Raw genomic sequence first — 57,671 nt, forward strand, 5'->3', positions numbered from 1 at the left:
GATCGGGCGCCCGGGCGCTTGCTGCGGTGTCCGCAAGTGCTGCATGACATCCGCGTACCCCACTGCGTCGGATACGATCATCAGATCGATATCGCTTCGTGCAGTGTCGCTCTGCTTGGCGACGGAACCGTATACGAAAGCAACGAGGATGTCGTCTGCGATGGGAAGCAACGCGTCTATAAGTGGACCAGCCAATCCGACGGTCTTGCGGATCATCGAGACGAGCTCGTGGTAGATGGGCGCGTCAGGGTTGGCCTGATAGCGCTTCTGATTTCCCGAGCGACGGACGGTCAGCAGACCTGCAGCGGTGAGCTTTGCGAGTTCACGCTGGACGGCGCCGGAGCCACCTCCGGTAGCTGTAATCAGTTCCGAGACGGCAAAGTCCCGATTGGGTTGACCGAAAATCAAGCCCAGGATTCGTTGCTGGGTTTGGGTGAAAAGGGCATCGGCCAAGCCGGAGCGTGGCGGTGGAGCTGTGACGGAGGTGGCCTTGTTACCCATATTGGGCATATTAATGCCCAATATGGGTATGTTCAAGTGCGCCAAGTAAAACGCAGAAGCCCCGCTTTCGCGGGGCTTCTGGTTGCCAGGCAGGGCCTGGCACTACGCCGGATGATGTCTGGCGTGGCCGGGCGCCTGGATCAGGCGAACGGGTCCTGCAGGACCATGGTGTGGTCGCGGTCCGGGCCGGTGGAGACGATGCTGATCGGGCAACCGGCCAGCTCTTCCAGGGCACGCAGGTAGGCACGCGCGGCCGCGGGCAGCTTGTCCCACTCGGTGATGCCGTGGGTGTTCTCGTTCCAGCCCGGGAATTCCAGGTACACCGGGGTGCACTCTTCCCAGCCCTGCGCGTCCAGCGGTGCGTATTCGGTGCGCTTGCCACGGTATTCGTAGGCAATGCAGACCTTCAGCTTTTCCATGCCGTCCAGCACGTCCAGCTTGGTGATGCACAGGCCGCTGATGCCGTTGATGGCCACGGCGCGCTTGAGCGCGACGATGTCCATCCAGCCGCAACGACGCGGACGGCCGGTCGAGGCGCCGTATTCGGCACCGCGGTCGCGGATGCCCTGGCCGATCTCGTCGTCCAGCTCGGTCGGGAACGGACCGCCGCCGACGCGGGTGGCATACGCCTTGGCAATGCCCAGCACGTAGTCGATCGCATCGGCGCCGACGCCGGCACCGGCCAGCGCACCGCCCACGGTGGTGTTGGAGCTGGTGACGTACGGGTAGGTGCCGTGGTCGATGTCCAGCAGCGCGCCCTGCGCACCTTCAAACAGCACGCGCTTACCCTGCTTGCGCAGGTCGTGCAGGATGCCGGCCACGTCGGACTTCATCGGCTGGACGTACTCGCCGAAGGCCAGTGCTTCGTCATAGGTCTTCTGGAAGTCGACCGCGTCGGTCTTGAGGTAATTGGTCAGCACGAAGTTGTGGTAATCCAGCGCGGTGCGCAGGAGTTCTTCGAGCTGGGCCGGGTAATGCAGGTCGGCGATGCGGATGCCGCGACGCGCCACCTTGTCTTCATAGGCCGGGCCGATGCCACGGCCGGTGGTGCCGATCGCCTTGCCGCCGGCGGCGCGTTCGCGCGCCTGGTCCAGGGCGATGTGGTACGGCATGATCAGCGGCGCGGCCGGGGAGATCTTCAGGCGCGAACGCACTTCCACGCCGGAGGTTTCCAGCTCGGCGATTTCCTTCTGCAGCGCGGCCGGCGAAATCACCACGCCGTTGCCGATCAGGCACAGCGCGTCTTCACGCAGGATGCCCGACGGGATCAGGTGCAGTACGGTCTTCTTGCCATTGATGACAAGGGTGTGGCCGGCATTGTGGCCGCCCTGGAAACGCACTACGGCACCGATTTCCTCGGTGAGCAGATCGACGATCTTGCCCTTGCCTTCATCGCCCCACTGGGCACCAAGCACTACGACAGACTGACCCATGACGGGCTCCTCGAATTGTTGCGGCCATCGGGGCCGCGGACGGGTAAACCGTAGCAGGGCCGGCCGGCGCGGAAGTGACGGCTCCAATCGGGGAGCGGTCGGCGCAGGCAGGCCCAGACACGGAAAAAGCCGAACGGGGAGACCCGTCCGGCTTTTGTGCATTATCCGGGTTTCCGGGGTCGACCGCCACCCCGAAGGGGGGCGGATTCAACCGACGGTCAGCGGTCGTTCTTCATGTACTGCAGGAACGGGTCGTTCTTGTCCAGCACGATCACCCCGTTGCCGTCGGTCATGGAGTTCCGGTACGCCTCCAGGCTGCGGTAGAACGAGAAGAACGACGGATCGGCCGAGCCGGCCTGGCCGTAGATCCGGGCCGCTTCGGCGTCGCCGGCACCACGCAGGCGCTGGGCGTCGCGCTCGGCTTCGGCCACGATCACGGTGCTTTCGCGGTCGGCCTGGGCACGGATGGTGAGCGACTGCTCTTCACCCTCGGCCCGCAGCTTGGCCGCTTCCTGCTTGCGCTGGGCGCGCATGCGCTCGTAGACGTCATTGATCACCTGGCTGTCGGTCGGCAGGTCGATCTGCTTGATGCGCAGGTCGATGATCTGCATGCCCAGGCCCTTGACTGCCTCGTTGATGCCGGTCAGCTGGCCGGCAATCAATTCGCTGCGGTCGCCGGAGACCAGCTGCTGCAACGAACGCGAGTTGATCTGGTTGCGCAGCGAGTCGGTGATGATCGGCGCCAGGCGGGCATCGGCCACGCTGGCATCGCCGCCGGTGGCGCGGTAGTAGGCGCGCACGTCGGAGATGTAGCCAATGGCGAAGAAGTCGACGCTGACGTCCTTCTGCTCGGCGGTGAAGTAACGCGCCGGGGCGGTGGCCAGCACCTGGAAGCGACGGTCGAACACGCGCACCGTTTCCACCAGCGGCAGCTTGAAGTGCAGGCCCGGCTTGATGTCGGCACGGACCACCTTGCCCAGGTTCAGCACCATGGCGGTCTGGTCCTCACGGACCACGAACACCGAACCCAGCAGGCCCAGCAGGACAGCAACGGCCAGGCCAATCCAAAGCGGACTCTTCATCGGATGGCTCCTTCGCTACCGGTCGGTCGGGTGGTCGGGCGCGTGGTCGGGCGCTCGGCGTTGCGCACGCCGTCAACCGGAGTGCTGGCCGGCAGCGACGGCATCATCACTTCCGGGGTCACCAGCGGGGTGCCACTGGTGCCGGCGGCAGCGCCGGCACGGTTGTCGGGCATGGGCACGTAGATCAGCTGGCGGCCATCGCCGCCGATGACCTTGCGGTTCTCGGCCAGCACCTTCTCGACGGTTTCCAGCCACAGGCGCTTGCGGGTGACTTCCGGGGCGTCCTTGTACTGGGCCTGCAGCAGGCTGAAGCGCTCGGCGTCACCCTGCGCGCGGGCCACCACGGCCTGCTTGAAGCCTTCGGCGGTGGTGCGGGCGCGCGAGGCCTGGCCACGGGCTTCGGGCACGACCTTGGCCGCGTAGGCCTGGGCTTCGTTGATCAGGCGTTCCTTGACCTGCTGGGCACCGTTGACCTCGTCGAAGGCCGGCTTGACCTCTTCCGGCGGACGGGCATCGGGCAGGGTGAGCCCGGTCACGACCAGACCGGTACGGTAGGCCTTGAGCGCGGCCTGCAGGCGTTCCTGCGCGACCACGGCCAGCGGGCCACGGTTGTTGAGGACGGCGTTGAGGTCGGCACGGCCGACCTGCTCGCGCACCGCGCTCTGCGCGGACTGCTCCAGCACCTGGTCGGCCGACACCGAGCCGAACAGGTACAGGCGCGGATCGTCGATGCGGTACTGCACGTTGAGCGACACGCGCACGATGTTCTCGTCGCGGGTCAGCACCGGCACTTCGCTGCTGAAGGTTTTGATCTGGGTCGCGTTGACCTTGGTCACCGACTCGATCGGCCAGGGCAGCTTGAAGTTCGGGCCGGGCTGCAGGATGCGCGAGAACTGGCCGAAGCGCAGCACCACGCCGCGTTGCTGTTCGCCGATCAGCTGGAAGCTGGAGAACAACAGCAGCAGGACCACCGCCACCGCCACCCAACGCAGGATGCCGCCATCGAACAGGTCCTTGAGCGGTCCGGGCAACCCGCCCCAACCACCACCACCGCCGCCACCGCGCGGACCAAACGGCCCTCGTCGATTCTCGTCGGAACCCTGTCCGCCCTTGTTGCCGCCGGGTGTATTCCAGGCCATGCACGCTCCATCAGTAAAGGTTGCCTGCGGGCCAGTCCCGCACCGTCAACCGTTCAATCCTGTCCGATTCTACTAGATGGGGCTGACCGACAGGATTGGAAGGGGCAACCCGGCGCAGGGCGCGATTCATCACGGTAAGGTGGAGCCCCCCATTCTGCAGGCCCCCCCCATGGCGATCCCCGAGCGGTTCACCGCCTTCCGCATCCACCAGGACGAGCAGGGCCACCACAGCGGCCTGGAGCCGATCGGCCTGGCCCAGCTCAACCCGGGCGAGGTGGTGGTGCGCGCCGACTGGTCGTCGGTGAACTACAAGGATGCCCTGGCCGGCACCGGCAAGGGGCGCATCCTGCGCCGCTTCCCGCTGGTGGGCGGGATCGACGTGGCCGGCACGGTGGTGGCCTCGACCGACCCGGCCTGGCGCGAGGGCGATGCGGTGCTGGCCACCGGCTGCGGGCTCAGCGAGACCCGCGATGGCGGTTACAGCCAGTATGTCCGGCTGGCGTCCAGCGCGGTCATCGCACGCCCCGCCGGCCTGGGCGCGCGCGAAGCAATGGTGATCGGCACCGCCGGTTTCACCGCGGCGCTGGCTCTGCTCCGGATGCTCGACAACCGGCTCACCCCGGCCCACGGCCCGCTGGCGGTGACCGGTGCGACCGGCGGGGTCGGTTCGCTCGCGGTGGATATCTTCAGCCGGGCCGGGTTCGAGGTGCACGCGATCAGCGGCAAGGCCGATCAGGCCGATTACCTGCGGGGGCTGGGCGCGCGCGAGGTGCTGCCGCGCGACAGCCTGGCCACGGACAAGCCGATGGCGTCCGCCCGCTTCGGGGGTGGCCTGGACAATGCCGGCGGGCCGATGCTGGCCGGCCTGCTGGCCCAGACCGTGCCCTACGGCAGCGTGGTCAGCGCGGGCCTGGCCGCCAGTCCGGCGCTGGACATGACGGTGATGCCCTTCATCATCCGCGGCGTGTCGCTGCTGGGCGTGTCGTCGTCTTCGGCCCCGCGTGCGCTGCGCGAGCTGGTCTGGGAGCGACTGGGCGGCGACTGGAAGCCGCGCCACCTGGACGCGATCTGCACTGGCGAGATCGCCTTGGACGCATTGCCGGCCGCGTTCGAGCGGATGCTGGCCGGCGGCGCGCTGGGCCGCACCGTGGTGCGGATCGACTGAGCGTTGCAGCTGGGCGACGGACGGCGCGGCGGACGCTTCTCTCTGACACGGGCGCGGCCCTACACTGCGGGCATCACTTGGGGAACAACATGGCACGCATTCTGATCGTCGACGATTCACAGTTGCAGCAGGTCGCAATCAAACGCATCGTCGAGAAGCTGGGGCACGAGACGTTGACCGCCGTGGATGGCGCCGACGGGGTGGAAGTGGCCAAGGCCGAGCTGCCCGACCTGGTCCTGATGGATGTGGTGATGCCCAACCTCAACGGGTTCCAGGCCACCCGCACCCTTGCGCGCGATGCCACCACCAAGCACATTCCCGTGATCCTGGTGACCACCAAGGACCAGGACACCGACCGCATGTGGGGCATGCGCCAGGGTGCCAAGGCCTACATCACCAAGCCGTTCTCCGAAGACGAGCTGTCCGAAGTGCTGGAACGGGTCTTCAGCGGGCAGCAGCCGCCTTCGGCATGATGTGAGTGCGTACCGACCAACGGTCGGTACCTACCCGTTGTGGATACCGACCGCTGGTCGGTACGCCGGCTAGATCTTTTCGCCGAACGCCTTGGCCAGCGCCTTGTAGGCCTTCTTCTGCGCCTCATCGGTCGGCACCGGGGCGATGATCTCGATTTCCACGATCTGGTCGCCGTCCGGGTTGCCCGGCAGGCCGCGGCCACGCAGGCGCAACTTGCGCCCGGCATCCGAGCCGGCCGGCACCTTGAGCTCGACCGCACCGCCCAGCGTGGGGACGCTGATCGACGTGCCCAGCGCGGCCTGCCACGGGGTGACATCCAGCGTGTACAGGATGTTGCGGCCGTCGACCTCGAACTGCGGATGCGCGGCGTATTCCACTTCCAGCAGCAGGTTGCCGCCGTTGGTGCCCTGCCCGGTCAGCCGGATCACCTGGCCCGGACGGATGCCCTTGGGCACGCGCACGTCCAGCTGCTTGCCGTTGACGGTAATGCGCAGACTGTCACCGCCGTAGGCCGCTTCCAGCGGTACCGACAGCTTGGCGCGGGTGTCGCGGACCGGCTGCGGGCCGGCGCCGGCGCCGCCAAAGCCACTGGCGCGGCCAGCCCCGCCGCCGCCGCGCTGGCGGGCGAACAGGCTTTCGAAGAAGTCGCTGAAGCCACCGCCACCGGCGCCGCCGCCGAACACTTCCTCGAAATCGAAGCCCTGGGCGCCGCCATAGTTCGGCGGGGCATGGAACTCCTCGCCCGGCCGGTAGCCCTGGGCCTTGAGCTGGTCATAGGCCGCGCGCTTCTGCGGATCGCGCAGCGCCTCATAGGCCTCGTTGACCGCCTTGAACTTCTCTTCCGCGCCGGTTTCCTTGCTCACGTCCGGGTGGTACTTGCGCGCCAGCCGGCGGTAGGCGGTCTTGATTTCGGCATCGCCCGCGCTGGGTTCCACACCCAGCGTGGCGTAGTAATCCTTGAATTCCATCCATACACCTCGAATAAGTTCGGCCGCCCGCGCCGGCGGGGGCCATGCCGGCAATTCTAGCGGCTGGCCGCCCCGCTGCCGTGATCGAACGAATGATCCTGCGCAATGCAGTCGCCACGGGCGTCGGCTACGGTCGATATGGGAATGAACAGGCTTGTTTCAACGTTTTGACGCCGCCCTCCCACGCCCCTCACTACCCTGCCCTTGACCCAGGAGCTCCCATGACCATCCACGTTGGCGACCGCATTCCCGAAGTCACCCTCAAGCGCATCCGCGAGGGCATGGAGACGCTGGACACCCATGCCCTGTTCGATGGCCGCAAGGCGGTGCTGTTCGCGGTGCCCGGCGCGTTTACCCCGACCTGCTCGGCCCGCCACCTGCCCGGTTATGTCGAGCATTTCGCCGATTTCCGCCACCGCGGCATCGACGTGTTCTGCATGGCGGTCAACGACCCGTTCGTGATGAAGGCCTGGGGCGAAAGCCAGCAGGTCCCCGACGGGCTGCAGCTGCTGTCCGATGGCAACGGCGATTTCACCCGCGCGCTCGGCCTGGAACTGGATGCCAGCAGTTCCGGCATGGGCATGCGCTCGCGCCGCTTCGCGCTGTACGTGGAAGACGGCGTGGTCCGCAACACCTTCATCGAAGAGCCCGGCAAGTTCGAGGTCTCTTCGGCGCAGTACGTGCTGGAGCACCTGCCCAGCTGATCCCCCTCCCGCAACAAAGGAACCCGGCCAGCCATGTCAAAGCCAGCCAAGCAGCACCCGAAACCCTCCTCCAACGACAGCACGCCCCAGCCCGCCAGCCGTCCGCCGGGCATCAGCGACACGGCCACCCTGCGCGCCAAGGCCCGCAAGGACATCGAAGATGGCGCCATTACCGACAGCTACACCGCCGACCGCGAAGCGGTGATCAAGCTGCTCAACGATGCGCTTGCCACCGAATACGTGTGCGTGCTGCGCTACTACCGCCATTACTTCATGGCCAAGGGCATGCTGGCCGATGCGGTCAAGGGCGAATTCCTCGAGCACGCGCAGCAGGAACAGGCGCATGCCGGCAAGCTGGCCGAGCGCATCGTGCAGCTGGGCGGCGAACCCGACCTCAACCCCGACACGCTGACCCGACGCTCCCATGCCGAGTACAAGGAAGGCAAGGACCTTCGCGACATGGTCCGCGAGAACCTGATCGCCGAACGCATCGCCATCGACAGCTATCGGGAAATGATCAACTTCGTGGGCGACAAGGACACCACCACCAAGCGGATCCTCGAGGAAATCCTGGCGCAGGAAGAAGAACACGCCGATGAGTTCGCGGACCTGCTCGAGGGTTGGATCGGCGAATGATCGCCGTACCGACCAACGGTCGGTACCTACCAGATACGCATGCATGATCGGTAGGTGCCGACCGTTGGTCGGTACCGTGCAATGAATCGGCAATGCGTCGGCCATGGCACGGTGGTAAGGTCGCCCACGTCCTCCTTGCATGGAATGCATCGTGACCATTGCCCGCCGTTCTGCCCCGCTTGTGCTTGCCCTGCTGGCTTCTGCCGGGGCCTTCGCGCAGCCCGCCCCCGCGGCGGGCGAGCGCTCGCCGCCTTCCCCGCACTGCCTGGATGCACGCGGTGTGCGCCAGGTCGAGCAGGCCACCCCTGCGGCCATCGCCGTGCTGGGCGCCAATGGCCAGCCCTATCGGCTGGAGTTCACCGATGCCTGCCCCGGAGTTAACGAGGCCGAACAGGTCCGGCTGGACGCACCCGATGGCTGGGCCTGTGGCAGTGCCGGTGAGCGCCTGGTGGTCGACGGCCGCACCTGCGCGGTGGCGGCGGTCGGGCTGATGGACAACCGCAGCTTCGCCGAAGCCGCCCGCGAGAGCAGCCGCCAGTACGCGGCGACCCTGCCGACAGTCAATGTGACGGCCAGATCAGCGCGCAGCAGCCGGGCCCAGGCCTTCCAGGGTTCGCCCGAGTTCTGCTTCGCCACCCGCAACGTGCGCGGCTGGAGCGAAGATCCCAAGGGCGTGGTGGTGGAAACCAATCCGAACAAGAACGGCGGTCATCGCTACTACCACCTGGAGCTGGGCAGCAGCTGCAGCATCCTGGAGGGCGCCACCGCCGTGGACTTCCAGTCCGGTTTCCAGAACGGGTTGATCTGCGGCAACCCGGGCGACCGCATCGTCATGGCCGACAATGGCCTGGTCAACGACGGCGAGGGCGGCGATCAACGCGCCCACACCCCACGCTTCGCCCGCCCCGGCTGTTCGGTATTGGCCGTCTACCCCCGGGAATGACGGTTACCGGAGGATCCGGAACCGCACCTGGGTCCAGGCACCATCGGCGGCGAGCGCGGTGAGGGTGTGCTCGCCGGCTTCGTCGAAATCCCGCTGGAAGCTGCGCGCGCCTTCGCTGCGCGCGATCCAGCGGTCATCCAGCAACCAGTCCACCGCGTGCTCACTGCCCAGCGCACGCAGCTGCAGGCGCACACCGTGTTCGGCATTGGGAGCGCGTGCGAGCGTTGCGCGGTCGTTGAGGCCCTCGATATGCAGGCTGCCCGCACTGCTGCGGCCATCATCGCGGCAATCCGGCGACAGCGCCGGCAGCTGCGCGGCCTGGCGCTGGGCCAGTGGCAGCCACGGCGACACCAGCGCCGGCCACCGCGCTATTTCACGGCGCTGGGCCTCGTGCGGTTCGCTGCATTCCGGTGACAGCCGCAGGCCGGTGCGTGCGTCCACGTCGAAGGCCTGTCGCCCTGCCTGCCACAGCCGCGCATCGCGTTCGGCGAACGTGGGCGGTACCACATCATCGAGCAGGTAGGCCTGCAGGCGTCGCTGACACAGTGCCGGCGGCGTGGCCTCGGCGCGCTCGCCGGTCGGCCAGCATACCTCGGCCTGGGTGACGTTGGCGGGCAGTGGCGCGGCGGAGGCGTCACCGCGCTGGCGCGGCAGGCTGTCCACCACTTCGAACATCAGCGGCAATGCGGTCACCGCGCCGTACTGGCCCGGCAACGGCGTGCCGTCCGGTCGCCCCACCCACACGCCCACGGTGTAGTGGCGGGTGGTGCCGATCGCCCAGGCATCGCGATAGCCGTAGCTGGTGCCGGTTTTCCAGGCCACGCGCGGGCGCCCGGTCACGTCGAACGTACCGGCGCCATAGCCCGGGCGCGGGTTGGATTCAAGTACTTCGCGGGTGATCCATGCGGCGCCCGGTGACATCAGCCGCCGTTCGATCACGGCATCACCGGGCGTGTAGCGCACGCGGCCGGCGATGCCGTTGCGGTTGAACGCGGCAAACGTGCCAACCAGATCCTCCAGCCGCGCACCGGTGCCGCCCAGGATCAGCGACAGGTTCGGCGCGCTGCCGTGCGGGAAGCGCAGGGTGATGCCGGCATGCGACAGGCGTGCGGCGAAACGTGCCGACCCGACCCGGTCCAGCAGGTCCACCGCCGGTACGTTGAGCGACAACCGCAACGCGGTAGCGGCGCTCACCGGGCCATTGAACGCTGCATCGAAGTTGCCGGGGCGATACCCGGCAAAACTCTGCGGCGCATCCACCATCAGGCTTTCGGAATGGATCAGGCCGTCGTCGATGGCCATGCCATACAGGAACGGCTTGAGCGTGGAGCCCGGCGAACGCCAGGCCTGGACCATGTCCACGTGACCCAGCCGCTGTCTGTCACCGAACGCCACCGACCCGACGTAGGCGCGCGCCTCCAGCGTGCGGTTGTCCACCACCAGCAGGGCCGCCGAGGTGCGTTCGGGCAGCTGCGAGAAATACGACGCCACGCGCTCTTCCAGGGTGCGCTGCAGCCCGCTGTCCAGCGTGCTCTGGATGCGCGCGGCGCGCGGCTGCGCGGCATGCAGGCGCTGTGCCAGCAGCGCCGCATGCAGCGGCGGCTGCAGCGCGCGGGTCACCACCGCTTCGATACGGGCGTCGTCCACTTCCTCGCGTGTCCATACCCCGAGCGCCACCATGCGCTCAAGCACCTTGTCGCGCGCAGCCTGTGCCGCCTCCGGGTGGCGGTCCGGGCGCAGCCGGCTGGGCGACTGCGGCAACACCGCCAGCAGCGCGGCTTCGGCATGCGACAGCTGCGCTGCCGGCTTGCCCAGGTACGCCCAGCTGGCCGCTTCCACGCCTTCGATGGTGCCGCCGTAGGGTGCGCGCTCGAGGTACAACGCCAGGATCTGCGCCTTGTCCAGGTGCAGTTCCAGCTGCACCGCGCGCAGCAGCTGCTTGGCCTTGCCCCACGGGGTGCGCGTGTGCGGGTCGAGGATGCGGGCCACCTGCATGGTGAGGGTGGAGCCACCGGACACGATCCGCCGTTCCAGCAGCCACTGCTTGCCGGCGCGCAGCAGCGCCCAGGGGTTGACCCCGGGGTGCCGCCAGAACCAACGGTCTTCGTAGTTCAGCAGGGCCTGCAGGTACAGCGGCGACACGCTGCTGGCGGAGGCCGGGTAACGCCACACGCCATCGGCGTCGGCAAACGCGCGCAGCGGCGTGCCGTCGCCGGCCACCACCAGCGTGCTGGTATCGCGCTGCCGGGGCAACGGCGGCGGGAACGCCAGGTCCAGCACCAGCAGCAGAGCCAGCAGCGCGGCCGTGCCCCAGCGCAGCACCGGCCACAGCCAGGGACGCCAGCGGTTCCAGTGCAGTCGGGAGCGAAGGGTCGTCATTGCAGTACGGCCGGCATCGCGGGCCCCGGCGTCGGCCGGGGCCCGCCCTGGGTCACGGCTGGACCACCGTCAGCGTGGTCGGGTTGCTGCGCCCCACCCCGCGCAGGTCGGGCCGGTACATGTCCTCGACCAGCGGCGGGGGCACCGTGTAGGTGCCGGGGGTGACCGCACGCACCAGGTAGAACACCTTGGCGGTGCTGCCACGCGAGAGCTTGAGCGCGGCCACGTAGCGGTCGTCGCGGAACTCCTCATGGCGCAGCGTGGCCGCCTCGCCACGGTCTTCCACGCGCAGTCCATCGACCACCACGTCGGCCCACTGCTTGGCATCGCCCAGGTTGAAGTTCTCGATCTCCAGCCCGGCCGGCAGCAGGTCGGTCAGCAGCGCATCGGGCATGTCCACGTTCGGGGTGACGCTGACCCGCACGATCAGTGCTTCGCCTTCCTTCAATGCACGCGGGGTCCACGGCTTGCCGTCGGTGGTGAACCAGCTGCGTTCCACGCCAAGGGTGCGGCTGTCCGGTTCCGGCGCGGTGCGCGGAATGCCGGCCACTTCCAGGCTGGAGAACATCGGCGGCTCGCCCTTGGGGCTGAACCGCACGCCCTTGGCCAGTGCGGCGTAGTCGAAACTGCGGCCGAACATGCGGCGCGCGGCGATCGCTTCCACTTCGCTCCCGACGGCCAGCTCGCCGGATACCTGCCTGGCCTGGTTGGCCGCCAGCGCCTTGCCCAGGCGCGCGATGGCCACCTGTTCCTGCGTGCTCAGCCACATCCAGCCGTTGTTGCGGCGGGCATCCAGCGCGCGGCCCAGTTCCACCGCGCGTGCGTCGTAGGCCGGCTTGGACAGCTTGCGCTCGTGCAGCAGCGCGATCATCAACGCATCGTCGCGCACCGCGCTGCCGTAATCGCCGAAGTACTGCGGGCGCTCGCTGCTGGGCTTGGCGAAACCGGCCGCAATGGCCGCATCGCCCCGCTTGTGGTCACCCTGCAGCGACAGCGCGATACCCAGGTGGACCAGCGACAGGCCGGTGAGCGACTTGCTGCGTTCGTTGTCGTACAGCGCGCGCAGGGTACCCAGCGGGGCCCGGTTGACCCGCGCCAGCACGTAGCCCGAATACGCCTGGTTGGCGAATTTCAGGTTCTCGCGGCGGTCCTCGCCGTAGAACTGGTTGCCGCCGGACAGCAGGTCCTCGCTGAGCCGGTTGAGCGCCTTCTGCAGCACGCCGTCGGGCACGGCGAAGCCGGCGTCCTTGGCATCGAGCAGGAACTCGGCGATGTACGGGGTCAGCCACGGATTGACGTAGCCGTCGTCTCCCCACATCGAGAAGTTGCCGTTGGCTACCTGCATCGACGCCAGGCGGCCGAACGCGCCTTCCATGCGTTCGCGGCGGGTCTTGGCATCCAGCCCATCGGCACCGAGCATGGCCGAGGTGGCTTCATCCAGCATCAGTGCGGCGTAGCCCTTGCTGGTGGTCTGCTCGGCGCAGCCATACGGATACTTCAGCGCACCGTCGAGCGCACTGGCGAAGGGAATCGGCGGCAGCGCGCTGACCAGCATGCGCGCGGTGACCGAATCGCTCATCAGGCCATCGGCCAGGCCGGCGCCCAGCTCCACGTCGGCCAGCGGGTCCAGCGTACGGGTCTGCGCGCGCAGCACCTGCGGCCACGCCGCGCGTACCGGCAGGTCATAGCGGCGGTCGACCTTGAAGCCGTTGCCTTCCACCCGCACCCGCACCTTGGCCACCGTGTAGCCCTCGCGCGCCACCAGCGGGAAGCTGAGCATGCTCTTGGCATCGGCGTTGAGCTTGAGCGTCCGGCTGGGCTCGCCGAGGGTCAGCGGGCCGATCCCATCGACCTGCACGTTGAACTCGCCCGGTTTGCCGGTGAAGTTCTGCACGTCCAGGGTGACCGTGCTGCGGTCGCCCGGGGCCAGCACGCGCGGCATGCTGGCTTCGGCCAGGATCGGTGCACGCACCACGGTTTCCACGTCGCGCTTGCCGTACTGGTCATCGGCGTAGACCAGCGCGGAGACGCGCAGGGTGCCGTTGAAATCCGGCACCTTCAATGCGATCCGGGCAATGCCCTTGGCATCCAGTTTCACCGGGCCGGAGAACAGGTCCACGGTCTGCACGCGCGCGGTGGGGCGCTTGGCCTGCGGCAACGCGGCCAAGGCCATGTCACCACCGAACTTCAGTTTGCCGCTGCTGCCATCGAAGCTTTCGATCACCCGGCTGTAGATGTCGTAGGCATCCACGCCAAGGCGACGCTGGGCGAAGAAGTGGCCGGCCGCGTCAGGCACCGGGAAGCGCGTGATGTTGAGGATGCCCACGTCCACCGCCGACACCGTGACATGCGCCAGCTTGCCCGCCAGCTGCGGCGCGCTCACCGTCACCGGCAGGGTCTGCTCCGGCCGCATCTGCTTGGGCGCGGACAGGCCGACCGCGATCTGGCGTGCCTTGCGGTCCATCGGCACGTGCACCACGCCGACCGCGCGGGCCGGGGTGATCTTGCTCGGCGCACTGCCACCGCGGAACACCAGCGCGGTGATGTAGACATCGTGGCGCTCCCACTCGGCGGTGACCGGAATGTCGAAGGTGCTGCCCGGCTTGGCGTCGATCTCCTGCACGTACAGCATCTTGTCGCTTTCAACCATCAGCACGCCCTTGCCGGCATGCGGCGGGGTGACGGTGACGCGGACCTTGTCGCCGGCCTTGTAGCCGGTCTTGTCCAGGCCCAGCTTGATCTTGTCCGGGCGTGCATCCAGGCCGCGGTTTTCGTCGTTCCAGCTCCAGCCGGCGTGGAACGGGTAACGGCTGGTCAGCCCGGTGGCCGGGTCGAACACATCCAGGCGGTACTCGCCCCATTCCACCGGGAAGTCCACGCCCACCGCCGCGCTGCCGGCGTCCAGGGTGCGGCTTTCCTTGTTCTCGAAGCGGCGGCTGAAGTCGTAATCCCAACGGTTGTCGTTGAAGGTCCAGTGGTAATCACGCAGCTCGCGCACCAGGGTAACCTTCAGGCCCTTGCCGGGCTGCGGCTTGCCGGCCGCATCCACGCGCAGGACTTCAAAGCGCGCGTTGCTGTTCGCATCGGCGCCGTCTTCGGGGTTGAACAGCGGGCGCACGCCGACCAGCACCGGAGCCGGCCACAGCACCCGCTTCAGGGTGCGGCTGACCGTGCGGCCGCCGGTTTCATACACGCTGCCCGACAGCACCACCGCCACCGGCGCGCTGGCCTTGACCTCGGCCGGCAGCTCCACGTCCTGGCGCAGCGTGCCGTCGGCGGGGAACTCGGTATCGATCACATCGCGCGCTTCGCGCGGCAGCTCCAGGGTCGGGTCGCCGAAGAAGTAGCCCGGCAGCGATTCCACCGGCGACTGCTCGGCCGCCACCGCCAGGCGCGCGGTGAAGCGGTTGCCATCGGCCGGCGCACCGTACAGGTAGGCCGCATCGGCCTGCAGCTTGAGCGGCTCGCCCGGCTTGAGGGTCTTCTGCGGACTGTCCAGGTCCAGCTTCATGCGCTCGGGCAGGAACTCCTCGATGCGCAGGGTCATGCCCTGGATCGCCTCCTTGCTGGCCGGGTTGGTGCGGAACTCCACCTGCCAGCGCCCGGTCGGCGCTTCCACCGGGATGGTCTGTTCGAAGCTCAGGTAGCCCTGCTCGCCCGGTTGCAGGCGGGTTTCGCGGAAGGTCTTGCCGTCAGGCTGCTTCAGGCGCAGGAACACCGGCTGCCCGCCCTTGCCAGGGCCGCTGACCGGCTTACCGTCGTTGTCGCGCAGCAGCGCGGAAATGCGCACGGTTTCGCCGGGGCGGTACAAATCGCGGCCGGACCAGGCGAACACGTCGAACCACGCGTTGTCCCGGCCGGACACGGCAAACTCGCTCAGGTCCAGCGCCGGCTGGTTGAACGGCAGCATCGAGGTATCCGCACCACTGCTGGCAATCAGCACATGGCCCGCATCCAGGGTGTAGTTGAGCAGCGCGTTGCCGTTGCCGTCGGTGCTGCCCTTGAGCACCACCTCGCCCTTGGCGTCGATGATGCGCAGGTCGATCTTCTTCAGCGCCGCGCCGCTCTGCAGCGAGGCGGTGTGCACGAACAGGGTGTCCTTGTAGGCGCGGGTGTGCAGGCCGATGTCGCTGACGGTGAAGAAGGCGGTGTCGAACTCGCTGTCGAACGAGCCGCTGCGCTTCATCACCGCGAAGTACAGGCCCGGCTCCTGCAGTTCCTTGATGTCCTGGGTGGGGAGGTAGGTCAGCACGCGCTCGTTCTGCTTGCCGCCCAGCACGAAGCGGTTGACGTAGACCGGCTCGGCCAGCTGCGACATCGGGGTCTTGTCGCCGTATTCGCTGTCCAGTTCCCAGCTGCCACGGCGGCCGCCGCGCTGGTACTGGCTGAAGAAGCTGGACAGTTCCTTGTCGCGCACGCGCAGGAACTCCACGTCCACTTCCTTCACGTTGACCGACACCACCGGCAGGCCGCGGCTTTCGCGCGCCGGCAGCACGCTGCCCTGCGAGGCGAAGCCAGCCACCGGCTTGAGCTCGCCACTGAAGACCTTCTGGCGCAGCTCCTTGCCGATGCGGCTGCCGTCGGCGGCCAGCAGGTCCGGCGAGACGATCAGGGTGTACTCCTTGGCCGCCTCGACGAACGGGTAGCGCAGGGTCTTGCCGTCGTCGGACAGGGTCCAGCTGCTGTCCTCGGTGCCGACCTTTTCGCCGAAGCGGACCAGCTTGTCGAAGTCCTGGGTGCCGACCAGCGGCCGCGAGAACTCGAGGGCCAGCGAAAGCCCATCACTCTTCTGGTCGGGGAAGGCGCGTACCAGGGTGAACTCGCTGACGGCTTCGGCCTTGGCGGCAATCGGCGCGCCCGACGGCGTGGGCAGCTGGCCGCTGTCGTTGCGCTTGCAGCCGCCGATCCCCAGTGCCAGGCCGGCGACCAGCGCCATCCCCAGGATTCCTTTCCAGCCCCACCGCCCGACCGTTGCCATATGTCGCTCCTTGAACAAGGGCTTCATTATGCACCCGGGCGTTACGGGCTGCCTGGACACGCATGGCGTGTCCCTACGCGACCCAGGGCATGCACGCAGTGCGCGAATCGGCGTAGCGACACGCCATGCGTGTCCCAGGTGGCGCGTACCGGGCGGTCAGACGGTCCCGGCGGGGACCCTTACCGCGCCTTCCATCAGCACCCGTGCGCTGCGACTCATGATCGCCTTGGTCACGGTCCACTGGCCATCGACCTGCGCCGCCTCCGCGCCCACACGCAGGGTTCCCGATGGATGCCCGAACGTCACCGCGCCGCGCTCGCCCCCGCCAGCCGCCAGGTTCACCAGCGTGCCCGGAATGGCGGCAGCCGTGCCGATGGCCACCGCCGCGGTGCCCATCATGGCGTGGTGCAGCTTGCCCATCGACAGCGCGCGGGCATGCAGGTCGATGTCGCCCGCCGCGATCTGCCTGCCACTGGAGGACACGTAGTCCTGCGCCGGGGCGACGAACGCAACCTTGGGCGTGTGCTGGCGGGTGGCAGCCTGGTCGATGCTGTCGATCAGGCCCATGCGCACCGCGCCGTGTGCGCGGATCGCCTCGAACCGGGCCAGCGCGGCCTTGTCCTCGTTGATCGCCGGCTGCAGCTCGGTACCGGTGTAGCCCAGGTCCGCCGCGTTGAGGAAGATGGTGGGAATGCCAGCGGTGATCATCGTCACCTGGAAGCGGCCCACGCCGGGCACGTCCAGCGTGTCGACCAGGTTGCCGGTGGGAAACATCGAATCGCCCTCGCCTTCGCCATCGTCGGACGGATCGAGGAACTCCAGCGCGATCTCAGCGGCCGGGAAGGTCACCCCGTCCAGTTCGAAGTCGCCGATCTCCTGCACCTGCCCGTCCACTATCGGCACGTGGGCCAGGATGGTCTTGCCGATGTTGGCCTGCCAGATCCGCACCGTGCAGATGCCATTGCGCGGAACGCGGGTCGGATCGATGAAACCGTTGCTGATCGCGAACGGTCCCACGGCGGTGCTGAGGTTGCCGCAGTTGCCGCTCCAGTCCACGAACGCGGTGTCGATGGAGACCTGCCCGTAGAGGTAATCCACATCATGGTCGGGCACCGATGGCGCCGAAATGATCACGCATTTGCTGGTGCTGGACGTCGCCCCGCCCATGCCGTCGGTGTGCTTGCCATAGGGATCGGGCGAACCGATCACGCGCATCAGCAGCGCATCACGCGCCGGACCTGGGACCTGCGCGGCAAAAGGCAGGTCCTGCTGGCGGAAGAACACACCCTTGCTGGTGCCACCGCGCATGTAGGTGGCGGGAATGCGGAGTTGGGGAAGATAGGTCATTGCGTATCCAATAAGGCATCAAGGCCGCGACGTGCATTCCAGATCCTGACGACACGGATGTGGTCGGCCAATGCTATGTAGTAGATGAGGTAGTCATCAAAACGACGAATGGGAAGGAAGCGCAGCGATCCTTCAGGAAGGTCCAGCACACCATCGTGTCGGGTCGAGCCTGCTTCCGGGTGCCGCTCCAACAGTTCAACGGCTGCCTGAAGGGCATCGATGAAAGCCAGTTCCAGCGCCGTTCCGCCTGCGCCGGCAAACCACTGGGCCGCCTCGTCGGCGTCCTGGAGCGCGCGTGGATACCAACGGGAGGGCTTCATTTCCCGCTGCGCTCCTTGGCCCGCTCTCGCATGCGATTGAAATGATCGGCTTCCAGCAGCTCTGCGGTTCCTGAGGCAAGGCCCTCTGCAACCAACTTGCGGAGCAGGTCTTCCGATTTGCTCCGCTGACGCTGGCGGATCAGGTCACGCACGTAGTCGGAGGTACTGGAGTAGCCGCCTTCGCTGACTTCTTCGTCGACAAACTGCTTGAGCGGGTCACTGAGCGAGATGTTCATCGTGGCCATGGGGGCCTCCTATGGCAATTCTTGCCATGGATGGTGCGCCTACAGCCACACCGCTGCAAGCGCACCCCCATTCATCCTTCAGCTTCGGTCGGACCGACAGGATTTCACGCCACCTGCGAGGATTCCAGGAAGTCCTGCGCAAAACGCTGCAATACCCCGCCCGCTTCGTAGATCGAGACTTCTTCCGCGGTGTCCAGGCGGCAGGTGACCGGCACCCGCAGCTGTTCGCCGTCACGGCGGTTGATCACCAGGGTCAGTTCGGCGCGCGGCACGCGCTCACCGACCACGTCGAAGGTTTCGGTACCGTCGATACCCAGCGACAGCCGGTTCACGCCAGGCTTGAACTCCAGCGGGAGTACGCCCATGCCGATCAGGTTGGTGCGATGGATGCGTTCGAAACCCTCAGCGGCGATGGCTTCCACGCCGGCCAGGCGCACGCCCTTGGCGGCCCAGTCGCGCGAGCTGCCCTGGCCGTAATCGGCACCGGCAATGATGATCAACGGCTGCTTGCGCTCCATATAGGTTTCGATCGCCTCCCACATGCGGGTGACCTTGCCTTCCGGCTCGATGCGCGCCAGCGAACCCTGCTTGACCTGGCCATCGACCACGGCCATTTCATTGATCAGCTTCGGGTTGGCGAAGGTGGCACGCTGCGCGGTGAGGTGGTCGCCGCGGTGGGTCGCGTAGGAATTGAAGTCCTCCTCGGGCAGGCCCATCTTCGCCAGGTACTCACCGGCGGCGCTGCTGGCCAGGATCGCATTGGACGGCGACAGGTGGTCGGTGGTGATGTTGTCGCCCAGCACCGCCAGCGCGCGCATGCCGGTCAGCCCGCGCTCGCCGGCCAACGCGCCCTCCCAGTACGGCGGGCGGCGGATGTAGGTGCTCTGCGGGCGCCAGTCGTACAGCGGGCTGATCGGCGCGCCGTGTTCGACCTTGAAGGTGAACATCGGCTCATAGACCTGGCGGAACTGTTCCGGCTTGACGCTGGCAGCCACCACCGCGTCGATCTCGGCATCGCTCGGCCACAGGTCCTTCAGGGTGATCGCGCTGCCGTCGTCGCGGAAGCCCAGCGCATCCTTTTCGATATCGAAGCGCACCGTGCCGGCAATGGCGTAGGCCACCACCAGCGGCGGCGAGGCCAGGAACGCCTGCTTGGCATACGGATGGATGCGTCCGTCGAAGTTGCGGTTGCCCGACAGCACGGCGGTGGCGTACAGATCGCGGTCGATCACTTCCTGCTGGATCTTCGGATCCAGCGCACCGCTCATGCCGTTGCAGGTGGTGCAGGCAAACCCGACGATGCCGAAGCCCATCTGTTCGAGGTCGCCGATCAGACCGGCCTCTTCCAGGTACAGCTGGACGGCCTTGGAACCGGGCGCCAGCGAGCTCTTCACCCACGGCTTGCGGCTCAGCCCGGCACGGTTGGCGTTGCGCGCCAGCAACGCGGCGGCAATCACGTTGCGCGGGTTGCTGGTGTTGGTGCAGCTGGTAATGGCCGCGATGATCACCGCGCCGTCAGGCATCAGCCCCTGCTCCTGCTCGAGCTTGCCGGAGGCCAGCTTGGCTTCGTCGGCAATGCCGCGCGCGGCCAGTTCGCTGGTGGCCACGCGCTTGTGCGGGTTGGACGGGCCGGCCATGTTGCGCACCACGCTGGACAGGTCGAACTTCAGCACGCGCTCGTAGCGCACCTGGCCCAGGTCGTCCGACCACAGGCCGGTCACCTTGGCGTAGGTTTCCACCAGCTGCACCTGGGCCTCTTCGCGGCCGGTCAGGCGCAGGTAGTCCAGGGTCTGCTGGTCGATGGAGAACATCGCCGCCGTGGCGCCGAACTCCGGGGTCATGTTGGAAATGGTGGCGCGGTCGCCGATGGTCAGCGCGGTGGCGCCTTCACCGTAGAACTCGATCCACGCCCCCACCACGCGCTCCTTGCGCAGGAACTCGGTCAGCGCCAGCACCAGGTCGGTACAGGTGATGCCCGGCTGCGGGCGACCAGTCAGCTCGACACCAATGATGTCCGGCAGACGCATCCACGAGGCGCGGCCGAGCATGACGTTCTCCGCTTCCAGGCCGCCCACGCCGATGGCGATCACGCCCAGCGCGTCCACGTGCGGGGTGTGGCTGTCGGTGCCCACGCAGGTATCGGGGAAGGCCACGCCATCGCGCACCTGGATCACCGGCGACATCTTCTCCAGGTTGATCTGGTGCATGATCCCGTTGCCTGGCGGAATCACATCGACGTTCTTGAACGCCTTCTTGGTCCAGTTGATGAAGTGGAAGCGGTCTTCGTTGCGGCGGTCCTCGACGGCGCGGTTCTTCTCGAACGCGGCCTTGTCGAAGCCCGGGTATTCCACCGCCAGCGAGTGATCCACGATCAGCTGGGTGGGCACCACCGGGTTGATCTGGGCCGGATCGCCACCGGCATCGGCAATGGCGTCGCGCAGGCCGGCCAGGTCGACCAGCGCGGTCTGGCCGAGGATGTCATGGCACACCACGCGGGCCGGGTACCACGGGAAATCCAGGTCCTGGCGGCGCTCGATCAGCTGCCGCAGCGAGGCCTCCAGGGTGGTCGGGTCACAGCGACGCACCAGGTTTTCCGCCAGCACGCGCGAGGTGTACGGCAGCGTGGCATAGGCACCCGGGGCAATCGCATCGACTGCGGCGCGGGTATCGAAATAGTCCAGCGCGGTGCCGGGCAGGGTCTTGCGGTAATCAGTGTTCATGGCTGGCGGTAGCTGCTTCTGTTTGGCGGGCCGTGCGGGAAATGCGGAAAGGCCGGCCCGTGGGCCGGCCCTTCGTTCAGCGGCGCTGGTCGATCGGCACGAAGGCCTGGTCTTCCGGGCCGGTGTAGTTGGCGCTGGGGCGGATGATCTTGCCGTCGATGCGCTGTTCGATCACGTGCGCGCTCCAGCCCGAGGTGCGGGCGATCACGAACAACGGGGTGAACATCGCGGTCGGCACGCCCATCATGTGGTAGCTGACGGCGCTGAACCAGTCCAGGTTGGGGAACATCTTCTTGATGTCCCACATCACCGATTCCAGGCGCTCGGCGATGTCGTACATCTTCAGGTTCTGCTGCTCGCTCGAGAGCTCGCGGGCCACGTCCTTGATCACGTTGTTGCGCGGATCACTGACGGTGTAGACCGGATGGCCGAAGCCGATCACCACTTCCTTGCGCTCGACGCGGGCCTTGATGTCGACCTCGGCTTCGTCCGGCGAGTCGTAGCGCTTCTGCACTTCGAACGCCACTTCATTGGCGCCGCCGTGCTTCGGCCCGCGCAGCGCACCGATGCCGCCGGTGATGCAGCTGTACATGTCGCTGCCGGTGCCGGCGATGACGCGGCAGGTGAACGTCGAGGCGTTGAACTCGTGCTCGGCGTACAGGATCAGCGACGTGTGCATCGCCTTCACCCACGAATCCTGCGGCTTCTCGCCGTGCAGCAGGTGCAGGAAGTGGCCACCGATGGAATCGTCGTCGGTCTCCACGTCGATCGCGCGGCCGTTGTGGCTCCAGTGGTACCAGTACAGCAGCATCGAGCCCAGGCAAGCCATCAGCTTGTCGGCGATGTCGCGGGCACCGGGGTGGTTGTGGTCGTCCTTCTCCGGCGACACGCAGCCCAGCACGGAAACGCCGGTGCGCATCACGTCCATCGGGTGCGCCGACGGCGGCAGTTCTTCCAGCGCGGCCTTGACCGCGGCCGGGATGCCGCGCAGCGACTTCAGCTTGGCCTTGTAGGCGACCAGCTCGGCGCGGGTGGGCAGCTTGCCGTGCACCAGCAGATGGGCGATTTCCTCGAACTCGCTGGTGTTGGCCAGGTCCAGGATGTCATAGCCGCGGTAATGCAGGTCGTTGCCGCTGCGGCCGACGGTGCACAGGGCGGTGTTGCCGGCGGCGGTGCCCGACAGGGCGACGGACTTCTTCGGCTTGAAGCCGGGGGCGGTGGTTGCTTCGCTCATGATCCCTCCAGAAAACAATGGTGCGACGTTACTTCTTGGCGGCGAACAGCGCATCGAGCTGCTGCTCGAAGGCGTGGTAGCCGATACGGTCGTACAGTTCCTCGCGCGTCTGCATGCTGTCCACCACGTTCTTCTGGTGGCCGTCGCGGCGAATGGTCTCATACACGTTCTCGGCGGCCTTGTTGGCCGCACGGAACGCCGACAGCGGGAACAGCTGGATGGCCACGCCGGCCGAGGCCAGTTCATCGCGGCTGAACAGCGGGGTCTTTCCGAATTCGGTGATGTTGGCCAGTACCGGCACCTTCACTGCGTCCACGAAGCGGCGGTAGGTGGCCAGGTCGTAGGCGGCCTCGGCGAAGATGCCGTCGGCACCGGCCTCCACGCAGGCGATGGCGCGCTCGATCGCCGCATCCACGCCGTCCACCTGGATGGCGTCGGTGCGCGCGATCAGGAAGAAGTCCGGATCGGTCTTGGCATCGGCGGCTGCCTTGACCCGGTCCACCATCTCGCCCTGGGTGACGATTTCCTTGCCCGGCCGATGCCCGCAGCGCTTGGCGCCGACCTGGTCTTCGATATGGCAGGCGGCTGCGCCGGCCTTGATCAGCGATTTGACCGTACGCGCGATGTTGAACGCGCTGGGGCCAAAGCCGGTGTCGATGTCGACCATCAGCGGCAGGTCGCACACATCGGTGATGCGGCGCACGTCGATCAGCACATCTTCCAGGGTGTTGATGCCCAGGTCGGGCAGGCCGAGAGAGCCGGCCGCGACGCCGCCGCCGGACAGGTAGATCGCACGGTAGCCAGCGCGCTGCGCCAGCAGTGCGTGGTTCGCGTTGATAGCCCCGATCACCTGCAGCGGCGATTCGGCGGCCAGCGCGGCGCGGAAACGGGCGCCGGCGGAGGAAACAGGGGTGCTCATGGGCAACATTCCATCGTGGTTGTCGGGTAACAGGCGCAAGGCGCGTGCCAACTCGCAAGTGATTGATTCCACTGGCTTGGCTGCTGTAACGACTTGTTTCACTTTGAAACATTGAAACGGATGTAACATGGATGGAACTGAAACACGGTACCCGACGATGTCCATCCGCCTGCCCCGCCCTCGCCTGCCCGACCTGGATCCCGGCGCCCTGCCGGTGATCTGGACGGTGAGCGTGTCGCGCCTGACCGGCCTGCTCGGCGACGTCATCCCGGAGTTCGACCGGCGCGCGCGCATCGTCCCCATCAACCTCGGTTTTGAAGAGGCGGTGGACGTGATCGGCCAGCGCCTGCGTCGCGAGCATTGCGATGTGGTCATTGCGGGCGGCTCCAACGCCGCCTACCTGCGCAGCCGCCTGGAGGTACCACTTGTACCGATCCAGGCCAACGGCTTCGACCTGATGGAAGCACTGGCCCGGGCGCGGCGGATCGCATCCAGGATCGGGCTGGTTACCCACGCCACCGATGTGCCGAGTTTCGGCAGCTTCCAGCACAGCTTCGGGCTGGATATCGAACACCGCCGCTTCGTCACCCGCGAAGATGCGCGCGACTGCATCGCCGACATGCGTGCCAACGGCATCGAGGTGATCGTCGGCACCGGCATGGCCATCGACCACGCCGAACGCGTGGGCCTGCCCGGCGTGCTGCTGTACTCGGCCGATTCGGTGCGCCAGGCCTTCGAACACGCGCTGGAACTGACCCAGACCCTGGCCCGCTCCGGCGTGGCCGCACCGCGCCGGCGTGCCCCTGCCCGCTCGCGCACCACCGAGCAGCGCCTGCTCGGCGAAAGCCCTTCGATGCAGCAGGTGCGCGAGCGCATTGCCTTGTATGCCCCGCACGACAGCACCGTGCTGGTTACCGGCGCCACCGGCACCGGCAAGGAACTGGTCGCCCGGCAGCTGCACGCCGCCAGTGGCCGCAGCGGCCGCTTCGTGGCGCTCAACTGCGGGGCAATCAGTGAATCGCTGCTGGAAGCGGAACTGTTCGGCTACACCGAAGGCGCCTTCACCGGCGCACGGCGTGGTGGGCGGGTCGGCCTGGTGGAAGCTGCCGATGGCGGCACGTTGTTCCTGGACGAAATCGGCGAGCTGCCGTTGCCGCTGCAGACGCGTCTGTTGCGGGTCCTGGAAGAGCGCGAAGTGCTACGGGTGGGTGCGACCGAACCTACCCCGGTGGATGTGCGCGTGGTGGCGGCCACCCTGCAGACGCTGGAATCGCTGGTGGAGGCGCAGCGCTTCCGGCGCGACCTCTATTACCGCCTCGCCGCACTGCGGATCGCACTCCCTACCCTGCGCGAGCGCCCGCAGGACGTGCCGATGCTGCTGGAGCACTTCTTCCAGCAGTTGGGCCAGCGCCCTTCGCCGCTGGATGCGGCCGCCACCGAGCGCCTGTGCGGGTATGCCTGGCCGGGCAACGTGCGCGAACTTCGCAACCTGGTTGACCGCCTGCGCATCCACTGGCGGATCGACCAGGGGGCATTGGGCCTGGCACAGCTGCACTCATGGCTGCCCGAACTGCTGCCGGCCACGGGCGGCGCTGTCATGGCCGACAGCGCCACGTTGCATGCCGGGCCTGCGCCCGCACGCCCCTCGCCGGCAACCCTGCACCAGTGGCTGATCGAACATCAGGGCAACCGGGAGCAGCTGGCCGCACAGCTGGGCGTATCGCGCACGACGCTGTGGCGTTGGTTGCGTCACCCCGTTTGACCAACGCCGCTGACCGCGTTTCGCGCATCCCGCGCCTGCAACGACATCCCTGATACGCAGAGCAGGCTTCAACCGACAACGCATTAGGGAAACTCCTAAAGCCAAATGCGGATATCCGGTTGTGCGACATGTTCATCATTTCGTCTGCTGCACGGGCAGGAACTGACAGCGCGGGACATGGAGGGTGATGGCATGCGTCCGGCCGCGACATCACCGCGCAGGGCGCATCGGGCGGTTTGAAGCCCGGATTTCCCGCCATACCAGGCCTTGCCGCCCGATTCCGCCGCACGCGGGCCGATACACGCCATCGATGACGTCAAGAGGAAGAACGTTTCGATGGCCCGCACAGGAGGTTCATCAACGGAAACCCCGGGTGAACTTTCTGCGAATACTGCAATGTCCAACGGCCCGCCGCACGGCTAGGTTCCAGAGCGAGGATCCGCCCACCACCGAGGACACTGCATGTTCCCAGCCACTCACGCCAGGCCCCTTTCCACCCTCGTCGCCCGCACCACCGCGCTGGCCCTGCGCAGGCCGCGCGATGCCGCGGCGGGCCCGACCCGGGCCATCCCGCTGACCGGTATCAGCAACCACGCGAACCGGCCGCAGCCCGCCCCCGTCCGCGTATCGCGGATGCCCGCGTCAGCGTCCAACACCGACCCCGAGCGGGACGATGCACCCAGCGCCCCCGGCCCCACCGAGCATGCACTGGTGGTGCTCAGCGGCCAGATCCATGCCCTGCTGGCGCAGTGCCGCGCCGAAGCGCCTGCGGATGTTGCCAACGCACTGGACGCGCTGGACCTGGACCCACGCGAGCCGTTGGCCCGCAAGCAGAGCAGCGCGCTGCTGCGTGCGATCAAGCGCCTGCCCAACGGCCGCCATGTCCCCGAACGGCAGAAGGCACTGCGGGCGGCGCTGTACGACCTGACCCGCGCAGCGCGCGCCGAGGCGATGCTGCACGAGCAGATCGCACGCCACACCGAGCGCGAACGAATCAACGCGCTGCCGGGTTCGCAGCGCAGCGCCGGCACCGGCGGCATGCTGGGCGTGCGCTTCGGGTTGCCCAGCGGCGTGCATGCCGGCGCGGCGGCCGGTGCACGCCAGGAATCCAGCGTGGCCACCTTCGACGACCTGACGGTCGCCACCATCCGCAGCGCGACGGTAAGTGCTGAAGCCAGCGTCCAGGGTACCGTCGGTCCCGGGGTAGGCGTGGAAGGCAGACTGAGCGGCTACTCGACCGAAGGCGATGCGGACATCTCCATGTCGATGCGCACCCGCGTGCTGCGCCTGGCGCATGCATCGGTCGCCCGCCGGTTGGGCGGCAACGTCCTGCAGCGCGCGTTCAAGCGCGTGACCGAGCCACGTCGCGACCGCTACGACGAGCGCACCAGCCGCGCGATGGCGTTGCAGTCGACGCTGCCAGTCCTGCTCGGCAAACAGGCCGTGGCGCAGCCTCTGGCATTCGGCAAGCGCGGCCTGTTGATCACCGCAGGCATGACCACCCATGGCGGCGCGCTGGCCGCCAGTGCCGGCTATGGGCTGGGCCAGCTCGGCGCCACCGCTGCGGCCAACCGCACGGTACTGCGGGCGGCGCTGCCGACCCGGCTGACCGAACTCGGCGAAGACGGCCTGCCTGCCAGCAAAGATCCCGGCATCCGCTCCGTTCTGGAAGCGCGCGTGGCGCATCTGGTGGGCAACCAGCCCCGTTCGCACGCGCTCCAGATCGTCCAGCAGGTCATGGCGTCGCCGCGGGACCCGGACACCATTGAGAAACGACAGAAGGCCGTGGCACATGTCGGCGCCGCGTTCGATCACCTGCAGGCGCTGACCGACCTGTCGTTGCGTGCGCCGGCCCAGGCCCGCGCGCCGCTGGCGTCGCTGGCACGCGACTGGGGCAGCGGCACCGCAGCGCCCGAACCGGTGATGATCGCCCTGCTCGACACGCTCGCCTGGCTGCAGGCGGTGCCGGCACCGGACACCCGCGCAGCGGCAGAACATGCAGGTTGGGCCCGCCTGCAGCGCAGCGTGCAGTCCGAAGCGCGGCGCATCCATGACACCACGCTGCCGCACGACCGCGCGTGGGTGTACCGGGCGACGCATGCGTTCCGCGAGCAGATCCAGCGCATCGCCACCACCCGCGGCAGCTTGTCGCTCTCTGCATCGCTGCCGTTGCTGACCGCCACCGGAGAGATCGGCGTGGCACGCCATGTGCGCCAGGATCCGGATCCGCTGCGCAATGGCGACTATCTGGAGCTGACCGTTGCTGCCCATCTCGCGCCCGCGTTGGGCACCATCCTGTCCGAGGTGGAGCGGCAGTTGCCGGAGTGGGGCGCGCTGCCCCTGCACGAAGCCGAAGCATTGGTCGCCCCGCTGTCGGCCGACCTTGGGGTCAGCGGCACCAGCCAGCTGTTGGTGCGCTTCTTCCGCCCTTCCTTCCAGACCGATCCAGACTTCCCCCCGTCCGCGCGTGGCAACCACCTGCATGCGGTGCGTGTTGCCACCGGCACCGCACAGTCGCTGGGCGTGACGGTACCCGTGCCGGTGCTGCCGGGGCTGGCACCGACGATCCGGGTGGAGCACAACCGCGCAACCCAATTCACGCGGTACGACCGGCTGGGCGAAGGCACGCTGACCAGCCCGCTGATGCGCTACCTGTCCCTGTGTTCGGCCACGCAGCCCCGTGCTGAGACGTGGGCCGCGCTGCTGGATTCGCATGGTGCCGACCTGGACCGGCTGGCCGAAGCGCTCACCGACCCCGGTTCCGTACCTTCGCTGGAAGCGCGCTACTGGCTGCAGCGCGAGCCCACCACCACTATCGGTGGTGCCACCACGCGCCGCGACAATGCCGACACCAGCACGCTGGACGCGTTCACGCAGGCAGCCGATGCCGAAACCCGGCGCGCCCAGCTGTACGCCCTGTTCGAGGCAGTGGGGGCCATCACCACCCGGCAGAAGGCGATGTCGTCGCTGATCGGCGCATTGACCCTGCCGGTGGTCGGTTGAGCGACGCTTACGGGTACAGCAGGCGCTTGGACCATTGCCCGTCGGCATCGATCTCGTAGCACCAGCGCTCATGCAGGCGGAACTGCGCGCCGTACCAGAACTCGATCCGGCGCGGCACCACCCGCAGCCCGCTCCAGCCGTCCGGCCGCGGAACATCGCGGCCGGCGAAGCTGGCTTCGGCAGTGGCCACGCGCGTATCGAATTCCTCGCGCGAGGCCAGCGTGCGTGACTGCAGCGACGCCCATGCGCCGATCTGGCTCAGGCGCGGACGCGAGGCAAAGTACGCGTCGGCTTCTTCGTTGCTGACCTGTTCCACGGTGCCTTCGATGCGCACCTGGATGCCGGCCTCGCGCAGGCTGCGCCACAGGAACAGCAGCGCGGCGTGCGGATTGGCCTGCAGCTCGCGGCCCTTGTGGCTGTCCAGATGCGTGTAGAACACGAAACCCCGGTCATCGAAGGCTTTCAGCAGTACCGTTCGCGCCGAGGGGACGCCCGTGGCGGTGGCGGTGGCCACGGTCATTGCGTTGGGTTCGATTTCAGCGCTGCCTTTGGCTTCGTCGTACAACGCGGCGAAGGTGGACAGGGCTTCAGCGTAGAGATCGGTCATGGTCGGCTTCTTTGCGGCTCGGTTTGGGTTTATTGTCACCGCATGTCCGTTGCTGCGTACATTCCCCGGAACAAGGGTTTCCCCGATGCACTGGTCGCGCAGGCGCTGGATGATGCGTTGGCCGTGACGGCCACGGTGCCAGTATTGGCCATCAGCGGCCTGCAGGGCAGCGGCAAATCGACGCTGGCGGCCCAGGTGGTGGGCCTTGCCCAGCAACGCGGGCTGCGCGCGGCGGCAGTGTCCATCGATGACTTCTACCTCACCCGTGCCCAACGCCAACGCCTGGCGCGGCAGGTGCACCCGCTGCTGCTGACCCGTGGGCCGCCCGGCACGCATGACCTGCCGCTTGCCCATGCCACGCTGCAGGCGATCACCGCGCGACAGCCGGTGGCGCTGCCGCGCTTTGACAAGCTTGCCGACGAACGCGTGCCGGAAGCGCAATGGGCGCAGTGTCACGAACCACTGGACCTGCTGGTGTTCGAAGGCTGGTTCCTGGGCACGCCGGCGCAGGCCGACAGCGAACTGGACACCCCGCTCAATGCGCTCGAACGTGAGGCCGACGCCGATGGCCGCTGGCGCCGCTGGTGCAATCAGGCCCTTGCCGGACAGTATCCGGCGCTGTGGCAGCGCTGTGACCGGCTGTGGTTCCTGCAGCCGCCGGATTTCGCGGTGGTGCCGCGCTGGCGCTGGCAGCAGGAGCAGAACCTGCAGGCCGCCCAGCCCGAGCGCAGCAGCATGAGCCGCGCCCAGCTGGAACGGTTCGTGCAGTACTACGAGCGGGTCAGCCGGCAGGCACTGCGCACGCTGCCGGCGCTGGCCGACCGCGTGGTGGTGCTGGATGACCAGCGCCGGATCGTCAGCTGACCAGGAAGGTCACGCGCAGGTTGACCCGCCACTCGGTGATGTTGCCCTGGCCGTCGGTGACCACCTTGGTCTCGTTGATCCACGCCCCCTGGATGCCCTTGACCGTTTCGGACACCTTCTTCAGGCCGCTGCGGACCGCGTCTTCGACGCTGGTGGGCGAGGAGGCATTGATCTCGATGATTTTGGCCACTGACATGGGCGTACTCCGGCTGCGCGCGGGACATTCCGCACCGCCCACCATGGGGTCCCGGACGTAAAGGCGGCGACACGGAGGTGTTAGCATTCCGGGTAATGAATCCCGCTCCGAACCTGATCCTGATTGGCCCGATGGGCGCCGGCAAGACCTGCATCGGCCGCCGCTTGGCCGAGCGCTTCACGCTGGACTTCGTCGATGCCGACCAGGCCATCGTCGACGCGGCCGGGGCCAGTATTCCGACCATCTTCGAGCACTCGGGCGAAGCCGGCTTCCGCCAGCACGAACGCCAGGTGCTGCAGCAGCTGCTGGCCGGGAAGGGGCAGCTGATCTCCACCGGCGGTGGCGCCGTGCTCGATGCCGGCAACCGCGAGGCGATCGCACGGCGCGGCTTCGTGGTCTACCTGCGGGTGAGCGTGCCGGCGCAGCTGGAGCGGCTGGCGCGCGACCGCGCCCGGCCCCTGCTGCAGCGGCCCGATCGCGAGCAGGTGCTGCACGAGATGGCGAGCCTGCGCGATCCGCTGTACCAGTGCCTGGCCGACCTTACCCTCGATACCGATCTGTACACGCCCAGCGAGGCAACCGCGCAGCTGGTGCTGCGCCTGGCCTCGCAATGGCAGCGACTGGAACCTTCCGCATGACCGCGCCCCCCCGCACCGTCGCCGTTGGCGGCGACACCCCCTACACCATCCATATCGGCCCGGGCCTGCTTGGCCAGGGCGAGCTGCTGGCGCACCACGTGCGCGGCCGCCACGTGCTGCTGCTCAGCGATTCGTCCGTCGCCCCGCTGTATCTGGCCGGGGTCAAGCAGGCGCTGCTGGATGCACGCCCCGGACTGCTGATCGGCGAACTGGTGCTGCCGGCTGGCGAAGCCTCCAAGACGCTGGCCAACTTCGGCGCGGCGATCACCGCGCTGGCATCGCTGGGCGCCACCCGCGATGCGTGCGTGATGGCCCTGGGCGGCGGCGTGGCCGGCGACCTGGCCGGGTTTGCCGCAGCCTGCTGGATGCGCGGGGTGGACTGCGTGCAGCTGCCGACCTCGCTGCTGGCGATGGTCGACTCGTCGGTCGGCGGCAAGACCGCGGTGGACATTCCCGAAGGCAAGAACCTGGTAGGCGCCTTCCACCCGCCGCGCGCGGTGATCGCCGATACCGCCGCGCTGCGCACCCTGCCGTCGCGTGAACTGCGCGCCGGCCTGGCCGAGGTGATCAAGTACGGCGCGATCCGCGACCCGCTGTTCTTCCAGTGGCTGCAGGCCGAACACGCCGCGCTGCTGGCCGGCGACGATGCGGCGCTGGCCCAGGCCATCGCGCGCAGCTGCGAACACAAGGCGGAGATCGTCGCGCGAGATCCGCTCGAGCGCGGCGAGCGCGCGCTGCTGAACCTGGGCCACACCTTTGGCCATGCGATCGAGACCGAGCAGGGCTACGGCGCGCCGGGCAACGACAACCTCAACCATGGCGAAGCGGTGGCGGTGGGCATGGTGCTGGCTGCGCGGCTGTCGGCCCAGCTGGGCATGAGCCACGACGACGACACCACCCGCCTGCGCGAGCTGCTGCTGCGCTACGAGCTGCCGGTTGCCATTCCGGCCGGCTTGGCGCCCGAGGCACTGCTGGCGCGCATGCGGCTGGACAAGAAGAATGTCGCCGGGCGCCTGCGCCTGGTGCTGTGGCGGGGCATCGGCCGCGCCGAGGTAGTGGCCGACGTGGACGAGGCCGACGTGCTGCGCGTGCTGGCCACCGGCTGAGCCGCGACCGTCTGTCGCGCCCGCCCCGCGGGCCGGTGACGGCCGTGTTGCCGGTTCGCGGCTACAATCGCGGCCATGCGCATCTTCCTGCAGCAACCTGTCAACGGCACCGATCCGACCGGCTACCTCCAGCTCACCCTGCAACCGGACCTGTTCGGCGGCTGGGAGCTGCTGCGCGAGTCGGGCCAGGTCGGCAGGCACGCCAAGCTGCACCGCCAGTTCTTCGCAGAACAGGCCCAGGCGGAAGCCGCGTTTGAAAAGGCGCGCGACACCGAGCTCAAGCGCGGTTACCAGATCACCTATACCAGCGGTGTGCCGCCGCGCTGAGCGGCCCGCCTCCCCCTGACCCTGCGCCACCCGATTCCAAGGAAGCAACCCGTGACCAGCCCCTCCCGCCACGATCGCCTGCTGCGCGCCCTGCGCCGCGAACCGGTGGACTGCACCCCCGTCTGGCTGATGCGCCAGGCTGGCCGCTACCTGCCCGAATACCGCGCCACCCGCGCCAAGGCTGGCAGCTTCCTGGCCATGGCCAAGAACCCGGAAATCGCGTGCGAAGTCACCCTGCAGCCGCTGCGCCGGTTCGACCTGGACGCGGCGATCCTGTTCTCGGACATCCTGACCATTCCCGATGCGATGGGCCTGGAGCTGTACTTCGTCGAAGGCGAGGGCCCGAAGTTCCGCCACCCGGTCCGCGATACTGCCGCCATCGCCAGGCTGGCGGTGCCGGACATGGAAACCGAGCTGCGCTACGTGATGGATGCGGTGCGCGTGATCCGCCGTGAGCTGGACGGCCGCGTGCCGCTGATCGGTTTCTCCGGCAGCCCGTGGACGCTCGCCTGCTACATGGTCGAAGGCGGCGGCAGCAAGGATTTCGCACGCATCAAGGCGATGGCCCTGAACGAGCCGGCCGCACTGCACCAGCTGCTGTCGGTGGTGACCGATGCGGTGGTTGCGTACCTGGCTGCCCAGCGCGCGGCCGGCGCGCAGGTGCTGCAGGTGTTCGATACCTGGGGCGGCGTGCTCAGCCCGTCCATGTACCGCGAGTTCTCGCTGCGCTACCTGACCCGCATCGCGCGTGAACTGGAGCGCGGCGACGGCGACCAGCGCACCCCGTTGATCCTGTTCGGCAAGGGTACCGGCCTGCACCTGGCCGACCTGGCCGACACCGGCGCCGATGCGCTGGGCGTGGACTGGACCCTGGACCTGGCCGACGCGGCAGCGCGCACCGGCGGCCGCGTGGCGCTGCAGGGCAATCTGGATCCGGCCACGTTGTACGGCAACCCGGAGGCGATCGAACGTGCCGCCGGGCAGGTGCTGGACAGCTACGCGCGCGGCAACGGCGGCTCGCGCGAGGGCCACGTGTTCAACCTCGGCCACGGCATGTCGCCGGACATGAATCCCGAGCACGTGCAGGTACTTGTCGAAGCGGTGCACCGGTTGAGCGCGCGCTGACGGCCCGGCATACACACCCCCCGTGCGATCATGTGCACCTCGTTGATGAAGGTGCACACGATGACGACCCCCAGCTACGCCTCGTTCCGGCCCCTGTTGTGGCTGGTGTCGCTGGCGATCTTCATGCAGATGCTGGATTCGACCATCGTCAACACCGCCCTGCCCGCCATGGCCCGCAGCCTGGGTGAAAGCCCGCTGCAGATGCAGTCGGTGGTGTTCAGCTACGCGCTGGCGGTGGCGACCTTCATTCCCGCCTCCGGCTGGATCGCCGACCGCTTCGGTACCCGCCGCACGTTCCTGGCGGCGATCATCCTGTTCACCCTCGGTTCGCTCGCCTGCGCGTTGGCGCAAACCCTGCACCAGCTGGTTGCCGCCCGCGTGCTGCAGGGCGTGGGCGGCGCGATGCTGCTGCCGGTCGGGCGCCTTGCGGTGATGCGCTCGGTATCACGCGAACAGTTCCTGCGCGCCATGAGTTTCATCGCCATCCCTGCGCTGGTGGGGCCCCTGATCGGCCCCACTTTGGGCGGCTGGCTGGTGGAAGTGGCGTCCTGGCACTGGGTGTTCCTGATCAACCTGCCCATCGGCGTGATCGGCTACGTGGCCGCGCTGAAGATCATGCCCGACCACTACGCCGAACACCGCACCCGCTTCGACATCGCCGGCTACCTGATGCTGGCGTTCGGCATGGTGGTGCTGTCGCTGGCGCTGGATGGCATCTCCGGCATGGCCACCCCGCACGCGCTGGTGATGTTGATGACCGTGGCCGGGCTGGCTGCGCTGGTCGGCTACTGGCTGCACGCGGCCAACTCCACCGCGCCGCTGTTTTCGCTGGCGCTGTTCCACGTGCCCAGCTACCGCATCGGCATCCTCGGCAACCTGTTCTCGCGGATCGGCAGCAGCGCCATGCCGTTGCTGATCCCCCTGCTGCTGCAGGTGGGCATGGGCATGAGCCCGATGAACGCCGGGCTGTTGATGATTCCCGTAGCGGCCGCCGGCATGTTGTCCAAGCGCTACGCGGTCAAACTGGTGGAACGTTTCGGCTATCGCCGGGTGTTGATGGTCAACACCGTGCTGGTCGGGTTGGCCATGGCCAGTTTCATCTTCATGGTGCCCGGCCAGCCGATGTGGCTGCGCGTGGTGCAGCTGGCGGTGTTCGGCGCGGTCAATTCGCTGCAGTTCACCGTGATGAACACCGTGACCCTGCGTGACCTGGACCGTGATTTCGCCAGCTCGGGCAACAGCCTGCTGTCGATGGTGATGATGCTGGCCACCGGCTTCGGCGCCGCGGCCGCGGGCAGCCTGCTGGCCGCGTTCGAGCACCTGGACACCCTGCATGGCGCCACCGCTGCACTGCACGCCACGTTCGTGTGCGTGGGCGCGATCACGCTCACCTCCACCGTCATCTTCTGGCAGCTGCCCGACGCCCGCCCCTCTACCCGGGATGTGGAAGAGGTCGCCGAATAGGCGACCCCGGTAGCAGCGGACCGTTGGTCCGATGACATTTTGTGGCCGGCAACACCGGCCATTGCTGTTACCCACGCCCCTCCACCACCACCCGCGCGATCGCCTGCTCCAGCAGGTCACCGGTCACCGGCTTGCGCAGGAAGCCCTGGAAGCCCGCCTCGCGCACCCGCTGTTCGATGCCCGGGTCGGTCCGCGCCGTCACCGCCAGCAACGGCATCGCATAACCCTGGTTGCGCAGGTGCCCGGCCAGTTCCATGCCGCCCAGGCCGGGCAGGTCAAGATCCAGCAGCACCACGTCGAAGGACGCGTCGCTCACTTCGCGCAGCGCTGCCAACGCGTGCGCGGCGTGCACCACCTCGTGCCCGCGCGCGCTCAGCAGGCCGATGATCACGCTGGCCACGGTGTCGTCGTCCTCGACCAGCAGCAGGCGCAGTGGCGGCAGGGGGTGCCCCTCGGCAACGCCGGCACTCCCGACCGTGGCGTCGGCCATCTGCAGCGGCAGCGGCAGGGTCACGCTGAAGCGCGTGCCCACGCCCAACTGGCTTTCCACCCCGATCTGGCCCTGCATGGCCAGCGCCAGCTCGCGGCAGATCGCCAGGCCCAGGCCGCTGCCACCGTACTGCGCAGCGGTGCGCGCACTGTCGGCCTGCTCGAAGCGCCGGAACAGACGCTGCTGCTGGTCGCTGCTGATGCCGGGTCCGGTGTCGGAGACTTCGAAGTAAAGCCCGCGCGACGGCGCCAGCGCGCGCACCTTCAACCGCACTTCGCCGTTGCTGGTGAACTTCACCGCGTTGCCCAGCAGGTTGAGCAGGATCTGCCGGACGCGCACCGCATCGCCCACGCTGCACAGGCCAGCGGCCAGTTCGTTGTCGACCACGAAGCGCAGCCCCTTCTGCTCGGCCAGCGCGGCCATCAGGGTGCATGCATCATCAATGACACCCTGCAGCGCGAACGGCTGCGCCTGCAACTGCAGCCGCCCCGATTCGATCCGCGCCAGGTCCAGCGCGTCGTTCACCAGGTGCAGCAGGTGCTCGCCGGCATGCCGGATCGATTCGGTGTAGCTGCGCTGCTGCGGGTTCAACGGCGAGCCCAGCAGCAGCTCGCTCATGCCCAGCACACCGGTCATCGGCGTGCGCACTTCATGTCCCAGGTTGGCCAGGAAGCGCGTCTTGGCGGCCGATGCCTGTTCGGCCAGTTCCTGCTTGTGCAGGGCCAGCTGGTAAGCGTGGCGGCGTTGCACGCGGCGCCGGTACAACCAGGCGAACAGGCTCATGAGCAGCAAGGCGATCGAGGCCATCACCAGCAGCCCCGATACGCTGCGCCACCAGGGCGGCATCACGCGGAACTCCAGTACCTGCACCCGCGACCAGACCAGGTCGGCCGAGCGCGCCTGCACCTCCAGTCGATAGCGCCCGGGCGGCAGTCGCGAGAACACACGTTCGCCGCCCGGCCCCACTTCCACCCAATCCGGATCGTAGCCGGCCAGGCGATAGCGATAGCTGTTGGACGATGAGTCGGCGAAGGACAGCAGCCGCGCCACGATGCGAAGGTCGCGGTCGGCGTCGGCGATTTCCAGCGGCGCCAGGTGGGTCAGGTCCAGCACCCGCTCGCCACGGCGCACCTCGACACGTTCAATCACCAGCGGTGCGCGCCGGGTCGCCGGGCGCACCTGGTCCGGATCGAACAGCACCACCCCGGCCGGCGTGCCGCCGACGATGTGGTTGCTGGCCGTGCGCACCAGCGTGCCGCGGCGGAACTCCTGGCTGGGCAGCCCATCGCGCACGCCGTACTGGCGCACGCTGCCCTGGTTGGGATCGACGCGGATCAGGCCACGCGAGCTGGCGGCCCACACGATGTCCTGGGCGTCCACCACCAATCCCGTCGCCGACAGCTGCGGGAAGCCTTCTTCCGGCCCGACCTGGGCCTCGCGCTCGAGCCGCTTCCCGTTCCAGCGGTAGCGGATCAGGCGGCCTTCTTCCGACACCCACATGGAGCCGTCGTCGGCCGACGCCAGGGCATGACTGGCGACAGCTGCCGCGCCGGGCACCGCCTCGAAACGCGCACGCGCCGGTACCCACTGCAGCAGGCCCTGGTTGGTGGCCACCCAGAGGTGGTCCTGCGGACCGCACATGAGATCCAGGACCAGCTGTCCGGGCGCAAACCCGCCCGTGCCGGCCGCGATCCGCTGCCGCACGCCGCCGTCCAGGGCGCGCTGCTGCAGCCCGCCGGACGCAGCGCTCCAGACCCCGCCACCGTCGCAGAGCGCCAGCGCATCCACGTCGCCTTCCATGGCGGCATCGGCACCGGCATCGCTGCTCCAGCGTTGCAGGGAGCCGGTACCCGGGTCGTAGCGCAGGAGCGCTTCGTGCGATCCGATCCAGACATGGCCACGCGGGTCTTCCAGCACCGACAACAGCCACTGGGGACCATCCACCCAGGTCCGGTGCTGGTCCACCTTGCCAGTGACCGGATCGAAGCGGTCCAGTGCGCCATGGGTGCCCACGGCCCACACACCGCCATTGGCCGATGCGGCCATGCCCAGCACGTAGCCGTTGCGAAGCGAGGCCGGGTCATCCTCCAGCCGCGACAGCACCGAGAACTGCCACCAGCGCGGCAGCAGATGCCACAGGCCACTGTTGGTACTGGCCAGCCAGATCCCGCCTTCGCGGTCTTCGTACGCGCCCGTCCAGTTGGGCCGCACCTGGCCACGGGCCACCGCGCTGTACAGGGGCACCTGCTGGAAGCGGCCTTGGTAGGCACGCCCGAGACCCGACCGGGTGTCGAGCCAATAACCGCCCTGCTCGTCGCGCAGCATCATGCCCAGTACCTGGTCGCCGGCATCCACCTTCCAGGGCGCCGGGGCGAAGCTGCCGTCTGCCCGGCGAACCACCGTACCGGCATTGGTGCTGATCCACAGGCTGCCATCCAGCTCGGCGGTCAGCCCGTTGACCAGGGGCGTGGGCAGCTTCGACGCGGGCACCCGCTCGAAGTCGCGCCCGGTCCAGCGCGCCAGCCCCGCCTTGGTACCGACCCACAGGCTGCCGTCACGGGTGGTGGCCATATGCGTGACCGACGCGGCCGGCAGGCTGCGCCGGTTGCCTGGCTCCGGCATGAAGCGGGTGATCACGCCATTGCGGTCGAGCCGGTGCAGGCCGCCCTCGTAGGTGCCGAACCACAGCGCCCCGTCACCGGTGGAGGCCAGGCTCCAGATCGTATTGCTGCCGATCACCGGGTTGCTGGCACGGTCGAAGAAGCGAAGTTCGCGGCGGTCGGCCGACATCATCGCCAGCCCGGCATTCTCGGTACCGATCCACAACTGGTTGCGCGCATCCACGTGCACGCTCCACACCATGTTGTCGCGAAGACCATCCTCGGCGCGCCAGACCCGGTAATTGCGGCCGTCGAACCGGGCCAGGCCATCGTTGGTGGCCAACCACAGGTAGCCGTACCCGTCTTCGGCCATGCGGTTGACGGTATTGGACGGCAGACCATCGAACACGGTCAGCTGGCGCGGCGTTGGCGGAACCGGCTGCGCTGCCACCAGCCACGGCCACATGTACAGCATCCCGAACAGGAGCAGCCAACGCGTAGGCAACACCAAGCAATCTCCTGGAGCGGGTCGGGATCAACCGATGACGTGCAGATGGGGCCGGACTTGTCGCAGAAAGCCCAAGTCACGGGGTGGATGGTAAACGGTTCGCCGGATGGGAACGAACCGTCAGGGCACGCCCGCCTGCTGCAGTGCCCGGCGCAGCGCCGCGGCCGTGACCGGCTTGGGCAGGAGCCCCGCGCCACCGGCAGCCCGCACCCGCCCGGTCAGGCCGGCGGAGGGTTGCCGGCTCATCGCCAGCACCGGAGCGGACACGTTCCGCCCGGGCAGCAGGCCGATCAGGGTCAACCCATCGATGCCGGACAGGTCCAGGTCCACCAGCACCAGGTCGAACCCGCCCGCCGCCAGTTCGGTCAACCCTGCCAGCGCGTGCGCCGCATGCACCGGCTCCCAGCCCTGCGCGGTCAGCAGTGCACTGACTGCAAGGGCAGCGGCGGCGTCCTCGTCCACCAGCAGCACCCGGCCACGGTGCAGCGGCGCCACCGCCGGCATGGGTACCCCCACCTGCACGTGCCATTGCCTGCCGGCCGTCGCATGCACGCGCAGGGTGCCGCCGAGAGCGCCGGCCAGGCGTTCGGCAGTGGCCAACGCCAGGCGCAGGGACGCGACGGACGGCGTCGGCGCGGCGCTCCCGGCGCCGCGGCCCGGCGGGTACGCAGCGCGCCCGCCGGCGGTGAACCGCCACAGCAGCCCCTCGCGCCCGGGTCGCCAGGCGACCTCCAGCACCACGTGCCCCGCGCCGGTGTGCCGCCCCAGCACGCGCGTAACCGCATCGAGCAGTTGCCCCAGTCGCAGCGCATCGCCGTGCGCGCGTGCGTCGCCCGCCACCTGCAGGCACAAGGCCAGCGCGGTGCCACGCCGGCAGGATGGCAGCAGCTGGCGCGCCAACCACTGCCGGTGGACGGCGCCCACCTCGAAGTCGGCCGCCTGCAGGGGGGTACTTCCGGCCTCCAGGCGAGCCTCGTCCAATGCGTGGTTGACCCGCTCCAGCAGCGCGTGTCCGCTCCGCAGGATCCGTTCCAACGGCTGCCGCTGGGCCGCATGCAGGGGCGATGACAGCAGCAGTTCGGCCATGCCCAGGATACCCGTGAGGGGTGTGCGCACCTCATGGCCGAGGTTGGCCAGGTAGTGCGATTTGGCCTGCGCCGAGCGCAGCGCCAGCGACAGGCCCTGTGCGGAGACCTGCGCCCGCCGCCCGCGCGCGACACGGCGTACCGCCGCCCATGCCCCGCCGCCGAGCAGCAGCGCGCCCGCCGATATCCGGGCGCCCACCAGCGCCGGGTGGTGCCAGCCGCTGCGCTCCACCCGCAGCAGCAATGACCGGGTTGACGACCAGCTGCCGTCGGGCAAACGTGCCTGGAACTCCAGGCGGTGCTCGCCGGGTGGCAGTCGCGGGAAGCCGCGGGTCCCGCTGCGGCCCACCCGGATCCATTCCCGGTCCAGGCCGCACAGCCGGAACCGGTACTGCTGGCGCGCGCGCATCCCAGCGCCGAGCAAGCGGACGCTGACCTGGATATCCCGATCGTCCGGCTGCAGGTGGAGCACCGCCTTGGAAGGCAGCACCTGCAGCAGGCCACCGCGGTGCAGTTGCACACGCTCCACCACCAGCGCCGGCTCCCCCCTGCACGCGGCCAGGCCCACCGGGTCGAACCGCACCCTGCGGCCGTGTGCATCCACGGCCAGCATGGTCGATCCATCGGCCTGCAGCTGTGCATTGAACACGGCATCGGGTACCCCTTCGCTTCGCGTGTACAGCCGCACCTGGCCCTCGCGGGGGCGAAGACGCAGCAGGCCACGCGCGCTGCTGGCCCACAACGCGCCCTGTGCGTCGCTGGCCAGCGACGCCAACCGCAGCGACGGCAGTCCCTGGCGTGCATCAATCTGCACGCCGGGCCGGGCCACGCCGTCCTGGATGAGATAGCGCCGCACCGTACCCGCACTGGCCACCCACAAGGCGCCGTCCTCGGCCAGGTGCAGCGCGCTGACCTCGCCGTCGACACCGACAACGGGATGGAAGCGACCGTCCGCCCACCGCGTCAGGCCATGACGACCTCCCCACCAGATGCCGTTGCCTGTATCGCAATGCAGGGCCAACGGACCGGGCGGCGGCGCCTGGTCGGCCGCACCCCAGCGCCACTGTCGGGCGCCGGTGCCGCCAGGCAGCTGCCGCTCGATCCCCGTGCCATCCAGACGCCAGCGGCTGCCATCGGCGCAGGCGAGCGCCAGCGGCGGCGCGTCAGGAGCCAGATGCAACCCGCTGATCGCCGGCATTTCCTGCGGCGCCGCATCAAGCGACATGAAGTGCTGCCAGTGCGGGGGCAGCCGCCACACCCCCATATGCCGCCCCAGCAACCAGAGGCTGCCGTGGCGATCTTCCAGGGCCGTGCGGAACCGGGGCACATCGGCGCTGCCCAACGGTGCGATGCCCACCCCGGGCAGCTGACCGCCTCCGCTCTTCCACACCCGGGCGTCCTCGCCCAGCCACGGTCCGCCGCTGCGCGACGCGCCCAGCGCGCGCGTTCCCGCCGGTGCATCCACCGGTTCCAGCCGCCCCTCGTCCGAGGCGCGCCACGGGCCTGCCGCGCCGGCTACCCACAGCCGCTGCCCGGCATCCACCAGCAGCGCGCTGACCGGCGCAGTGGCCAGCATCGTGGGCGGCGGCAGGAAGCGACCGTTCCTCCAGCGGGCCAGGCCGCGCGGCGTTCCCACCCAGAGCGTGCCGTCGGCCGCCAACGCCAGGTGGTCGACGCGACGGTCCGGCAGGCCGTCCGCGTTCACGGTGGGCAGGTACTGACGCAGCCGGTGGCCCGGGTCCAGCCGGAACAGACCCGCGTCGCGCGTACCGAACCACACCACGCCCTCCGGCGTTGGCAGCACAACACCGATCGCCACGCCCGCCAGGGCCGGAAAACGCGCGCTGTCGAAGCGCTCGATGTGGCTGCGGTCGGCCGACAGGCGCATGAGGTGGCCCTGCCCCGTCCCGATCCACAACCGGTCCTGCGCATCCGCCGCCATCGACAGCAACTGGTTGTCGGCCAACCCCTGCTCCATCCGCCAGATCCGGAAGCGCTGGCCATCGAAGCGGGCCAGGCCATCATCGGTGGCGAACCACAGGTAGCCGTCGCGGTCTTCCACCATCTGGTGCACCGCGTTGGACGGCAACCCGTCGGCGGTGGTGAAGCGCAGCGCCATGGGGGGCGCCGCGCGTACCGATGACGCAAGCAGCAGCAGCGCCAGCAGCAGGCCCTGCAGGGGGCCGATCATGCGCCCGTCACCGCGGCAGCCAACCGCGCCCCGGTCACCGGCAGGCGCAGGAAACCATCGAACCCGCCCGCGCGTGCATCGCGCTCGGCGCAGGCATCGGCGCGTGGCGTAAGCGCCACGCGCCGCACCCCCGGCCACAACCAGGGCAGGCGTGCACTCAGCCGCCCGCCCGCCACCACCATGTCCGGATCAGCCGCGATGAGATCCCAGGGCCCGGGATCGACGTCGCGTACCCACGCGTCTGCATTCTCGACCGCCACCACCCGGTGGCCCTGGGAACGCAGCAGCGCACACACCACCTCGACAGCGTCCGGTTCGGTCGCCGGCAGCAGCACCATCACACGCAAGGCGCGCGATGGCACGGCAGCGCACGCGGTGCGGCGCGGCGCGGCGGGCGCCGCGGCGGGTGCAAGCGCCGGCCACGGCAGTGTCAACTCGAACTGGGTGCCACGCCCGCGCTGGCTGTCGACGTCCAGGCGTCCGCCCATGGCATGTGCCAGGTCCCGGCTGATGGCCAGTCCCAGCCCGCTGCCGCCAGGGTGGGCGGCGGTGTCTGCCGTTTCGACCTGGCTGAAGCGCTGGAACAGCCGCCGCACCTGCGCCGGGCTCATCCCCGGGCCGGTGTCGGACACACACAGCACCAGCCCGCGATCCTCCGGCCCGGTGCGTGCGCTCAGGCTGACCTGCCCATGCGCGGTGAACTTGAGGGCGTTGCCCAGCAGGTTCAGCAGAATCTGGCGCAGGCGCTGCACGTCGCCGTGGAAGCAGGCGCCCGCTGGCAACGTGCTGGTCCAATGCAGCAGCAATGCCTTGCGCCGCGCCACCGGCAGCAGCAGCGCATGCAGCTCACGCATGACCTCCACCAGCACGAAGGGCGCTGGGTGCAGCCGCAGGCGGCCTGATTCGATACCGGCCAGGTCCAGCGCATCGTCCATCAACTGCAGGAGGTGGTGCCCCGCCTGCTGCAGGCTGCCGACCTGCTCGCGCTGCACGCCCGACAACGGCGACTGCAGCAGCAGCTCGCTCCAGCCGAGTACCGGCGTCAACGGCGCACGCACCCGGCGGCCCAGTTCGGCCAGGAAGCGGGTGCGCTGCATCGAATCCTGCTCCGCCCGCAGGCGGTGCGCACGCGCCTGGCGCCGCTGCGCGCGTCGCCGCTGCCGGCGGTAGTGCAGCCGCGCTCCCCCCATCAGCGCTGCGCAGATCGCGGCAGCCAAGGCGACACGACCGGTTGTTGTTTCCCACCACCGGGGCACCACGCGCAACGGCAGCTGACGCACCGCCGACCACGGCCCCCCGGCGTGCCGCGCCTTCACCAGCAGGGAGTGCTCACCGGCCGGCAGGCGGGTGAAAAGGCGCTGCGCCACGGGGCCGGTGTCGACCCATGCCGGGTCGTGTCCCAGCAGGCGGAAGTGGTACTGGATGCGATCAGGATCGCCACGACCGAGCAGGTTCACCGCGACCCGCACATGGCGGTCCCCGGTGCCCAGGATCACCGGCGGTGCGGCGATCGGCACCTGGATCACCCGTCCATGCCGACGACGGCTCATTGCATCGAGCACCAGAACCGGCACCTTTGCCGGGGCGCGAAGCGCGCGCGGGTCGAACGCCAGCAGTCCGCCTTCGCGCACGCCTGCCACCAACGCGCCCGAGCCCAACCGAAGCAGCCGCTGCGGAAGCACCTCCTGCACGGGCAGGCCCTGTGCGGTGTCCAGCACCCCCACCTCACCCGCGTGCGGATCCACCCGCAGCACGCCGCGCGCGGCCCCGGCCCACGCCACGCCATCGGCGCCCACCACCAGCGCGTTGGCACGCAGTTGCGGGTACCCCTCGGCGGCGCCAACGCGACGTTCTCGATGCAACCGTCCCTGCGCCAGACGGTACTGCTCCAGGAAGCCCAGGCGGCTGACCCACAGCGTGCCATCGTCGGCTTCGGCGATGGCCGACACGGTCCCGTCGCCATCGCCCGGGACCGGCTCGAAGCGCTCGCGTGCAACAGACCAGCGCATCACGCCTTGCGGATCGGTGGCCCATACCTCGCCATCACGCGTGCACAACAGCTGCCGTAGCAGAACGTCCTGCCTAAGCCCCACCTGCTGCGGTGCCGCACTGTGCAGCCGCTTGCCGTCCGTCGACCACCGTTGGATCGCTCCAGGGTGCGCGAGCCAGACATCGCCGTTCGCGCATATCTGCAGGTGGATGGGCCCTTGGTCCGTGCCCAATCCGAGCCCCCAGTCGCGTTGGCTGCGCCGCTGCGGGTCATGGCGCAGCAACCGGTCGGCACTGGCGACCCAGACCCGTCCCTGGGCATCTTCGGCCACGCCCACCGGGAGCGCGCTGACGCCGGCATGTGGGAACCGGAGCACGTCACGGCCGCGTCCGGTACGCAGGTCAAGGCGCTGCAGGTGCCCGCGACTGCCCGCAACCCACGCGTGGTGCGTTCCCGATGCGGCCAGGCCCAGTGCGTAGTGACTGCCGTTTCCCGACCCGCTGTCGGCGGTGGCGGGCAAGGCCGTGAACTGCCGCCAGCGGGCCGACAACCACCATACGCCGTGCTGCTCACTTATCCACCACAGGTCACCGTTGCGGTCTTCCAGCGCCTGGCGGATCACCACCGGCCCCGGCGCAGTGCCTGGCGCGGGTTGCAGCGTCCACGGCAGGCTGGCGCCGGCTTCCTGCCGCAGCAGCGCCGCGCCCTGTTGCTGCCAGAGCACGCCGTCCGCACTGCGCAGCACGCTGCGTGCCCCGAGCGGCCGAATGTAGGCACCTGCTGCGCTACTCGTTGCCCAGGTGCCATGCGCCGAGGTGACTTCAATTCCCCCGCGTGGATCGGCCCAGAGCGAACGGATCGGCGCTGCGGATCCGGCCGGCAACGCCAGCCGGGCCAGCCGTGTGCCATCCCATCGCCAAAGCGATGCGGCCTGGGCCACCCACAACGCACCTGCGCTGTCGCGCGCGAGTGCCATGACCGGGCCACCCTCCTGCGGCAGCGGCTGCAACGCCCACTGCGGGTCGCGTGGTGCCCGCCGATAGAGCCGATGGTCGCTTCCAATGGCCCAGATCCGGCCGTCGCCGCTGCTGTGCACCTGGCGCAGCAGACCCTGGCGCAGCGCTGACGGGGCCGATGCGGGCAGCCGCTGGAACCCACCACGATCAGCGCCCATCATGACCAGCCCCGCACTGGCCGTTCCCACCCAGAGCCGGTCGAGGGCATCCACGTGGAGCGTGCGCAGGTCGACATCCGGCAAGCCATCCTCGAGGCGCCACAGCCGGTACCGCTGGCCGTCGAAGCGCATCAGGCCGTCGCTGCCCGCCAGCCACAGGTAGCCGGAAGCGTCTTCAGCGATTTCGCGAACGTTGGGGTCGTGCAGGCCGTCGGCCATGCCGAGCAGGCGCGGCGATGGCACATGTACGACACCCGCATGGCCTGCTGCCGGCCACATCAGCAGCAGGGCCAGGAGCAAGGCTACGGGCTGCCCGCGCAGGGCCTCTCGCGGAGGCGTCACCGTCTACCGCACCATCATCGTTCTCATTGCGGCCACGGTAGGGCGATCACGGCCAGCGCGCATCCGCGTTCCCGTAAAAACGTCACAAAGCAGTGAATCAATTTTTGAATTGAATTTGCCGATTTCTGATACGCAGCCTATGGAGAGGTCACCATCCCGGGCGGGCTGCGGCGAGTGGCACACGCCTGCGCGATCGCGGCCACCAGCAGGTCGCCGGTCACCGGCTTGCGCAGGAAGCCATCGAACCCGGCCGCGAGGACCTGCTGTTCGGCATAGGCATCCGAGCGCGCCGTCACCGCGATCAGCGGCAGCGCGTAGCCCATGGCGCGCAGCTGCCCGGCGATGGCGATGCCATCCAGCGCGGGCAGGTCCAGGTCAAGCAGGCCGATGTCGAAACGTCCGGCAGCCACTTCCGACAACGCCGCCAACCCGTGCAGGGCATGCACCACCGTGTGTCCGCGGGCCTGCAGCAGCCCGGCAATGACGTCGGCTACGGTGGCATCGTCTTCCACCAGCAGGATCCGCAACGGTGGCAGGGCAATCGGCGCGCCATGCAGCGGCGCATCCGCAGCGGGCCGCTGGCGCACGGTCCACGGCAACGGCAGGTGCACGGTGAAGCGGGCCCCCTGTCCGGGCGCGGAGTCGATGGCGATGCGTCCGCCCATCGCCACGGCCAGTTCCTGGCAGATCGCCAGGCCCAGGCCACTGCCGCCATAGCGGGACGCCGTGCGCGGGCCGTCCGCCTGTTCGAAACGGTGGAACAGGCGATGCTGCTGGTCCTGGTTGATGCCTGGCCCGGTGTCGGTGACCTCCAGCTCGATACCGCTCCCGCCCGGCACCAGCTCAATGCCCAGACCGACATGGCCGTGTTCGGTGAACTTGATCGCATTGCCCAGCAGGTTCATCAGGATCTGGCGCACGCGCATCTCGTCGCCACTGACCTGCACCGGGCCGGGCAGGTTGAAGCTGCGCTCGAAGGCCAGCCCGCGATGATGTGCCATCGGTTCCATGAGCGTTTCAACCTGGGCCAGCATCGACATCAGGTCAAACGGCCGGATGTCCAGTTCCAGCCGCCCCGCTTCGATCCGGGCCAGATCCAGCGCGTCATTGACCAGCCGCAGCAGATGGGTACCGGCGTGCTGGATGGACGAGGCATAGCCGCGCTGCAGCTCGTCCAGTGGCGTGGCCAGCAGCAGTTCGCTCATGCCCAGCACACCGGTCATGGGGGTACGCACCTCATGGCCGAGCGTGGCAAGGAACCGGCTCTTGGCCTGCGACGCCTGTTCGGCGATCTGCTGCTTGTGCACGGTCAGATGCCATTGCTGGCGGCGGCGCAGACGGGCGCGGGCAAACGCCGCCACGGCGGCCACCAGCAGCAGCCACAGCACCACGTAGCCCAGCACGGCCCAGCTGCTGCGCCACCACGGTGGCTGTACCTGCACGGTGATCGTGCGTGACGGGGTCCATTCCCCATGCGGGGGAGCGGCCTGCACGTCGATGGCGTACTGGCCTGGCGGCAACCGCGACAGCAGGCGTTCGCCATCTGCGTTCTGCATCACCCAGTTCTGGTCATAGCCGGACACGCGGTAGCGGTAGCGGTTGCCCATCGGGCTGGCATAGGACAGCAGGCGCGCCGAGATGATCAGATCGCGATCGCCCGGGCCCAGCACCAGCGGCGCGTTGACCGGCAGCGACTGCTGGCCTTCGGCATCGTCGCGGCGTACCTGGATGTTGTCGATGACCAGCTGCGAAGGCGGCAGCGGCGTGTCTGCTGCATCCGGGTCGAAACCCACCAACCCGGTCGCGGTGACGGCCAGCACCCGGCCGTCGGCACCGGCCACGGGTGGGCGTCCGCTGAATTCCCGATCCGGCAGCCCGTCCTTCTCGCCGTACAGCCGCAGCCGACGTTCGCGGGAATGCCAGCACACCAGCCCACGCGTGGTGGTGGCCCACACCTGCCCGTTACGGCCAAGCGCGATACCCCCCATCGACACCGGCGGCATTCCCTGCGCGGCCCCGACCCGTTCCCGCAGCGTCATGCTGAGCCCGTCCCACCGGTAGCGCTCCAGTGCGCCACTGCGCGCCATCCAGACCTCATCGGCACTGACCCAGGCCATGTCGAAGAGGTTGCCGGGCGCAATGCCGGGCACGCGTTCAAAGCGGTCCTTCTGCCACCGCAGCAGCCCCATCTCGCCCGTTTCGCCCATGTCGCCCATGATCCACAGCCCGCCGCGCGGATCGAACAGCATCTGCTCCACCGGCACATCGACCAGGCCGCGGCCGTCACCGATGCGGATGTCGTCGAGCAGCTTGCCCTGCGCGTCCCGGCGCTGCACGCCGTAGTTGGTGATCGACATCCACAGATCACCGTTGGGCGCTTCGCGGATCAGCTCAATGCGTTGGCGCACATCCGCGCCGCCTCCGATCTTCCACTCGCGCAGCTGTCCGGTCTTTGGCTGGAACAGCCCCAGCCTTCCGGCCCGACCGAGCCAGAGCGCACCATCGGCGCGCGGCAACACCGACCTGACCGCTCCCACGCCGATCTGCTTCTCAGTGGCTATCTGGTGCAGGCTTCCGCCCGCATCCAACCGGTACACCCCATGCGCCCCGGCGACGTAATAGTCGTTGCCTGCCGCAGCTGCCCCGAGCAGGTACGCACTGTCCAGGGGTTTTCCATCGAGCTGGTACCAGGTGGAGAAACGCTTCCAGTCCGGAGGGAGGTAGGCCAGGCCCTGGGTCAGCATGGCCACCCACAGTCCCCCCTCGTGGTCCTGCAGCATGTCCAGCACGCCGCTGCGTTCGGTCAGGAATCCGCTGCCGCCATCGCCGGCCAGCAGGCGCAGCTGGGCATCATCGCCGCGATACAGGCCGTCGGCCGTGCCCAGCCAGTAGCCGCCATTGCGATCATGCAGCACCGAGGCGGCACGCACATCGGCGCCCACCTTCCACGGTGCCGGGCGCGCGTCGCCGTCGGGACTGATCCGGAACAGCCCTCCCTCGGTACCGGCCCACACCGTGCCATCGGGGTCGCGGGTCAACCGGAACACGCTTTTGCCGCCCAGCACCGCCGGCGCGATCCGGGTGAAGCCGCGGCCGTCCCAGCGCGCCACGCCGCTGCCGGTACCCACCCAGACATGGCCTGCAGGATCGGACAGCAGGCTGTAGATGGTGTCGTCGGGAAGCGCTGCCGGATCGGCCGCGTTGGCCTGGTAGCGGACCAGCGTCCCGTCCTCTTCCCGCCGGCAGATGCCATGGCGGTTGGTGCCGATCCACAAGGCCTTGCCCGCATACGCCAGCGACCAGAACTGCCCCTCGCAATGCTGGTCGAGGTCTGGGAACCGCTCGAAGCGTTCGCGGCCAGGCCCGAGCATGCTCAGGCCAACGCCGTTGCTGCCCACCCAGACCCGATCCAGCGGGTCGACCAGCAGCGTCTCGATCTCGTTGCCCGGCAGCGAGCCGGGATCGTCGGGTTCATTGCGCCAGACCCGCAGGCCAACGCCGTCGATGCGGGCCAGGCCATCATCGGTGGCGGCCCAGATGTAGCCCTGACGGTCCTGCGCCAGGGCAAGCACCATGCGCGAGGGCATGCCTTCGGCGGCGCCGAGGCGGCGCATGCGCGGTGTCTCTGCCGATGTCCCTGCGGCCCACAACGCCGACGGCACCGCATACAACGCCAGTGCCAGCAGCACGATGCCTGCCCGCCAACCGCGCGCGCTCAACGCCATCGAGTTCTCCCTGTTGCCCGGGATTGTCACACAGTGCGCTGCACAACGCCCCGGTCGCGCGCTGCGGGGCGCACCACGATCTGTTGCAGCCATGGTGCTGCCAGGCATCACGGAGCAGCGCGTATGATCGGCCCAGCCCTGAACGGAGCCGGCCGTGACCAAGCGCCTGACCCTTGCCCTGCTGTTGTGTACCGCCCCCTGGGCGGCGAGCGCCGCGCCCGATACCTACCGCCTCGACCCGGTGCATACACGGGTGCTGTTCGCGGTGGAGCACGCCGGTTTCTCGCAGGCACTGGGCACCGTCTCGGGCAGCGAAGGCGTGCTTGCCTTCGATCCCGACGACTGGAGCAGCGCCACGCTCACGGTCAGCGTGCCGCTGCAACGCCTGGATCTTGGCGATGACAAATGGAACAAGGCCGCGCTGGCGCGCAACCTGCTCGATGCCGAGCGCCATCCCGAGGCCCGGTTCGTATCCACCCGCATCGAACCGGTCGATGCCGCCCATGCGCGGGTGATCGGTGAGCTGACCCTGCGCGGGGTCAGCCACGAGGTCGCGCTTGATGTCACGCTCAACGCCGTCAAGCGCCACCCGATGCCGCCATTCCGCCGTACTGCCGGGTTTTCAGCCACAGCCACCCTGAGCCGAAGCGCGTTCGGGGTGGATGCGTGGCCGTCGATGATCGGCGACCAGGTCCAGCTGCGCATCGAAGCCGAAGCCCTTCGCGACCGCAGTGCCACCGATCCGCAGGACACACCGTCCGTCGACCCGCCGGGAACTCCGGAACCGATCGACGACTCCGACACTCCCTCTACTTCGCCAGCCCGGAAGCGCTCGCCATGACGACCCGAAACACCCGTGACCGCTGGGGCAGTGTCAGCCAGGGACTGCACTGGCTGATCGCCCTGCTCATCCTCCTGCTCGGCATCGTCGGCCTGACCATGGGCGAACTGCCACGCACCCCGAAGTATTTCTGGGTCTACACCGCGCACAAATCGCTGGGCATCACCGTGCTGGCCCTGGTGGCGCTGCGCCTGGGCTGGCGCCTGTATGCCGGCGCGCCCGAACCGGTACCCGGAACCCCGACCTGGCAGGAACGCATCGCCTCGGCCACCCACTGGTTGCTGTACGTGCTGATGTTCGCGCTGCCGTTGTCGGGCTGGGTCTACGATTCGGCCAGTGGCCTGCGGCCGTTCCGCTGGTTCGGGCTGGTCGACGTGCCCAAGCTGGTCGCGCCCAACCCGGGCGCGCGCGATATTTCCCATGCCATCCATGAGTGGGGCTTCTGGGTGCTGATCGCCGTGGTGGTCGCCCATGCCGGCGCTGCCTTGTACCACCACCTTTTCCAACGCGATGCCACGCTTGCGCGCATGCTGCCGCAGGGCTGGCTCGCCTCCCCCCAGAAGGACTGACGATGAACATCAAGCTCACCTCCCCCGCCGCCGTGGCTGCCGCGCTGGCCGGCCTGATGGCCACCGCCCCGGTGCTTGCCGCCGACTACGTGCAGGCCGCCAACAACGGCTCCACGTTGGTTTTTGCCACCAAATATGACGGTGAAGTGTTCACGGGAAGCTTCCCCGGCTTCTCGACCAAGGTCAGCTTCGATCCGGTCGACCCCGCCGCCGGCACGCTGGACGTGACCATTCCACTGGCCGGCGCAACGTCGGGCAACAGCGACCGCGATTCGACGCTGCAGGGTGCGGAATTCTTCAATGTGGCCAAGTTCGCCACAGCCCGATACACCGCCAAAGGCTTCACCAGGAGCGGCGACAAGTACGTGGCCAATGGCACGCTGGAACTGCGCGGGGTGAGCAAGCCGGTTACCTTCACTTTCGAATTGAAGCCCGGTCCCAACCCGGTGCTGACCGGCAAGGCCACGGTCAAGCGCCTGGACTTCGGCGTGGGCGGCGGTGACGACTGGAAAGACACCAGGAACATCCCGGACGACACCGCGATCAGCACCGTGGTCAAGCTGCAGGCGAAGTAACCCCTCCCGTGGCGCCGGCCAACGGCCGGCGCTACCGGTGCCCGCTCATCCACGCCGACAGGGTGGACGCATCGAAGGGCCAGTCCAGCTCACGCCCCTGCCCATCGCACAGCACCGGCACGCGGCTGCCATAGCGGGCCTCCAGGGCCGCGTCATCATCGATGAACACACTGTCGAGCCCGGGGACCCGGGCCTGGGCCAGGACCGCGAGGGCCAGGTCGCAGAGGTGGCAGTCGTCGCGCTGGTACAGGATGAACATAGGCTCGATATGTTGCGTTGCAGCCAGGGTGGCGGGCCCGGACAGCATAGAATAGTGCTCCATCCGATACCCGCAGTTTGGCAATCATGGCTGTCAGCACGTTCGACGTTTTCAAGATCGGCATTGGCCCGAGCTCCTCGCACACCGTAGGACCGATGAAGGCCGCCGAACGCTTCGTGCACCGCTGGCTGCTGGACCCGGGCTGCCTGCAGGACGTGGTGCGCATCCGCGCCGACGTGTATGGCTCGCTGGCGTTGACCGGCCGCGGCCATGGCACTGACAAGGCCGTGCTGCTGGGCCTGGAAGGCCAGCGACCGAACCAGATCGATCCGGACATCATTCCCGGCACGCTCGAGCGGATCCGCAGCAGCAAGCGCATCCGGTTGATGGGCACCCATGAGATCGCCTTCGACGAGAAGCGCGACCTGGGCCTGAACAAGCGCCAGAAGCTGCCCTACCACACCAATGGCATGCGCTTCACCGCGTACGACGCGCAGGACCAGGTGATCGCCACGCGCGATTACTACTCGGTGGGCGGTGGCTTCGTGGTCAACCAGGACGACGCGGCCGATGACCGCATCGTGCCCGATGAAACCCCGCTGCCCTACCCGTTCAAGAGCGGCGACGAGCTGCTGGCGCAGACCGCACGTAGTGGGCTGAGCATTGCCCAGCTGATGTTCGAGAACGAGAAGTGCTGGCGCAGCGAAGACGAAATCCGCGACCAGCTGCGCGAGATCTGGGACGCGATGCAGCAATGCTGCGCCCGGGGCATCCGCCAGGAAGGCACCCTGCCCGGTGGCCTGCATGTGTCGCGCCGCGCCCCGGCGCTGTACCGCGAGCTTTCATCCAAGCCGGAAGCGGCCATGCGCGACCCGCTCACCACGCTGGACTGGGTCAACCTGTACGCGCTGGCGGTCAACGAAGAGAACGCAGCCGGTGGCCGCGTTGTCACCGCGCCGACCAATGGTGCGGCCGGCGTGCTGCCGGCGGTGCTGCATTATTTCGACCGCTTCTGCCCCGGCGCCAATGAACAGCGCGTGTTCGATTTCCTGCTCACCTCGGCCGCGATCGGCATCCTGTACAAGGAAAATGCCTCGATTTCCGGCGCCGAAGTCGGCTGCCAGGGCGAAGTCGGCGTGGCCTGCTCGATGGCCGCCGGCGGCCTGGTCGCCGCGCTGGGCGGCAATCCCAGCCAGATCGAGAACGCCGCCGAAATCGGCATGGAGCACAACCTGGGCCTGACCTGCGACCCGATCGGCGGGCTGGTGCAGATTCCCTGCATCGAGCGCAATGCGATGGGCGCGGTGAAGGCGATCAACGCCTCGCGCATGGCCATGCGCGGCGACGGCAAGCACAAGGTGTCGCTGGACAAGGTGATCAAGACCATGCGCGATACCGGCCGCGACATGCAGGACAAATACAAGGAAACCAGCCGCGGCGGGCTCGCGGTCAACGTCATCGAGTGCTGATCGGAGACGCGCGGGCGGTTATCCTCGGGGTTCCCCCACTGGAGACCGCCATGCGCATCCTGGCCGCCGCCCTGCTTGCCTGCCTGCCCCTGACCTCGTTCGCCGCCGACACCTACGACGCGCGCCTGCAGGCCTTCGACTACGGTTGGCCGATCAAGACCTTCAGCTTCGATTCGCAGCGCCAGCCGCTGGAAATGGCCTACCTGGACGTGGCGCCTGCCGGCCGCCAGGTCGGCACGGTGGTGCTGTTGCACGGCAAGAATTTCTGCGCGGGCACCTGGCGTGATGCCATCACCGCGTTGAGCAGCGCCGGCTACCGGGTAATTGCGCCGGACCAGATCGGCTTCTGCAAATCGAGCAAGCCACTGCGCTACCAGTACTCCTTCGGCCAGCTGGCCGCCAACACGCAGGCGCTGTTGGCGCATCTCAAACTGGACACCACCAAAGTCGACCTGGTCGGCCATTCGATGGGCGGCATGCTGGCCGCGCGGTTCGCGCTGATGTATCCGCAGCAGCTGCGCCAGCTGGCGCTGGTCAATCCGATCGGGCTGGAAGACTGGAAGGCCAAGGGCGTGCCTTGGCGCAGTGTGGATGCGTGGTATGCCAACGAACTGAACACCAGTTTCGACAGCATCAAGAAGTACCAGCTTGACGTCTACTACAGCGGCCAGTGGACGCCGGAGTTCGAACACTGGGCACGCATGCAGGCCGGGATGTATGCCGGCCCCGGCAAGCAGGCCGTGGCCTGGAGCCAGGCGCTGACCTCGGACATGGTGTTCAACCAGCCGGTCGTGCATGAGCTGGCCAACATCCGCGTGCCGACCACGCTGTTCATCGGCCAGAAGGACCGCACCGCGATCGGGCGTGACCTGGCCCCGCCGGCATTGAAAGGTGCGCTGGGCGACTACCCTGCCCTGGGCAAGGCTGCCGCCGCCGCAATCCCCGGCGCGACGCTGGTGAGCTTCGACGACCTGGGGCATTCGCCGCAGGTGCAGGACCCCTCGCGGTTCAACGCGGCGTTGTTGAAGGCGTTGAAGGGCGGGTGATCGACAACACGTCGTCCAACAAGGCGGCAGCGGTGACCCCGGCCCCCGCACCCGGCCCCTGGATCAACAACGGCTGCACGTTGTAGCGGTCGCTGTGGATCGCCACGCGATTGTCGGTCTGCGCACCGCCGGCCAGCGGATGGTCCAGCGGCACGATCCGCAGCCCGACCGAGGCGCCGTCGTGGTCGAAGCCGCCGATGAAGCGCAGGCAGCCGCCCTGCGCGCGTGCCTGCTCCCAGTGCCGCTGCAGCGGCGCGTCCAGCAGGGCCAGCTGTTCGATCGCCGCGGTGGTCGGCAGCGCCGCCAGTGCATCGGGCACCAGCGAGTTCACGGCCACCTGCTCGGCGCGCAGCGCGATGCCGCTGGCGCGGGCAAGGATCAGGAGTTTGCGGCGCACGTCCTCACCGGACAGGTCCACGCGCGGGTCCGGCTCGGTGTACCCCGCGCCCGCCGCCTCGCGCACCCACGCCGAGAAGGGGCGCTGACCGTCGTAGTGATGGAACAGCCACGCCAACGACCCCGACAGCACGCCTTCCACCCGGTGGATGCGGTCGCCGCCGGCCACCAGCCCGCGCAGGCTGCTCAACAGCGGCAGCCCTGCGCCAACCGTGGCACTGTCGCCGTAACACGCACCACCGTCCAGCCCGCTACCCGCGATGGCCTGTGCACGCGCCAGCTGTGCGCCCTGCCCCAGCTTGTTGGCTGTCACCACGTGCACGCCGCGCGCCAGCCACTGCTCATGCCAGTTGGCCACATCGTCGCTCGCGGTGGCGTCCACCACCACGTCACCGCGTTGCAGACCTTCGGCTTCGGCCCAGGGTTGCAGCGCGGGCGCCGTGCGCGCGGCATCGTTGGCGCGCGCCAGGGCCCGCGCCGGTTGCTGTTCGCAGGCGCGTGCCGTGCGCGAGTTGGCCAGCCACGAGAACTGGGGCAACTCGACGCCTCGTGCTTCGAGCGCCTGGTAGCGCTGCACGAACGCGGTTCCAACGGTGCCCGTACCCAGCAACGCCAAGCGACGTGGCGCCGGTCGCGCGAAAGGCAGTACCGCACTCATGCGTCCACCAGCCTGCGCTGGGCCAGCTGCGCCAGGCGGTCGATCACCGCCTGGGCCCGCTCCAGGCCGGCCTGCAGGTCCGCGACCAGGTCTTCAGCCGCTTCGATACCCACCGACAGGCGCAGCAGGCCCTCACTGATTCCCGCATGGGCGCGGGCCTCGGCGGTCATCGCCGCGTGGGTCATGGTGGCCGGGTGCGCGACCAGGCTTTCCACCCCGCCCAGCGATTCGGCCAGGGTGAAGCAGCGCAGGCCATCGACGAAGGCGCGCACCGCCGCGTGCGGGTCATCGCCCGGGCACGAGGCCAGTTCAAACGACAGCATCGCGCCGAACCCGCTCTGCTGGCGCGCGGCAATCGCGTGGCCGGGGTGCGATTCCAGGCCGGGGTAGTAGACATTGGCCACCGCGTCGCTGGCGGCCAGCAGCTGCACGATCTCGGCGGTGTTTTCCTGGTGCACGCGCAGCCGCGCGCCGAGCGTCCGCAGGCCGCGCAGGGTCAGGAAGGCATCGAACGGCGAACCGGTCAGGCCGAGTGCGTTGGCCCACCACACCAGCTGCTCGTGCAACGCCGGATCGCGCGCCACCACGGCGCCACCGACCACATCGCTGTGGCCGTTTATGTACTTGGTGGTCGAATGCAGCACCACATCGGCGCCGAAGGCGATCGGCTGCTGAAGCGCCGGTGACAGGAAGGTGTTGTCGACCACCACCTTCGCACCGGCGCGGTGCGCGGCATCGATGACGAAGCGCAGGTCGGTGATGCGCAGCAGCGGGTTGGACGGAGTCTCGATCAACACCAGCGTGGGCGACTGCGCCAGCGCGTCGGCCAGCGAACGCGGGTCGGTCAGGTCGGCGGTGACCAGCTGGAAGTGACCCTTCTTGGCCAGCGCGTTGAACAGCCGCCAGCTGCCACCGTAGGCGTCGTGCGGCACCACCAGGGTGTCGCCCGGTTCCAGCAGCGCATTGAGCACCAGATTGATCGCGCCCATGCCGGTGGAGGTGATCACCCCGCCAGCACCGCCTTCGAGTTCGGCCAGCGCCTCACCGAGCAGGTCACGGGTGGGGTTGCCGCTGCGGGTGTAGTCGTACTGGCGCTTGTTGCCGAAGCCATCGAAGCTGAAGTTCGACGACAGCACGATCGGCGGGGTCACCGCCCCGTGCGCGGTATCGCGATCGATACCGGCGCGCACGGCGGCGGTGACTCGGCTACAGGTCGGCTCGGAACCGGCGGACTGGCTCATGCGTTTTCTCCCGGGGTACGGAATGCGGTGGCGAGGATCGCGTCGATGCGATCGGTTTCTTTGAGGAAGGCGTCATGGCCATAGGGCGAGCGCAGCACGCGCAGGCTGCCGCGCGGGCCCAGCCCTTCAACCAGGCCGACCAGGTCGGCCAGCGGCACCAGGCGGTCGCCTTCTACGGCCACCACGACGGTGGGTACGCTGATCGCGGCGGGGTCGATGCGGTGCAGGTCGATCGATTCGGACAGGCGCAGGTACGCCTCCACCGGGGTGCGCGCGACGTACTGCGCGCCGGCGGCATCCAGGTAATCTTCGGCCGCCACGCGGACACGCCCGTTGACCACTTCCGGCGGTGCATCGAAGCGCTCGCCAAATTCTTCCGGCGTGCGGTAGCTGAGCATGGCGAACTGCCGGGCCAGCGCCAGGCCGTGGCTTTCGCCGCACTGCAGCTGGCCCAGCGCAACCGCGCGGCGCTGCAGCGCGCGCCAGGCGGCGGCATAGGGATGCGGGCGATGCGCGCCGCTGACCGCGACCAGCTTGGCCAACCGCTGCGGGTGGCGCACTGCGAACTGCTGGCCCACCAGCGCACCGTAGGAGTAGCCCACGAAGCACTGCAGCTGGGTAATGCCGAGGTGATCGAGCAGCAGAGCGAGCGCATCGGCCTGGTCGGCGGTGTCGATCGGCAGGTCCAGTGCGCCGTCGGCACCGATGAAATCGAAGGCCAGGATGCGGCGCGAGGCCGGATCCAGCGCGCGACCGGGTGCCACCAGGCCCTCCGCCCAGCCCTTCTCGGGGAACTCGGCATTGGCGGCCACATGCCGGTGTGCGGAAATGCCACCGGCCAGCACCACCACGGGCGCCAGTTCACGGCCCACCAGTTCGTAGCGCAGCCGCACCGGGCGCGCCCCCCCGTGGCGCATCGACAGGATCGCGGCGATCTCGCCGCGAACGGCGCTGCGCCCGGCATCAACCGGAACGCTCAAGGGGGCGAAGGAGTCGGAAGCAACGGCGGCGGTGGCGAAACTCATGGCGATATCCCGAAGAGGAAAACGGCCATCGAGCTTTCGCGGAGCTCGCGTTCGAAGCGCACGCACGGTGCACGGTTCGAACCATCTTTCGGAAGACACCACGGTCCCCGCAGGATTTGGCACCTACGCAGGTCGCTTTCGCGCCTGCGGGCTGCCCCGGCTTCAAAGGGCCTGTCCCTCTGCCGGTCTCGATGGTGGAGCCACGATGCCAGCACATTCCGGGCATGTCAATCCTTCCATCTGGATGAAGCGATATAGTTTTTTCTCATCAGCCCGCAGCCGCCCTCTTTCCTGAACGAACGCGGTTGCGTAGAGTCCGCGCACCCTCACTGGAAGCTCGCTGATGCGCCGGATCCTGCTGCTCACCCTGCTGGCGTGCCCGTTGATGGCACCGGCCGCTGAATCCAACGGTGGAGCGGACTGGCGCGGCGGCTGGGGATTGGTGCGCCCGGCCGACCAGGCGCCGCAGGGGGCGCGGAGCGGCACGCTGGCCTCGGTGAAGCTCGAAGTGGGCGCCGCGTACTGGCAGGCGCGGGTCGACAACCACCTCACCGGCCCGGTGCAGATCGCCCTGCGCCAGGACGCGGGTGCCGCGCTGCTGCCGGGGCTGCCCCTGCAAACCGTGCTGCCGGGCTCGGCGAGCGTGGTGGTAGCGCGGCTGCAGCTGCCACCAGATACCGAACGCCTGAACCTGCTGCTGGACGCGGTTCCCGGCGACCCGGCGGCGCGGCCGCAGGACGTGGCCTACCAGCTGCCCTTTGATGCGCGCCGGTTCCAGGTCAGCCAGGCGCCGCAGGGGCGTTTCAGCCACAACGATGCTGAAAACCGCGACGCGGTGGACTTCGCGCTGCCCGAAGGCACCCCGGTGCTTGCTGCCCGCGCGGGCAAGGTGATGCAGGTGCAGGGCAACTTCAGCGGCAACGGGCAGGATCCCGCGCGCGACCGCGACCGCGCCAACTTCATCCGGGTCCTGCATGAAGACGGCAGCATGGCCGTGTACGCCCACCTGCGCGAAAACGGGGTACTGGTGCGCAGCGGCCAGCGTGTCGAGGCCGGCCAGCGCATCGGTGTTTCCGGCAACACCGGCTACAGCACCGCCCCACACCTGCATTTCGTGGTCCAGGCCAATGCCGGCATGCAGCTGCGCTCGATTCCGGTACGCATCGTGGCCCCCCAGGGCGAGCTGCATTTCGCGCGTGAAGAGGCCG

Annotated in this window: 42 protein-coding genes and 1 riboswitch (1 of these 43 running past the window's edge); of the genes, 19 read left to right on the forward strand and 23 right to left on the reverse strand. The window is 68.6% G+C overall.

All coding sequences use genetic code 11. The annotated features are described in order from the left end of the window. The 4 genes from KVS69_RS05090 to hflK all read right to left on the reverse strand — a co-directional run. Nucleotides 1-453 (reverse strand): transcriptional regulator (locus tag KVS69_RS05090; protein WP_254622038.1); only part of this gene is annotated, 453 nt, incomplete at its 3' end. 188 nt (nucleotides 454-641) lie between these two features. Beyond that, nucleotides 642-1,934, reverse strand: coding sequence for an adenylosuccinate synthase (locus KVS69_RS05095; RefSeq protein ID WP_068853655.1), 1,293 nt, complete (start codon nucleotides 1,932-1,934; stop codon nucleotides 642-644). 218 nt (nucleotides 1,935-2,152) lie between these two features. Further along, entirely contained in the window at nucleotides 2,153-3,016 is an 864-nt protein-coding gene (locus KVS69_RS05100; RefSeq protein WP_093532862.1) for a protease modulator HflC, read from the reverse strand. Then, a complete protein-coding gene (gene hflK / locus KVS69_RS05105) occupies nucleotides 3,013-4,155 on the reverse strand; it encodes an FtsH protease activity modulator HflK (RefSeq protein ID WP_093532861.1) in 1,143 nt (380 codons plus the stop codon). Before hflK ends, KVS69_RS05100 begins: the two co-directional genes overlap by 4 nt. Before the next feature lie 169 nt (nucleotides 4,156-4,324). Between hflK and KVS69_RS05110 the strand changes: the two genes are divergently transcribed. Together KVS69_RS05110 and pilH are read left to right on the forward strand one after the other, a co-directional pair. Further along, the gene (locus KVS69_RS05110; RefSeq protein WP_217537382.1) at nucleotides 4,325-5,320 is read left to right on the forward strand and encodes a YhdH/YhfP family quinone oxidoreductase; all 996 of its coding nucleotides are present in this window, start codon (nucleotides 4,325-4,327) and stop codon (nucleotides 5,318-5,320) included. Between the two features lie 89 nt (nucleotides 5,321-5,409). Further along, on the forward strand, nucleotides 5,410-5,793 hold the full coding sequence (gene pilH / locus KVS69_RS05115) for a twitching motility response regulator PilH (protein WP_068853659.1): 384 nt from the start codon (nucleotides 5,410-5,412) through the stop codon (nucleotides 5,791-5,793). Nucleotides 5,794-5,862: 69 nt separating this feature from the next. Here the strand turns inward: pilH and KVS69_RS05120 are convergent, their stop codons facing one another. After that, entirely contained in the window at nucleotides 5,863-6,762 is a 900-nt protein-coding gene (locus KVS69_RS05120; RefSeq protein WP_093532859.1) for a DnaJ C-terminal domain-containing protein, read from the reverse strand. 221 nt (nucleotides 6,763-6,983) lie between these two features. On the opposite strand from KVS69_RS05120, the gene KVS69_RS05125 reads away from it, so the two are divergent. From KVS69_RS05125 to KVS69_RS05135, 3 genes are all read left to right on the forward strand, one after another. After that, nucleotides 6,984-7,466, forward strand: coding sequence for a peroxiredoxin (locus KVS69_RS05125; protein ID WP_068853661.1), 483 nt, complete (start codon nucleotides 6,984-6,986; stop codon nucleotides 7,464-7,466). Between the two features lie 33 nt (nucleotides 7,467-7,499). After that, entirely contained in the window at nucleotides 7,500-8,102 is a 603-nt protein-coding gene (locus KVS69_RS05130) for a ferritin-like domain-containing protein (RefSeq protein ID WP_068853662.1), read from the forward strand. A gap of 151 nt (nucleotides 8,103-8,253) precedes the next feature. Further along, a complete protein-coding gene (locus tag KVS69_RS05135) occupies nucleotides 8,254-9,045 on the forward strand; it encodes a hypothetical protein (protein ID WP_345776791.1) in 792 nt (263 codons plus the stop codon). Between the two features lie 3 nt (nucleotides 9,046-9,048). Here the strand turns inward: KVS69_RS05135 and pbpC are convergent, their stop codons facing one another. The 8 genes from pbpC to prpB form a co-directional block, all read right to left on the reverse strand. After that, nucleotides 9,049-11,424: a penicillin-binding protein 1C gene (gene pbpC / locus KVS69_RS05140; protein WP_217537383.1), complete on the reverse strand. Its 2,376-nt coding sequence runs from the start codon at nucleotides 11,422-11,424 to the stop codon at nucleotides 9,049-9,051. Between the two features lie 52 nt (nucleotides 11,425-11,476). Next, on the reverse strand, nucleotides 11,477-16,402 hold the full coding sequence (locus tag KVS69_RS05145; RefSeq protein ID WP_217537384.1) for an alpha-2-macroglobulin: 4,926 nt from the start codon (nucleotides 16,400-16,402) through the stop codon (nucleotides 11,477-11,479). A gap of 156 nt (nucleotides 16,403-16,558) precedes the next feature. Further along, nucleotides 16,559-17,749, reverse strand: a complete 1,191-nt coding sequence (gene prpF, locus KVS69_RS05150) for a 2-methylaconitate cis-trans isomerase PrpF (protein WP_217537385.1) — start codon at nucleotides 17,747-17,749, stop codon at nucleotides 16,559-16,561. Then, nucleotides 17,746-18,069, reverse strand: a complete 324-nt coding sequence (locus KVS69_RS05155; RefSeq protein WP_095364394.1) for a type II toxin-antitoxin system RelE/ParE family toxin — start codon at nucleotides 18,067-18,069, stop codon at nucleotides 17,746-17,748. The genes prpF and KVS69_RS05155 overlap by 4 nt, the downstream gene beginning before the upstream one ends. Beyond that, complete coding sequence (locus tag KVS69_RS05160) at nucleotides 18,066-18,314, reverse strand: type II toxin-antitoxin system ParD family antitoxin (RefSeq protein WP_217537386.1); 249 nt, start codon at nucleotides 18,312-18,314, stop codon at nucleotides 18,066-18,068. The genes KVS69_RS05155 and KVS69_RS05160 overlap by 4 nt, the downstream gene beginning before the upstream one ends. Before the next feature lie 104 nt (nucleotides 18,315-18,418). Continuing rightward, nucleotides 18,419-21,034: a Fe/S-dependent 2-methylisocitrate dehydratase AcnD gene (acnD, locus tag KVS69_RS05165; protein WP_217537387.1), complete on the reverse strand. Its 2,616-nt coding sequence runs from the start codon at nucleotides 21,032-21,034 to the stop codon at nucleotides 18,419-18,421. 76 nt (nucleotides 21,035-21,110) lie between these two features. Further along, entirely contained in the window at nucleotides 21,111-22,268 is a 1,158-nt protein-coding gene (gene prpC / locus KVS69_RS05170; protein ID WP_217537388.1) for a 2-methylcitrate synthase, read from the reverse strand. Nucleotides 22,269-22,296: 28 nt separating this feature from the next. Then, nucleotides 22,297-23,196 carry a methylisocitrate lyase gene (prpB, locus tag KVS69_RS05175; RefSeq protein ID WP_068853669.1) on the reverse strand — a complete coding sequence of 300 codons (900 nt, stop codon included), beginning with the start codon at nucleotides 23,194-23,196 and terminating at the stop codon, nucleotides 22,297-22,299. A 148-nt stretch (nucleotides 23,197-23,344) separates the two neighbouring features. Between prpB and prpR the strand changes: the two genes are divergently transcribed. Beyond that, the gene (prpR, locus tag KVS69_RS05180) at nucleotides 23,345-24,949 is read left to right on the forward strand and encodes a propionate catabolism operon regulatory protein PrpR (protein WP_217537389.1); all 1,605 of its coding nucleotides are present in this window, start codon (nucleotides 23,345-23,347) and stop codon (nucleotides 24,947-24,949) included. Nucleotides 24,950-25,411: 462 nt separating this feature from the next. Then, nucleotides 25,412-27,952 (forward strand): hypothetical protein, encoded by a 2,541-nt coding sequence (locus tag KVS69_RS05185; protein WP_217537390.1) that lies wholly within the window; start codon nucleotides 25,412-25,414, stop codon nucleotides 27,950-27,952. A gap of 7 nt (nucleotides 27,953-27,959) precedes the next feature. Here KVS69_RS05185 and pdxH read toward each other — a convergent pair whose 3' ends face one another. Next, nucleotides 27,960-28,559, reverse strand: coding sequence for a pyridoxamine 5'-phosphate oxidase (gene pdxH / locus KVS69_RS05190; protein WP_217537391.1), 600 nt, complete (start codon nucleotides 28,557-28,559; stop codon nucleotides 27,960-27,962). Nucleotides 28,560-28,601: 42 nt separating this feature from the next. Between pdxH and KVS69_RS05195 the strand changes: the two genes are divergently transcribed. Further along, a complete protein-coding gene (locus KVS69_RS05195; protein ID WP_217537392.1) occupies nucleotides 28,602-29,423 on the forward strand; it encodes a kinase in 822 nt (273 codons plus the stop codon). Here KVS69_RS05195 and KVS69_RS05200 read toward each other — a convergent pair. Continuing rightward, nucleotides 29,416-29,619, reverse strand: coding sequence for a dodecin family protein (locus KVS69_RS05200; RefSeq protein ID WP_068853673.1), 204 nt, complete (start codon nucleotides 29,617-29,619; stop codon nucleotides 29,416-29,418). The two genes, KVS69_RS05195 and KVS69_RS05200, sit on opposite strands and share 8 nt — an antisense overlap. 95 nt (nucleotides 29,620-29,714) lie before the next feature. On the opposite strand from KVS69_RS05200, the gene KVS69_RS05205 reads away from it, so the two are divergent. The 5 genes from KVS69_RS05205 to mdtD all read left to right on the forward strand — a co-directional run bounded on the left by KVS69_RS05205 (nucleotide 29,715) and on the right by mdtD (nucleotide 34,279). Continuing rightward, the gene (locus KVS69_RS05205) at nucleotides 29,715-30,257 is read left to right on the forward strand and encodes a shikimate kinase (RefSeq protein WP_217537393.1); all 543 of its coding nucleotides are present in this window, start codon (nucleotides 29,715-29,717) and stop codon (nucleotides 30,255-30,257) included. Further along, nucleotides 30,254-31,363, forward strand: a complete 1,110-nt coding sequence (aroB, locus tag KVS69_RS05210; RefSeq protein WP_217537394.1) for a 3-dehydroquinate synthase — start codon at nucleotides 30,254-30,256, stop codon at nucleotides 31,361-31,363. Before KVS69_RS05205 ends, aroB begins: the two co-directional genes overlap by 4 nt. 75 nt (nucleotides 31,364-31,438) lie before the next feature. Continuing rightward, nucleotides 31,439-31,690, forward strand: coding sequence for a WGR domain-containing protein (locus KVS69_RS05215; protein ID WP_217537395.1), 252 nt, complete (start codon nucleotides 31,439-31,441; stop codon nucleotides 31,688-31,690). Nucleotides 31,691-31,741: 51 nt separating this feature from the next. Next, nucleotides 31,742-32,815 carry a uroporphyrinogen decarboxylase gene (hemE, locus tag KVS69_RS05220; RefSeq protein WP_093532843.1) on the forward strand — a complete coding sequence of 358 codons (1,074 nt, stop codon included), beginning with the start codon at nucleotides 31,742-31,744 and terminating at the stop codon, nucleotides 32,813-32,815. 60 nt (nucleotides 32,816-32,875) lie between these two features. Then, nucleotides 32,876-34,279, forward strand: a complete 1,404-nt coding sequence (gene mdtD / locus KVS69_RS05225) for a multidrug transporter subunit MdtD (RefSeq protein WP_217537396.1) — start codon at nucleotides 32,876-32,878, stop codon at nucleotides 34,277-34,279. Nucleotides 34,280-34,346: 67 nt separating this feature from the next. Here the strand turns inward: mdtD and KVS69_RS05230 are convergent, their stop codons facing one another. The 4 genes from KVS69_RS05230 to KVS69_RS05245 form a co-directional block, all read right to left on the reverse strand. Beyond that, nucleotides 34,347-37,844 carry a two-component regulator propeller domain-containing protein gene (locus KVS69_RS05230; protein ID WP_217537429.1) on the reverse strand — a complete coding sequence of 1,166 codons (3,498 nt, stop codon included), beginning with the start codon at nucleotides 37,842-37,844 and terminating at the stop codon, nucleotides 34,347-34,349. Between the two features lie 153 nt (nucleotides 37,845-37,997). Further along, complete coding sequence (locus KVS69_RS05235) at nucleotides 37,998-41,153, reverse strand: two-component regulator propeller domain-containing protein (protein ID WP_217537397.1); 3,156 nt, start codon at nucleotides 41,151-41,153, stop codon at nucleotides 37,998-38,000. Continuing rightward, on the reverse strand, nucleotides 41,150-44,617 hold the full coding sequence (locus KVS69_RS05240) for an ATP-binding protein (protein ID WP_217537398.1): 3,468 nt from the start codon (nucleotides 44,615-44,617) through the stop codon (nucleotides 41,150-41,152). Before KVS69_RS05240 ends, KVS69_RS05235 begins: the two co-directional genes overlap by 4 nt. Before the next feature lie 179 nt (nucleotides 44,618-44,796). Continuing rightward, nucleotides 44,797-48,384 carry a hybrid sensor histidine kinase/response regulator gene (locus KVS69_RS05245; protein ID WP_217537399.1) on the reverse strand — a complete coding sequence of 1,196 codons (3,588 nt, stop codon included), beginning with the start codon at nucleotides 48,382-48,384 and terminating at the stop codon, nucleotides 44,797-44,799. A 166-nt stretch (nucleotides 48,385-48,550) separates the two neighbouring features. Between KVS69_RS05245 and KVS69_RS05250 the strand changes: the two genes are divergently transcribed. Genes KVS69_RS05250 through KVS69_RS05260 form a run of 3 tightly spaced genes read left to right on the forward strand, consistent with a single transcriptional unit; the run spans nucleotide 48,551 to nucleotide 50,369 of the window. Beyond that, on the forward strand, nucleotides 48,551-49,225 hold the full coding sequence (locus KVS69_RS05250) for a YceI family protein (protein ID WP_254622042.1): 675 nt from the start codon (nucleotides 48,551-48,553) through the stop codon (nucleotides 49,223-49,225). Then, the gene (locus KVS69_RS05255) at nucleotides 49,222-49,794 is read left to right on the forward strand and encodes a cytochrome b (protein ID WP_068853683.1); all 573 of its coding nucleotides are present in this window, start codon (nucleotides 49,222-49,224) and stop codon (nucleotides 49,792-49,794) included. The genes KVS69_RS05250 and KVS69_RS05255 overlap by 4 nt, the downstream gene beginning before the upstream one ends. 2 nt (nucleotides 49,795-49,796) lie before the next feature. Continuing rightward, entirely contained in the window at nucleotides 49,797-50,369 is a 573-nt protein-coding gene (locus KVS69_RS05260) for a YceI family protein (protein ID WP_217537401.1), read from the forward strand. A 31-nt stretch (nucleotides 50,370-50,400) separates the two neighbouring features. On the opposite strand, the gene KVS69_RS05265 is transcribed toward KVS69_RS05260, so the two are convergent. Further along, on the reverse strand, nucleotides 50,401-50,628 hold the full coding sequence (locus tag KVS69_RS05265; protein WP_217537402.1) for a glutaredoxin family protein: 228 nt from the start codon (nucleotides 50,626-50,628) through the stop codon (nucleotides 50,401-50,403). Nucleotides 50,629-50,714: 86 nt separating this feature from the next. On the opposite strand from KVS69_RS05265, the gene KVS69_RS05270 reads away from it, so the two are divergent. Both KVS69_RS05270 and KVS69_RS05275 read left to right on the forward strand, forming a co-directional pair. Beyond that, a complete protein-coding gene (locus KVS69_RS05270) occupies nucleotides 50,715-52,097 on the forward strand; it encodes an L-serine ammonia-lyase (protein ID WP_217537403.1) in 1,383 nt (460 codons plus the stop codon). Between the two features lie 50 nt (nucleotides 52,098-52,147). Next, complete coding sequence (locus KVS69_RS05275) at nucleotides 52,148-53,143, forward strand: alpha/beta hydrolase (RefSeq protein ID WP_217537404.1); 996 nt, start codon at nucleotides 52,148-52,150, stop codon at nucleotides 53,141-53,143. On the opposite strand, the gene KVS69_RS05280 is transcribed toward KVS69_RS05275, so the two are convergent. Genes KVS69_RS05280 through KVS69_RS05290 form a run of 3 tightly spaced genes read right to left on the reverse strand, consistent with a single transcriptional unit; the run spans nucleotide 53,106 to nucleotide 56,463 of the window. Further along, nucleotides 53,106-54,197: a homoserine dehydrogenase gene (locus KVS69_RS05280; protein WP_217537405.1), complete on the reverse strand. Its 1,092-nt coding sequence runs from the start codon at nucleotides 54,195-54,197 to the stop codon at nucleotides 53,106-53,108. The two genes, KVS69_RS05275 and KVS69_RS05280, sit on opposite strands and share 38 nt — an antisense overlap. Beyond that, complete coding sequence (locus tag KVS69_RS05285) at nucleotides 54,194-55,438, reverse strand: O-succinylhomoserine (thiol)-lyase (RefSeq protein WP_217537406.1); 1,245 nt, start codon at nucleotides 55,436-55,438, stop codon at nucleotides 54,194-54,196. The genes KVS69_RS05280 and KVS69_RS05285 overlap by 4 nt, the downstream gene beginning before the upstream one ends. Further along, on the reverse strand, nucleotides 55,435-56,463 hold the full coding sequence (locus KVS69_RS05290; RefSeq protein ID WP_217537407.1) for a homoserine O-succinyltransferase: 1,029 nt from the start codon (nucleotides 56,461-56,463) through the stop codon (nucleotides 55,435-55,437). Before KVS69_RS05290 ends, KVS69_RS05285 begins: the two co-directional genes overlap by 4 nt. Nucleotides 56,464-56,541: 78 nt before the next feature. Then, nucleotides 56,542-56,661: riboswitch (SAM riboswitch) on the reverse strand. 145 nt (nucleotides 56,662-56,806) lie between these two features. Between KVS69_RS05290 and KVS69_RS05295 the strand changes: the two genes are divergently transcribed. Next, nucleotides 56,807-57,671: the 5' portion of a M23 family metallopeptidase gene (locus KVS69_RS05295; protein ID WP_217537408.1), read on the forward strand. 26 nt of this gene lie beyond the right edge of the window; only the first 865 of its 891 coding nucleotides appear in the window; it begins with the start codon at nucleotides 56,807-56,809; its stop codon lies beyond the right edge, outside the window.

This window comes from Stenotrophomonas sp. GbtcB23, from assembly GCF_019091045.1.
GTDB classification, from domain to species: Bacteria; Pseudomonadota; Gammaproteobacteria; order Xanthomonadales; family Xanthomonadaceae; genus Stenotrophomonas; species Stenotrophomonas rhizophila_A.

What these genes read in the sequence shown, in the direction of transcription:
- KVS69_RS05095 (WP_068853655.1), bottom strand. Translation starts at nt 1,934, where the DNA reads ATGGGTCAGTCTGTCGTAGTGCTTGGTGCCCAGTGGGGCGATGAAGGC.
- KVS69_RS05100 (WP_093532862.1), bottom strand. Translation starts at nt 3,016, where the DNA reads ATGAAGAGTCCGCTTTGGATTGGCCTGGCCGTTGCTGTCCTGCTGGGC.
- hflK (WP_093532861.1), bottom strand. Translation starts at nt 4,155, where the DNA reads ATGGCCTGGAATACACCCGGCGGCAACAAGGGCGGACAGGGTTCCGAC.
- KVS69_RS05110 (WP_217537382.1), top strand. Translation starts at nt 4,325, where the DNA reads ATGGCGATCCCCGAGCGGTTCACCGCCTTCCGCATCCACCAGGACGAG.
- pilH (WP_068853659.1), top strand. Translation starts at nt 5,410, where the DNA reads ATGGCACGCATTCTGATCGTCGACGATTCACAGTTGCAGCAGGTCGCA.
- KVS69_RS05120 (WP_093532859.1), bottom strand. Translation starts at nt 6,762, where the DNA reads ATGGAATTCAAGGATTACTACGCCACGCTGGGTGTGGAACCCAGCGCG.
- KVS69_RS05125 (WP_068853661.1), top strand. Translation starts at nt 6,984, where the DNA reads ATGACCATCCACGTTGGCGACCGCATTCCCGAAGTCACCCTCAAGCGC.
- KVS69_RS05130 (WP_068853662.1), top strand. Translation starts at nt 7,500, where the DNA reads ATGTCAAAGCCAGCCAAGCAGCACCCGAAACCCTCCTCCAACGACAGC.
- pbpC (WP_217537383.1), bottom strand. Translation starts at nt 11,424, where the DNA reads ATGACGACCCTTCGCTCCCGACTGCACTGGAACCGCTGGCGTCCCTGG.
- KVS69_RS05145 (WP_217537384.1), bottom strand. Translation starts at nt 16,402, where the DNA reads ATGGCAACGGTCGGGCGGTGGGGCTGGAAAGGAATCCTGGGGATGGCG.
- prpF (WP_217537385.1), bottom strand. Translation starts at nt 17,749, where the DNA reads ATGACCTATCTTCCCCAACTCCGCATTCCCGCCACCTACATGCGCGGT.
- KVS69_RS05155 (WP_095364394.1), bottom strand. Translation starts at nt 18,069, where the DNA reads ATGAAGCCCTCCCGTTGGTATCCACGCGCGCTCCAGGACGCCGACGAG.
- KVS69_RS05160 (WP_217537386.1), bottom strand. Translation starts at nt 18,314, where the DNA reads ATGGCCACGATGAACATCTCGCTCAGTGACCCGCTCAAGCAGTTTGTC.
- acnD (WP_217537387.1), bottom strand. Translation starts at nt 21,034, where the DNA reads ATGAACACTGATTACCGCAAGACCCTGCCCGGCACCGCGCTGGACTAT.
- prpC (WP_217537388.1), bottom strand. Translation starts at nt 22,268, where the DNA reads ATGAGCGAAGCAACCACCGCCCCCGGCTTCAAGCCGAAGAAGTCCGTC.
- prpB (WP_068853669.1), bottom strand. Translation starts at nt 23,196, where the DNA reads ATGTTGCCCATGAGCACCCCTGTTTCCTCCGCCGGCGCCCGTTTCCGC.
- prpR (WP_217537389.1), top strand. Translation starts at nt 23,345, where the DNA reads ATGTCCATCCGCCTGCCCCGCCCTCGCCTGCCCGACCTGGATCCCGGC.
- KVS69_RS05185 (WP_217537390.1), top strand. Translation starts at nt 25,412, where the DNA reads ATGTTCCCAGCCACTCACGCCAGGCCCCTTTCCACCCTCGTCGCCCGC.
- pdxH (WP_217537391.1), bottom strand. Translation starts at nt 28,559, where the DNA reads ATGACCGATCTCTACGCTGAAGCCCTGTCCACCTTCGCCGCGTTGTAC.
- KVS69_RS05195 (WP_217537392.1), top strand. Translation starts at nt 28,602, where the DNA reads ATGTCCGTTGCTGCGTACATTCCCCGGAACAAGGGTTTCCCCGATGCA.
- KVS69_RS05200 (WP_068853673.1), bottom strand. Translation starts at nt 29,619, where the DNA reads ATGTCAGTGGCCAAAATCATCGAGATCAATGCCTCCTCGCCCACCAGC.
- KVS69_RS05205 (WP_217537393.1), top strand. Translation starts at nt 29,715, where the DNA reads ATGAATCCCGCTCCGAACCTGATCCTGATTGGCCCGATGGGCGCCGGC.
- aroB (WP_217537394.1), top strand. Translation starts at nt 30,254, where the DNA reads ATGACCGCGCCCCCCCGCACCGTCGCCGTTGGCGGCGACACCCCCTAC.
- KVS69_RS05215 (WP_217537395.1), top strand. Translation starts at nt 31,439, where the DNA reads ATGCGCATCTTCCTGCAGCAACCTGTCAACGGCACCGATCCGACCGGC.
- mdtD (WP_217537396.1), top strand. Translation starts at nt 32,876, where the DNA reads ATGACGACCCCCAGCTACGCCTCGTTCCGGCCCCTGTTGTGGCTGGTG.
- KVS69_RS05230 (WP_217537429.1), bottom strand. Translation starts at nt 37,844, where the DNA reads ATGCTGTACATGTGGCCGTGGCTGGTGGCAGCGCAGCCGGTTCCGCCA.
- KVS69_RS05235 (WP_217537397.1), bottom strand. Translation starts at nt 41,153, where the DNA reads ATGATCGGCCCCCTGCAGGGCCTGCTGCTGGCGCTGCTGCTGCTTGCG.
- KVS69_RS05245 (WP_217537399.1), bottom strand. Translation starts at nt 48,384, where the DNA reads ATGGCGTTGAGCGCGCGCGGTTGGCGGGCAGGCATCGTGCTGCTGGCA.
- KVS69_RS05255 (WP_068853683.1), top strand. Translation starts at nt 49,222, where the DNA reads ATGACGACCCGAAACACCCGTGACCGCTGGGGCAGTGTCAGCCAGGGA.
- KVS69_RS05260 (WP_217537401.1), top strand. Translation starts at nt 49,797, where the DNA reads ATGAACATCAAGCTCACCTCCCCCGCCGCCGTGGCTGCCGCGCTGGCC.
- KVS69_RS05265 (WP_217537402.1), bottom strand. Translation starts at nt 50,628, where the DNA reads ATGTTCATCCTGTACCAGCGCGACGACTGCCACCTCTGCGACCTGGCC.
- KVS69_RS05270 (WP_217537403.1), top strand. Translation starts at nt 50,715, where the DNA reads ATGGCTGTCAGCACGTTCGACGTTTTCAAGATCGGCATTGGCCCGAGC.
- KVS69_RS05275 (WP_217537404.1), top strand. Translation starts at nt 52,148, where the DNA reads ATGCGCATCCTGGCCGCCGCCCTGCTTGCCTGCCTGCCCCTGACCTCG.
- KVS69_RS05280 (WP_217537405.1), bottom strand. Translation starts at nt 54,197, where the DNA reads ATGAGTGCGGTACTGCCTTTCGCGCGACCGGCGCCACGTCGCTTGGCG.
- KVS69_RS05285 (WP_217537406.1), bottom strand. Translation starts at nt 55,438, where the DNA reads ATGAGCCAGTCCGCCGGTTCCGAGCCGACCTGTAGCCGAGTCACCGCC.
- KVS69_RS05290 (WP_217537407.1), bottom strand. Translation starts at nt 56,463, where the DNA reads ATGAGTTTCGCCACCGCCGCCGTTGCTTCCGACTCCTTCGCCCCCTTG.